Raw genomic sequence first — 57,671 nt, forward strand, 5'->3', positions numbered from 1 at the left:
TTTTTACTGGTTATTGACATGCCATAAATTAAAATTTTTTTTAGCTATAAATTAAAGCAATGGTTTAGAGGGCCACGCCCTTTGCCAAGTTTAAGATTTGCTCTTAGCGCTCCTGTTATATACTCTTTTGCTTTTTTTACGCTTTCAACGATATCAAGGCCCGATGCCAGGTTGCATGCGATAGCTGAAGAGAGAGTGCAGCCAGTTCCGTGAGTATTCGGATTATCAATTTTTGGAGATTCAAACCAGTAAGTATTGCCTTTAATGTAGAGCAAATCATCAGCACAGTCTTCAAGGTGCCCGCCCTTTACAAGCACATAGCCGCAAGTTACTTTTGCGATTTCTTCAGCAGCCTCTTGCATATCTTCTTTGCTTTTTATAGAAAGTCCCGTCAAGACTTCAGCTTCAGGAATATTAGGCGTTATTACCGTAGCAAGAGAAAAGAGATGCATTTTCAATGCATCGATGGCATTATCGCTTAAGAGCTTTCCGCCGCTGGTGGAAACCATGACAGGATCAACTACAATATTTACTGCTTGATAATGCTTTAGTTTTTGTGCTATAACTTCTATAATTTCTATATTTGACACCATGCCGATTTTAACTGCATCCGGTCTTATATCCTGAAAGATGCAGTCCAGTTGCTGGCCTACAAATTCTGGCGTTGCTTCGAAAATGCCGTACACCCCTGTTGTATTTTGAGCTGTCAGTGCAGTGATGGCGCTCATGGCGTACATTTTGTGGGCAGTTATGGTTTTAATGTCAGCCTGTATTCCGGCACCGCCGCTGCAGTCAGATCCTGCTATGGTGAGTACCTTTTTCACAGTATCATCTCCCAATCTTCAAAAGAATCAAGATAAATGTCAGCAATAGCTTTTATCTCTTCTAGTTTCTCGCGAGAGCTTTTATCGTATACTGCCACTACTGAAAGCCCGGCAGCTTTGGCACTTTTTATAGCATGAAGTGCATCTTCAAATACAACTGTTTCGCCTTTAGGAGTATTAAGCAATTCCAGTACTTTTAGAAAAAACTCCGGTGTATTTTTTCCCACTCCCGCATCGTAACATGTAAAGATAAAGTCAAAGTATTGTAGCACATCTAGCCTTTCCAGGGCAGCTTTTGCGAGTTCATGATCGGTAGCGGTGGCAATACACATCCTTACATTTTCTTTGTGAAGTCTTTCCAGAAAAGGCAATACACCAGCCTTAAGGGGTACTTTCAAAAAGTAATGATCCTCAATCATACCTAAAATTTCATCGATAATCTCATCTTCACTGCCAGAAATGTGGTATTCTTCTTTCAAATACTGGGCCGATTGGTTAAGACTCATTGGTTTGAGTATTTCATCAATGTTTTTCGGTGGATTTATGCCTTTTGCTTTCATATATTCTGACCCCAAATTTTCCCAAAAGGGCATTGAGTCAAGGAGCGTGCCGTCCAAATCGAATATTGCGCCTTTAAACTTCATAATTTACCACCCGAGATGATACCTCTCGCAGTTCACGTGCAGCAGCAGTAATATTCTCCTGAGCGAAAATTGCCGATACCACCGCAATGCCATCAATGCCGCTTCCTGCAAGTTTTATGGCATTATCTTTGTTAATGCCGCCAATGGCTACTACCGGAATTGATACTGCCTTGCAAATTTCCTTGAGGGTTTCCAAAGATACTGCTTCGGCATCCAGCTTTGTGGAAGTGGGAAATACAGAGCCAACGCCTATGTAATCTGCACCGCTTTCTTCTGCTAAAACCGCTTGTTCTACCGTCTGAGCCGAAACGCCCAGGATCTTGTCTGGGCCGATTATTTTTCTCACATCTTTTGGGGACATATCGCCCTGACCTACATGGACTCCATCTGCTCCTGCAGCCATTGCCACTTGAACGTTGTCATTGATTACATAGGGAATTTTATATTTATCCGTTACGCATTTTATTTCCTTTGCCAGCTGAAGAAAAGCATCGTATTCCAGGTTCTTTTCCCGCAATTGTAAGAAGGTTACCCCTGCTTTTATGGCTTCTTCAACCACATCGGCAAGAGTGCGACCTTTCAGCCATGTGCGGTCAGTAACCGCATACAGCAGCATTGAAGATTTATCTAATTTCAATTTTTGCGCCTCCCTTAATGGCCTCTGCATCTATTTTGCTGACGGCATCGATGAGGTATGTGCGGTAGGAAGCGTTGCCTCCATCTGTCTTTACCAATTTGTCATAAGCTATCTCACCGGCAAGACCAAAAGCACTTACCGCTGCTGCTGTGGCATCCAGGTGATTTTCCGGATTTGCAGCGCAGTAGGCTGCAATTACAGCAGTCAACATGCAGCCGGTGCCGGTGATCTTTGCCATCATCGGATGGCCGTTGCGGATAATGTATGCCTTACTTGCATCTGTTACGATATCGATAGCTCCGGAAATGGCAATTACAGCATTCGTTTTTGCACTTAACTCTTTTGCAAAAGAAATGGTTTCATCTAAGTTTTTCTCCGTTACAGCATCGCTTACGTCTGCATCTACTCCCTTAGTTGTTCCGCTGCCTTTTGAAACGGTTTTTATCTCGGAAATATTTCCCCTTATTACAGCGAACTTAACTTCTTCTAAAAGCTTAAAGGTAGTGTCTGTCCTGAGGCTTGATGCACCTGCTCCAACCGGGTCCAGGACTACAGGATGGGAAAGCTCATTTGCCTTTTTGCCGGTCTTTAACATAGTGGCAATTGTCCTTTGGTTAAGTGTCCCAATATTTATGACCAATGCGTTGCAGATAGCGGTAATTTCCACCGCATCTTTTTCATCGTCAGCCATAATGGGAGAACCGCCACAGGCCAGAAGTACATTTGCCACATCATTTACAGTGACATAATTTGTGATGCAGTGGACTAAAGGTGTTTTTTGCTGGACATTTTTTAAGATACTCTCAAACATAATAAAACCCCCTTCAAAATGTTATCGTTAGCAACAATGCAAACAAAGATTGCTGCTGTGTTCAGGGGACCTTGTTATTTAAAACAAAAGGGAAGTGCCTAGTAGGTACTCCCCTATATAAATGCAAAACGATTCCCTACGTTGGCATTATCCAAATCAGGTAATGAGGGTCGAAGCTGTACTCGCTTCCTCTCAGCCTGCAACACAAGCTCCCCTGAATATTGAATTTTTCTAAATTTTATCATATAAAAGACTGGGTGTCAATTTTCTGCTATGTTAACAGTGCTATGGATTGTTTAAAAAAATACTTTGTGATATAATTTTGTGATGTTAGTAGTTTAACATTTTATCGGCAATCCACGCATATTTGTCTTTGGTTTTCAGAGGCTGTAATTATACAGTCTTTCTTATTTTAAGGTGCAACTTTAAAAAACAGGAGAGAGATAAATTGAGAACCCTTTTGCCATACATGAGAAAATATATAGTTTATGCTGTTTTATGCCCATTATTTATGATCTTAGAAGCTTTGGCGGATATATTTATTCCTTATCTCATGTCTCGCATTGTAGATGTGGGGATAGCAAATCAGGATATTGAATATATCGTAAAAGTGGGGCTTATAATGGTAGGAGCTGCATTGCTTGCTATGTTCTTTGGAGTTGTAAGTGCCCATTTTGGTGCCAGGGCAGGTTTCGGATTTGCTGCAGAGATTAGACAGCAGGCCTTTGAAAAAGTCCAGAGTTTTTCTTTTGCAAATCTGGATCAGTTTACGGTGCCGTCACTTATAACCAGGCTCACAAATGATTGTAACACCATCGGACAGGTTACCATGATGAGTCTGCGCATGGCTGTGAGGGCTCCTTTTTTAATGCTATTTGCACTAATTATGGCCTTTAACATGAACGCAGAGCTAGCAAGGGTGTTTATGGTTGCAGTGCCCCTTACGGCAGCTATAATAGGCGCGGTTTTGCCTAAAGCAAGGCCCTTATTTCAAAAATTGCAAACCCGTGTTGACAGAGTAAACGCAGTCATTCAAGAGAACTTAATAGGTATCAGAGTCGTAAAGTCATTTAACAGGCAGCATCATGAGGAAAAGAGATTTAAAGAGAGAAATGACGCATTAAAAAATACCGCCCTCTACGCTATTTCCCTTGTTATATCCATTATGCCAATGCTTAATTTGATAGTCTACTCCACTATTATCGCAGTGCTGTGGTTTGGCGGCAAGCAGGTATCGGCAGGCACCATGGGCAGCGGTGAATTGATTTCCTTTATCACATATATTACACAGGTTTTGATTTCACTGATGATGATGTCCTTCTTTTTTATGCAGCTGCTTCGCGGTTCTGCATCAGCAGCAAGGATAATAGAGTTATTAAATACGGAGCCTGAAATAAAAGAACCCAAGCAGCCTGTAAAGGAATTAAAAGACGGTTCTGTAAGCTTTGAGCATGTCAGCTTTTCCTATCCCGGAAGTCGAGAAAAAACTCTTAAAGACATTACCGTTCACATAAAATCCGGTGAGATAGTGGGGATTATTGGTTCTACAGGTTCTTCCAAAACTACATTGGTGCAGCTTATTCCCAGGCTCTACGATGTAACAGAGGGCTCTGTTAAAGTAGGAGGAGTAGATGTAAGGGAATATGACATAAGAGCACTGCGGGATCAAGTAGCCTTCGTTTTGCAGAAAAACACGCTGTTTTCAGGTACCATTCGTGAAAACATGCTGTGGGGCAACGAAAATGCCACCGATGAGCAAATTATTAAAGCCTTAAAACAAGCACAGGCTTGGGAATTTGTATCAAAATATGAAGACGGATTGGATCATAGGGTAGAGCAGGGCGGTGACAACTTTTCAGGGGGACAAAAACAAAGGCTTACCATAGCGAGAGCTTTGTTGAAGTCGCCGAAGATTATAATCCTCGATGATTCAACAAGTGCGGTAGACATGGCTACCGATGCCAAAATCCAACGGGTTTTTAAATCGGAATTAAAAGACATAACGACTATCATAATCGCGCAAAGAATAGCTTCTATCCAGCACGCAGATAAAATCATTGTAATGCATGAGGGTAAAATAGAGTCTATTGGAGACCATGCCACATTAATTAAAGCATCTCCTATCTATAGAGAAATATACGAGTCACAGCAGAAAGGGGTGGGTATGGATTGTATAATAGAGGAAATAGAGTGAAGCCACAATTTGGACACAGACGGCTGCGCCCCAAGGATGCAAAAAACACTTTAATTAGACTGTTTAGCTATTTTAGGTTTAATAAAGTGCTTTTTTTCGGCGGCATATTCTTTATCATAGCTTCATCATTTTTGGAAGTTGCCGCGAATGGCATGTTAAGTCCCATCATTGATACAATTGTTAAAGGCGAAAGCACAGCCCAAGTAATCAGGTATATTCTCATAATGGGAGCAATCGTAATTTCAATTTCTATTTTCCAATATTTAGGGAATCTTTTTATGGCGAGATTGGCCCAGGGAACTGTTCACAGAATTCGCGAAGAAATGTTTTCGCACATGCAAAAGCTGCCTATTTCGTATTTTGACAAACAGACTCATGGAGATTTAATGTCTACTTTTACCAATGATGTGGATATGCTAAATCAATCCCTGGAACAAAGCGTATCTCAAATAATCGTTGCCGTTATAACAGTGGTTGGCTCTTTTACTATGATGTTTATCTTAAGTCCCGTGCTTACATTTGTAGTGGTGCTGATGCTGGGAGTAATGTTTACAGCCATAAAATACGTAGGTCAAAAGTCGGCGCAAAATTTCCGCTTTCAGCAAGCTGCCCTTGCTGATATGAATGGATATATAGAAGAGATGATGTCGGGGCAAAAAGTTGTAAAAGTATTTAACTATGAAGACAAGGCAATTGACAGGTTTTTAGAAAAGAATGAACAACTTCGCAGGGCAAGCACGCAAGCGTCTACTTACGGTGTAATGCTTATGCCGATTATGGGCAACTTATCCTATGTGCTATATGCACTTACGTCAATGCTTGGTGCATTTTTAGTTATGAAAAATGCAATGACCGTAGGAAACATTGCATCGTTCTTGCAATATACGAGAAGCATATCGCGGCCAATTACAATGGTTTCCAACCAACTAAATACTCTGTTTGCGGCTTTGGCAGGTGCAGAGCGAATTTTTGAGTTTCTAGATGAAGAAGTAGAGACAGATGAAGGTGATGTATGCCTTGTCAGAGAAGGGGAGGGAGCTCCTTACTGGAAAGTTCCTAAGGAAAATGGAGAATATGAGAAAGTACCCCTTCGAGGCTTTATTACTTTCAAAAATGTTAACTTTGGTTATGAATCTGGGCGCAGAGTATTAAACAACATAAATCTTTATGCAAAACCCGGCCAGAAAATTGCCTTCGTTGGTTCAACCGGTGCCGGGAAGACAACTATAACGAATCTTATAAACAGATTTTACGAGATAAATGAAGGCACTATACTCTTTGACGGAATAGATATCAAACGCATTAAAAAACAGGATTTAAGAAGCACCATGAGCATTGTGCTTCAGGATGTCCATTTATTTGAGGGGACAATTGCGGATAATATCAGATATGGCAGGCTTGATGCCACAGATGAGGAAGTGGTTGAAGCTGCAAAGCTGGCCAATGCCCATTACTTCATCAAAAACTTACCAAATGGTTATGACACCATGCTTACGATTGACGGCCAAAATCTTTCTCAGGGTGAGCGCCAGTTGCTTTCTATTGCAAGGGCAGCCATCGCTGACCCCACCATACTCATACTTGATGAAGCCACATCTTCTGTAGATACTAGAACAGAAAAGCTAATCGCAGAAGGTATGGACAAACTAATGGAGGGCAGGACCACATTTGTAATAGCCCATCGACTGTCAACGGTCCGCGATGCAGATGCGATAATGGTATTGGAACAGGGTGAAATTATTGAACGGGGAGACCATGAGGCTTTGATGAAACAAAAGGGACGTTATTATGCGCTAAATACAGGTGCGTTAGAATTACAATGAGGTGCAAAAGATAAAAAGGCCTTTAATGGCCTTTTTATTTTAAGCCAGCCCAAGGAGGGCTACCGTTAGCATTTTGCTCCAGGGGCGGTTGATTTCAGCCTTTGTCTGCAACTTTATAAAGTGACAAGGCTTATCATAAATGTATTAAATAAGATTATGTAGGAAAAAATGTGATATATAAAAGTGTCCGGAGTGGTATCTTTGTGTGAATTTTGCACCAAACACGGAGAAGGCAAGAAATGGTATGAAATCATGGAGCACTATTCAATGGAATTGTTAAAAGACCCAGGCCGTAAAGCATATATCGAACAATTCGTTTCAAATATTAGAAACAATTCGATGGATAATTTCGGCAAATTGCAATGGGTAAAAAACAAAGCGCCATTAGCACACCGCTTTATAAAAAAAATAGTTACAGCTCATTTAAAAAAATACCACTTTGGTCAGGTGATACCCATTGAAGATGCCGAAAGTATAGTAGAAAACGTCCAATCCATTACTAGAATTCCGTGCATATGCCGAAGCGTTACAGCAGGAAAAAATAATGCCAGGTACTGTCTACTCCTGGGCATTGATCCTACAGGTTTAAATATTGATTGGCCTGAATTAAAAACTAGCTTTGAGGTGCTTGTTCCTGCCGATGCTAAAAAGATTCTCAGAGTTTTTGACAGGCAGGGCTTGGTTCACTCCATCTGGACTTTTAAAACACCTTTTATCGGTGCTATATGCAATTGTGATAGAGACTGTTTAGCTTATAAATATCAAATAAGCGCCGATTTGACAGATATTATGTTTAAGTCTGAGTATGTGGCACAAATAGACAGAGATTTATGTATAGGATGCCGCAGTTGCATGAGCTTTTGCCAATTTGGAGCAGTAGAATATTCAATTGCAGACGGTAAGTGCCATATAAACCCTCACAAATGTTACGGCTGTGGAGTGTGCCGAAATGCCTGCAAAAAACAAGCTATAAAACTAACTGACAAACAAATTTCATCATGACGAGGAGGCTACCTAAGCGGAGCCGTTCATTTTGCCAGTTCCTTTAGAGAAAACAAGGAATACAACATCTGAATAATAATAAGCCTTCAGTGGAAGCTTTCACTGAAGGCTTTAGACGTTTGCCCCTTTTATTTATTTAAAAGAATCTCTATTTCATACTCACTCATTTTTTCCTGAATCCATGTCTGATATACTGCAGGCAGCTTTTCGTCAAAGAGGATTTCTTTTATTTCATCTTTACATTCTTCATATGTGGCTTCTTTTGCCGGCTTTTTATCTTCAACCTTAATTATATGGTATCCATAATCTGTTTTAACAGGGTCGCTGATTTGGCCTATTTCCATTGAAAAAGCAGCATCTTCAAACTCTTTCACCATTGCTCCTCTAGCAAAAAATCCAAGATCTCCACCTTGATCTTTATTGCTAGTATCTGTTGAGTATTCCTTTGCTAATTCTGCAAAATCCTCACCGGCATCTAGTTTTTCCTTGACTTCCCTGGCTTTATCCTCGCTGTCAACTAAAATGTGGCTGGCTTTTACCTGTTCTTTCTCATCAAAGCTTTCCTTGTTTTCTTCAAAGTAAGTTTTCATTTCATCTTCTGTTATTTTGACATCTGAGCCCAACAATTTTTCAATTTTTATATTTACCTTGATATTTTCCTTTATATCATCCAATGAAGCGCCATACATTCCAAGAAACTGTTCGAAGGTCTCACGGCCTCCATACTGCTCTGCTATTTTATCTATTTCCTTTTCTACTTCTTCATCTGTAACTTTTACATTTTGTTTTTTAGCTTCCAGGTCAATAATTTTATTGGCAACCAATGCATTAATAGCTGTCTGGCCATTTTCCTTAACTAGATAATCATACAGTTCATCTTTTGTAATTACTTCGTTGTTTACTCTAGCCACTACCTCTCCATTAGATTTACCGCATGATACCAGGATAAAGTTAAGCACAAGTGCAATAACTAAAATCATAACGAACAACTTGGTTTTGTTTATTTTTTCTTTAAAAATTTTCCTCACCCTCTAAATTAAATTTATACACGTATTAGTTTATCAGTTTTAAGGTGCTTATGTCCAGAGCTTTTTGTAGTTGTATTTTGCCACTTATTCCAAAAAGCTAAAAGGATATATCTATGCCATAAAACCTACTTTAAATTTTGTTTAAAAAAATACTCAAATAAGATATACTCTAGGTAGAAATCTTTAATTTAAGGAGTATTATTATGAATAAAGAAGATTGTATTGAAAAGATACGTTCATACTTTGCGAACAAAGATGACATATCTACTGTATACCTATTTGGATCAGTTGCAAAGGGAAAAACAACAAAAAACAGCGACGTAGATATTGCTGTATTATTTGTTAAAGGATTGTCTTTGCTTTATCGTTTTGAAAGAAAGCTTGAGATAGCCAATGATTTAGAAGATTTATTAAAGATGAAAGTAGATATTGTTGACTTGGAAAGTGCTGATTTGTTTTTCATTCATCAAGTAATGCTAAATAAGGAAATTGTTCTTGATAAGGATATTAATCGGCGCGTATCCTTTGAAGTCGAAAAGCGAAGAGCATATTTCGATATGAAGTTTTTTTATGACTTGTATCATATGCAGGCGTTGAAAAGACTGGAAGAAAAGAGGAGGAAATACAGAGATGGTTGATAGAGAAACAATAGTGAGGAGATTAACGTTGTTAGAAGAATACTATACTGATCTTGATGAAGCTAGACAGAAGCTGAGTTGGGAAAAATTTGAACGTGATAAAGTTGTTCGTCGATATATAGAGCGGACATTGCATATGGCAATTGAGGCTTGCCTGGATATTGCAAACCACATTATTGCTTATGAAGGCTATAGGGAACCGATCGATAATAAAGATGCCTTTCAAGTTCTTTATGAACAAGGGATATTAAAAGAAGGATTAACGGAGAATCTTAAAAAGATGGCCCAGTTTAGAAATGTAATTGTCCATGATTATATACGAGTACAGCCTGAAATTGTATTTACTATTCTTCAAAGAAACCAAGGGGATATATTAGAATTTGCTAATATAATCAAAGAAAAGTTTCTGGGCTGATTTAATACATAACACTACCTATTCATGTTGATAAAAGCTTAATAGAAATAATTGCACCTTTACAGTTCTTAAACCATTGTCATGAGAGTATAGATTTTAACTTTTCCCCGAAAGGTGGCTACATAAATGAAATTCAAAAAAGCTGTTCTATTTATTATTGTTGCTTTTATTTTTATGATGCAAATACAAGTGCTGGCAAGTGCCGCAGACGATGAAGTTGCCGTCCCTACCGTTGTCTTTGAAAATGGAACCGAACTAGCAATAGATTTAATTAATGACAAAAGAGAACAAGGGAAAACCATAATATATACTAGAGAATTTGGCGAGCATACTGAACCTTTTTCGGAAGGCGTCCATGAGATTGTGGTTGTAAACAACATAGTTACATATAAGAATACCAATGGAATAAAAGGAACATATATTCCCCTTGACGGCTATGTGATCTCATATACGGGCAATGATGTAAAGTTTATTGACGAAATCAATATTGGCGATGAAGCGGTACTTTTAAACCTTGAGGTACCAGCCCTACCCGATAAATATTTTAAGATAAAAGACCTAACCGTGCCTATAAATGCTGTAAACTCACCAAGAGATGCGAATTACGTTGTGCTTTATGATTCGTCCTATGGAGAGTCCACTAAGACCAATCCATGGGGCATGGAATTGACGGTAATAGATGGTGTAGTTACGCGTATAGTGGATATAAAAAATGAAAATGGGCAATTGCTAAATAACGATTCGCCCATACCGTCAAATGGAGTAGTTATATCCATACATTCCGGAAATCCGTTTTACAACGTCCTGCGCGAAACTGTAAAGTTAGGCGATATGGTCATAATTGCCCTTGACAATATAAACCCCTATAGTGCCGGCAAGATTACATATGATGCATATAATCCCCTGTCAATTGAGGACAATCCATTAGCCTGGGACGAAGAAAAGGGAGAGCCCTATGATAGCTTCCGGGGCCCCGACCAGATCATTATCTATGATTCAAGCTACGGCGCCCGCACCGGGACAAATCCCTACGGCTATGAAGTAGCAGTGGGCAGCCATGGCAAAATAATTCATACTGGCGGAAATGATTTAGAGATCCCCGATGGCGGCTTTGTCATATCTGGTCACGGCTCAAAAGCTGCTTGGCTTCAAAAATACGCCCGCTTGGGCTCAAAGGTGTTGCTAAATAGAGAAAAAAGCGAAATAAGGCTTATCTTTACGCCAAAATCCTATGAAGATATGGCGATTATTAGCATAGAATCCGCTCAGGAAAGTCTGTTTTCTGCGAGAAGAAAGTATTTGGACATCGATTATGACAGTGTAGAGCAGATTATAGATTTGGCTAAATCAAAAATGGAGCAAGTCAGTACCTTTTTAAATCACGGACAGTATCGAGAACTTATTAAAACCGTAGAGGATATACTAAATACTGCAGACCAAGCCTATTACATGACCTTTGAATCTCCGAAGGTGGAAAACAGAGGGGTATGGCTCAGACCTCGAGAAAAAAATATCGAAGAAGTAAAGAAACAGCTTGATATGCTTCAAGATTTAAATATAAACACTATATATCTTGAAACCTACTGGAACGGATACGGCATATACCCTACCAAAAATAAGATCATGGAGCACAACCCTATATATGATGGGTTTGATGTGTTAGGAGCTTATATAGGCGAAGCCCATGCCAGGGGTATGGAGGTTCATGCATGGGTAGAAAGCTTCCTGGTAGGTCAAAATGTGGCAGAAAGGAAGCCCGAATGGCTGGCAGTGAGCAGGCAGGGAGATAAATATTTTACAGATAGTAGCGGTGCAAAGTATTATTTCTTAAATCCTGCTTTACCTGAAGTGTATGATTTCTTATCGGAGCTTTACAAAGAGCTGGTAAAAACTTATGATATTGACGGCATACAGTTTGACTATATGAGATATCCCGAATCCGGAGACTACTCCAATGATTTCGGTTATGATGAATATACCCGGAAACTTTTTAAAGCTGACTTCGGCAAAGATCCAATTGAGCTTGATGTAGAAGATAGGTTGTGGAAAAAATGGTGTGACTTTAGGGTAAAAATAATCAACAGCTTTGCCTATAAAATTTTTTCGGAAGTTAAGACCTTAAAGCCGGAACTTCAAATATCTGCAGACGTATGGCCGGACTATGATGAAACCATTAAAGATACCTTCCAAAACCCTAAAAATTGGACAACCCGAGACTATCTGAACGTCATTATCCCCATGTCATATTACCTGAGCGAACAGCCGGTTGTTGAAGATATATTAAGGACTCAGGCCTTTTCCAAAGGTCATGCCCTGATAAATGTGGGCCTTTCTACACTTTCGAAAGTGGATACCAAAATACTCTTGAGGCAGATCGATGCTGCAAGAGCTGAAAGTGCAAGCGGGGTAGCCATCTTTGAATCCCAAACCCTGTTAAATGGGCGCTACGGCAGTGCGTTAAAACTGGGCGCTTTCAAAACACCGGCAGTTACAACTAAAGACCCAGAACAAGCGGTAAACATTATACTTTCCGATATTATAAGAAAAATAGATGATATATACGTAAAATACAGTGGAATGATGTATCACAAGTCACTAAAATATAAAAAACTTATAAAGGATATCAAGGTTGATTTAAGCAGCCAAAAAAAGGCCAATCTACTTAAAAAAGACCTGGAAAAGTTAAAAGAAACTGTTGAAGATGACCGAACTTTAAATAGACAGGTGGCTTCAAGAATTGCTGCAGACTTAGTTAAAGCAATTGATATAGTAGATGAATATATTTCGAACTTAAGGTTTATAGATAAACTCTAGACTAATAAAGAGGAATGAGCAATATTGAAAATAAAAGTAACTCCTGAAGACTTTATCGTAAGAGAACTTATAAATTTAAAGCTTAAGGCTGACGGTCCCTATCGCATATACCTTTTAGAAAAGCGGCACTGGAACACCATTGATGCGCTTCTTGCCATAGCCAGGCAAAACAGGATGCCTATGGCCAAAATAGGTTACGGAGGCCGAAAGGACCGTCATGCAGTGACGTATCAATATATTTCCGTGCCAAAGAAATACGACCTTTCCTTTAACATGTCAAATGTCAAACTTACTTTTATGGGCTTTGCTGATGATTTTGTATCTGCAGCAGTGTTAAAAGGAAATCAATTTGAAATTACAGCAAGAAAAATCCCTTTGCACCAAAAGGAATCCATCCTGCAGCGTATACATGAAATTAGCCGCTACGGTTACCCCAACTACTTTGACGACCAGCGTTTCGGCTGCATAATGAAATCCGACGAGATTTTAGCTGAAAGGATACTCAGGAAGCATTACAAAGGTGCTTTAAAGCTCTACTTTACCACAATAGGTCCGGGAGACAAAAAAGCGGAAAAACAGCGGAAAAGAAAAATAGAAGAGCTTTGGGGCGACTGGCATGCTATTGCTCCTTTGTGCAAAACAAAGGCCGAAAGGGATATCATAAAAATCCTTTTAGAAGGTGACAGCAAAAGCCAGCTGGTAAAGGCCATCAATGTCATTCCAAAAGAGGAACTGTCAATGCACTTTTCGGCATACCAGAGCTTTCTATGGAACCTGAGCCTTGAGCAGGTTTTGCTAAAACATATAAAAAAGCCCTTTAAAATAAAGGGGAAGATCATGGACTACGCATTTTATAAGACATTGGATGAAGGGGCTTTGAAAAAATTAAAAAATACACAAATTCCAACCGCGGCTTATAAAATCCCGGGCAATGCCGAGATATCTAAAATTGTAAGGGATATTTTGTCCGAACGAGGATTAAAACCCTCTGACTTTAATCTGACCAAAATCCGAAAATCTTTTTTCAAATCCTTTTTCCGCCCGGCAATAGTGTTTCCTGTGTGGGACCACACTGTTCCAGTCCTTTTTAAAGAAGATGATATCTATCCAGGATTTTTAAAACTGCAGCTAAAGTTCAACTTACCTTCAGGAAGTTTTGCCACAATGTTGATAAAAGGCCTACGTGATTGATGATACATGGACTACCTAATTGTATTAACTTTAGTCAAATGCTATAATTAGGTGTTGGTAGCATATAACATATTTAAAGGAGCATCAAATTGAGTAAAGATAACAGTCCAATCTTATTCAAATTATTATTTTTCTTTAGCGGATTATACATTGCTGCCCTTGGGAAGGTCTTCCTAATCGAATCCAAATTAGGGGTAGATCCTTGGACGGTGTTTTACCTTGGCGTAGCCAACTACATTCCCTTTACCGTTGGCCAGATTACCCAATTAATTGGGGCCATAATGATTTTAATAGGTTGGGCTCTCAAAATAAAGCCAAGTATCGGCACCTTTTTAAATATGTATTTCTTTGGTGTATTTCTTGATTTAAACTTAGCTATTAATGATGCTTTAAATATTGTTAAACCGTCCGAAAGCTTGTTAGTTTCCATCATATACTTAATTATTGGCATTGTTGTATGCGGCATAGGTTTTGGCATGTATATCAACGGCAAACTGGGAGCTGGCCCAAGAGACAGTTTTATGCTTGGCATGTCAAAAGTTACCGGGAAAAAGCCCGGCACAATTAGAACATATATGGAAAGCACCGCTGCCATTACCGGATGGCTTTTAGGGGGCCCCTTAGGTTTAGGGACTTTGGCATATGCTTTAAGTGTTGGGACCATTATGCAGTGGACCCTTGATAATATAAAAATTCCCGAGAGGGCAACGGCAAAAGAAACGGTAAAAGAGACAGTAAAAGACGTGGGGGCATCCTCTTAATATATTTTTAGTTTTTAAAAGTCATTCTAAAAATTAGAATAAGCTTCAAACAGGGCTCATAAAATTTAGTGCTTCCATATAGTTTTCAAAAATGTATAAATCTCTAAAGTAAAGGCATTCCGCCATTGGTCCTTGTCATGTGGTACGGAATTTGCATAGTTTTATTTTTAAAAAACATATTATGTTGGAGGTTTATACATGAAAAAATATCATATAGCACTAGTAGGAGCCACTGGTGCAGTGGGCACAGAGATGCTGAAAATCCTTGAAGAAAGGGCCTTCCCAATAGAAAGCATACGTCTATTTGCTCATGAAAGTGAAGCGGGCAAAAAGGTAAAGTTTATGGGCAGTGAAATCACCGTGGAAAAAGTGGAAGAGGACAAAATAAGCGGCATTGATATAGCTTTTTTTGCCGCTGGCCCCATAAGTAAGACTTTGGCACCGGTGTTTGCTAAAAAAGGTGCCGTAGTTATTGACAACGGCAGTTCCTTTAGACTTGATCCATCAGTACCTCTAGTAATTCCGGAAATAAATCCAGAAGACGTGGACTGGCACAACGGCATCATATCAAATCCCAATTGCGCCACCATAATCATGTGTGTCCCAATGAAACCCATATATGATTACGCAGGTGTCACAAGGATTATAGTTTCCACATATCAGGCAGCATCCGGAGCAGGGATTAAAGGGATAGCAGAGTTAGACGAACAGGTCCGCTGCTATGCCGAAAACAAGCCTATACCAGAGCCCAAAGCCTTTACGTACCCCATAGCCTTTAATGTTATTCCTCATATAGATGTCTTTATGGAGCAGGACTATACCAAAGAAGAATGGAAAATGTACCATGAAACGCGAAAAATTTTCCATGACCCTGAGCTTAAAATAACCACTACAGCTGTGCGCGTCCCGGTCATGAGAAGCCATTCCGAATCTATTCTGCTGGAAACCAAGAAAAAAATAACCCCTGAGGAAGTAAAAGATTTGTTGTCGAAAGCTCCCGGGGTTAAAGTATATGACGATCCCTCAAATAATATTTACCCGGTGCCCATTAATACCCAGGGCCAAGATCTCATATATGTTGGCAGAATTCGCCAGGATACATCCAGTGAAAATGGCATATTGCTGTGGGCCTGTGGGGATCAGATAAGAAAAGGTGCAGCAACAAATGCCGTTCAAATTGGAGAAGTCCTGATACAGCGCGGTTTACTTGATAAAAAATAAATTAAATAAACTTCTAATACGCTTTATATCAAGTTTCCTATAAATCTCCTAGCTTTGCTAGGAGGATTTTTTTTGTTTTATGCAGAAAATAAACAAGAAATTTGAATACAAGGGCTTTAAGTCTTTTTATGGAGTGATAAAAGTGAATAAATTAAAAGTGGGGATAATAGGCGCCGGTCGAGGAGGCAGTGCCCTTTTAGAGACATTGATTCAAATGGATAATATAAAAATTGAGGGAATAGCTGATATTAATTCATCGGCGCCGGGTATTGAAATGGCAAAAAATGAAGGCATTAAGTGTTTTAAAACTGCCCAGGAGCTTTTAACATCCTGCACCCTGGATGTGGTTTTTGAGGTTACGGGAAATAGGAATTTTGTGAAGGATCTTCGAAGAAAGCTTCCCGATGAAACTGTGCTGGTGGAGGCACCGGCTGTTAACATAATGTTAAGCATTATTAGAGATCGAAAAGAACTTTTAGAAATAAAAGAGATAAAAGAACAATTATCCATTATATTAAATACAGCCCAAGAAGGCATACAGATGGTGGATAAAAACGGAATAATCAAATACGTAAATCAAGGATATACGAGAATAACAGGCATTCCTGCATCAAAGCGTATAGGGACTAATGTTTTTGAAGTCTCCCCTGATGGAGCTTTAGTTGAGGTCTTAAGGACCGGCAAGCCCTGCATAGGTAAGAGAAATAAAGCTGTGGGTTCCAATGCAGAAGTCATTTCCAATGCTTCTCCCATAATTATAAACGGCGAGATGACCGGTGCTGTAGTAGTATTTCAAGATATAACCGAGGTATTGCGCCTGTCTGAAGAACTTCGGCGTTCAACTTCGGTCATCGATGGGTTAAAAGATGAGATAATGAAGCTTAATGACAGCCCGGGCAAATTTGATGAGATAATTTGCGAAAGCAGTAAAATGAAAAAAATCATTAACCTTGCCAGGAAGGCTTCAAGAGAAGATTCTACCATACTTATAACCGGTGAAAGTGGCACCGGCAAAGAAATATTTGCCAATGCAATTCATGCTGAAAGTCCCAGATCCGGCAAGCCTTTTATAAAAGTAAACTGTGCTGCCATTCCTGAAAATCTGCTGGAGAGCGAACTTTTTGGCTATGAGCCAGGAGCTTTTACAGGAGCCAGCAAATTAAAACTGGGCAAGTTCGAATTGGCTAACGGCGGCACTATTTTTCTAGATGAAATAGGTGATATGAGTCCAATCCTGCAGGCAAAACTCTTGAGAGTGATCCAGGAGCGGGAAATTGAACGCATTGGTGGCACCAGGCCTATAAAGATTGATGTAAGGATTATTTCTGCTACCAATCGGGACCTTTTAGAGCTGATTAGTTCGGGTGCCTTTAGAGAAGACTTATATTTCAGGCTAAATGTAATAAATATAAACATACCGCCCCTTAGGGAAAGGCGGGAGGATATTCCGGCATTGACCAAGGTGTATATCGATTATTTCAACAGGAAGCTTCACAAGAATATAAAAGGCGTTACGAAAAAAGCTGAATATATGCTGCTTTCATATGATTGGCCGGGGAATGTGCGTGAGCTCATGAATATTCTTGAGCGAACAATCCTAATGAGTCAAGGAGAATGGATTACCGATGATCTGCTGCGCCCATACTTTGACCAAATCAAAATCAAAGTAAACTCAAGGGACGCAATATTGCCGCTGGAAGAAATGGAAAAGGATTTAATAAGACGAGCCTTAAAAGAATATGGAACCAGCGTAGAAGGAAAACGAAAAGCAGCCAAGGCCTTAAAAATTTCTTTGGCTACCTTGTATAATAAAATAAAAAAATATGGCATTCAAGCATGACGTATTCTAAAAATTAGAAAGTAGTTATAATTTCTGTAAACCGCTTAGATTCCGTTATGTTTTCTTGGTGGTTTACATATTTTTATATTTTTTAGAAATCTATAGATGCCCCGCTCATCAAAACGCCTGTTATTAAAAGGTCCTATGTTGGCATATTTTTTGCAACTTTTTTATATATACTTAATGATTTTAAAAAGTTTTAAATATTTATAAATGTGGGAAAAAGGGAGGTGGTTATTTCAGAATAGTTGGGGCAATGTATATATTTCAAAAAATTAAAAAGGAGGCGAATACATGAGTTTAAGTGCTCTCGTATGGATTATTACTATTGTTTTTTGTGGCATTTTCCTTTGGATATCTTTAGCGGTTAAAGATACTGCCAGTCAAAGTTTTTCCCACTATGCCATTGCTGGTGGTACTCTGCCGCTTATCCTAATTCTATTTACTGACATTGCTACTATTATGGGTGCGGGCAATTTTATAGGACATGCTGCTCAAGGTTATAAAATAGGTATGGCAGACATTCCCTTTGTTTTTGGCGAACAGGGTTCAAAAGTTATTTTCGCTCTACTTTTTGCAGGTTTTGCAGGAAGATTTACTTATAACACTCTCTCTGAGATGATGGATGATCTATTAGTGCGGGACAAGGTGACAAGGGCTATCACCGGTGTATTGACAGCCTGTATTATGATAGCTTGGGTCGGAGGTCAGGCCAAAGGTCTGGGAGATATATTTGCTGTGTTCACCGGAGCAGATCCCATTCCCATCATAATGCTGTTCAATGTGGTATTTATTGTATATACTTATTTAGGAGGCATATACTCGGTAGTCTGGACTGATCTTTTACAAGGTATCATAGTAGTAGTTTTTGCATTTATTTTCTATGGTTATGCGTTGGCTCCTGTAAACTTTTCTTTTGCAGTCCTGCAGCAAAAGTTGGCAGAAGTTGGGGCACCTGAACTTGCAACCCTCAGCAATGTTCCCGTAGGGACCATAATGAAAAACTTTGTAACCGGATGTTTTGGCATACTGGCAGCTCAGATATATTGGCAGAGATGTTTTGCAGCTAAGGACTCTGCCACTGCTAGAAATGGTATGTTAGTCAGCGGTATCGCAGCAGTTGTCTTTGTAAGCCTTACTGCAATAGTAGGTATTGTAACACATGCCATAAATCCAAATTTAGCGGACCCCAACCAGGCCATGCCATGGCTTATGCTAAATTATGTGCCTACTTGGGTCTTAGCCGTAGTATATACACTTATATTGGCTGCTGCTATGTCAAGTGCTGATTCCAACTTAAATGCCGCTTCCATCATTTTGGTCAATGACCTTATAAGACCATTTGCACCGGGTAAAACTGACCAGGAACTTGTAAATTATGCTAAGTTGCTCACAATAATAGTTGGTGTTTTTGCATCACTGGCAGCTATTTACTCGTCCAGCATTATTGGCCTGTTCTCAAAAGCCTACACCATGGCCGGTGGAGGTATAGTGCCTGTGCTTTTGGTAGGGCTTCTTTGGAAAAAGACAGGAGAGCCTTTTACCATGGGCACACAAAACAGCCGCATTACCCCATGGGGCGCACGTTTAGGCATAATAGTCGGTTCAGTGATTTCACTGTCGTCTTTAGGTATATTATGGGGCGTAGCAATATCGGCGGTGGTGACTATCATCGTTTCGTTGCTGACCCCAGGTGCTTCTGCCAGTGAAACTCCAAATTTGAAAGCTTAAAACAGTAGACCCTAGGATTTATAGCCCGGTGTAAATCCGGGCTAACCTTTTTAAAAAAAGTGATACAAATTTATACTTGGTATAGGAGGTAGCCGAAATTGCGTATAAAGCATCACCCCATACTAAATGATGAAACAAGGGAATGCAATGCAACTATCATCGTAGACGGCAAAAAAGTGCCGGCCATCGAAGGGGAACCTATAGCTGCAGCACTGCTGGCAGCAGGAATTCGAAAGTTTAGGGAAACCCCAAAATATCACAAACCAAGGGGCATATTTTGCGCTATTGGCCGATGCACTGACTGTGTTATGATCGTTGACGGAATACCTAATGTAAGGACATGTGTTACCCCTGTAAGAAATGGAATGGTTATAAAAACACAGAAGGGTCTGGGAGAATGGGGTGAAAAATCATGAAGACAACAGAAATTGCCATAATAGGTGCAGGTCCTGCGGGCCTATCCTGTGCTGTGGAAGCGGCCAAGGCAGGAGCTAAAGTTACATTGCTTGATGAAAACTTAAAACCGGGGGGGCAATTATTTAAACAGATTCATAAGTTTTTCGGCTCTAGGGAACATCAGGCAGGCACTAGAGGTTTTAGAATAGGAGAGCAGCTTTTAAAGGAAACGGAAGAACTGGGAGTAGAAGTACTTTTAAATGCTGCCGTATACGGCATATATGAAAATAAGACTTTGGCGTATGTAAAAGACGGAAAAGACCATGCCCTGCGGGCTGAGAGAATAGTTATTGCAGCGGGGGCATCCGAAAATGCGTTGTCTTTCCCAGGCTGCACTTTACCCGGAGTCATGGGAGCCGGTGCTGCACAAACTATGATAAATGTCCACAGGGTTTTGCCGGGAAAAAAGATACTGATGGTAGGGTCCGGAAATGTGGGCCTAATAGTTTCATATCAGCTAATGCAGGCGGGAGCAGAGGTAAAAGCTTTGATAGAAGCGGCTCCTCAAATCGGCGGCTATGGTGTCCACGCTGCCAAAATCAGAAGAGCAGGAGTGCCCATATACGTTTCTACTACCATAAAAGAGGCATTGGGGACGGAAGCGGTAGAAGGCGTAGTTATACACAGCCTTGATGAAAAATGGCAGCCAATTCCCGGCACAGAAAGGACTTTAGATGTGGATACCATATGTTTGGCTGTAGGTCTTTCGCCTCTTACGGAGCTTGCCTGGATGGCAGGATGCGAATTTACGTTTATTCCGCCGCTTGGAGGCCATGTGCCGATTCACGATGAAAATATGGAAACTACACTTCCAGGAATCTATGTGGCCGGTGATATAACCGGTGTGGAAGAAGCATCTTCAGCTATGGAAGAGGGGAGGCTTGCGGGAGTTGCCAGTGCAGAAAGCCTGGGCTATTATGACGAAGATACAGCTAAACGATTAAAAGACGAAATCTGGCAGCGCCTCAACTCTCTTAGAACCGGACCTTTTGGCGAAGGTCGGTTTAAAGCCAAAATTAAGCAGTTACAAGCGAGGAGGCAGTTGGCATGACGCAAAAAATCGGAGTAAAATATCAGGGATTTCCGTCAGATGAGGAACTGGCGAAAATCCCCGGAGTTCCGGATGCAGAAAGGATCAAAAGGGGCCCCGTTGCTTTTATAGAATGCGCCCAGGAAATTCCCTGCAACCCCTGTGAAGAGGCATGCCCCTATGGAGCTATCCAAGTAGGAAAGCCTATTACGAATTTGCCAAAGCTTGACCCGAAAAAATGTGTAGGCTGCGGGAACTGTATAGCAGCTTGTCCCGGCCTTGCCATATTTGTAGTAAATGGTTCTAAAGACAAGGCAGAAATAAGTTTTCCCTATGAATATTATCCCTTGCCGGAAAAAGGTCAAATTGTAGATTGTGTAGACCGCAGCGGTAAAACCGTAACTTCAGGCAAGGTTTTAAGGGTGATAAAATCTCCAAAATACGATCAAACAGCAGTAATTACGGTAGAGGTAGACCAAGAGTATATAAACGTGGTACGCAGTATAAAGAGATTGGGAGGTCCTGAACATGAATGAAGAATTCATCTGCCGTTGTGAGGAAGTTACCAGGAAGGAGATAGAAGAAGCCATAGCTGACGGTGCTACCACCGTCGCAGGCGTAAAGAAAAGGACCCGTGCCGGCATGGGCCTTTGCCAGGGTAGAACCTGCCGCCGCTTGGTAACGCAGATGCTGTCAAAACATAAGGCTGCAGAACAGATCATGCCGGACACTTCAAGGCCCCCTGTGAGGGCAATTACCGTTGAAGAGATAATAAACAGTGAAGATAGATAATATTATTTAACTTGGAGGATCTGCCTATGATCGTAACCGGTGGTAAAAATGTATACGGTGAAAGCATCGGAATTTTGATGCTTGACACCAAATTTCCCAGGATACCTGGCGATATAGGCAATGCCCTTACTTTTCCTTTTCCGGTGCGATACAGAAAAGTTTCAGGAGCCACACCAGTTAGGGTAGTTAAAGAAGCGGATCCAGCCCTTATTATGCCCTTTATTGAGGCTGCTAAAGAACTGGAGCAGGAGGGCGTGTGCGCCATAACTACCAGCTGCGGGTTTCTGGCCATATTTCATAAACATTTAGCTCGAGCGGTAAATATACCGGTGTTTTCCTCAAGTTTGCTGCAATTACCCTTGGTGGCGGCTATGATCGGGCAGGATAAGAAAATCGGCATCATGACCGCCAGCAAGCCACATCTTACCCCACTTCATTTTCAAGGGGTAGGTGCAGAAGGAATAAACAAGGTTATATACGGCATGGAAGAGCAGAAGGAATTTACGAGAGTTTTCATAGAAGGCAAAGAGGAAATGGATGTAGCAAAGGTAGAGGAAGAGATGGTTGAAGTAGCACGGACCATGATAGAGGAAAACCCTGATGTGGGAGCCATAGTCTTTGAGTGCACCAATATGCCGCCTTTCAGGGCTGCAGTCCAAAAGGCGGTCCAACGGCCGGTGTTTGATATTGTCACATTGACCAATTATGTTTATGATTCCATAAAACATTGCGTAAAATGAAACTAAGAGGAGGAAGGCTTTTGCAAACATCAGATGTAGTCATCATAGGTGGTGGCGTCGTAGGCTGCTCAATAGCTTATCATTTAGGCAAAAGAGGGATTCCTACCCATGTAATTGAAAAAGACGACATTGCCATGGGAACATCCGGAGCCTGTGATAAGGCAGTGCTGCTGCAGTCAAAAAATCCCGGGATTCACCTGGAACTGGCATTAAAGAGTGTAAAGATGTTTCCAGAGCTGCAAAAGTCACTGGATACGGATATAGAATTTTTAAATCACGGTTGCATGATTGTAATTCAAAACGAAAATCAGTGGAAGGTAATGGAAGGATTTGTGGAAAGGCAAAAGAAACTAGGCCTTGACGTAAAGCTCCTTGACAAAAATGAGGCCCGTGACCGTCAGCCGGCCTTATCGGAAGATATCCTTGGCTCAACTTATAGCCCTATGGATTGCGAAGCAAATCCCATTTACTTGACCTTAGGCCTCTATAGAGGAGCAAAGAAACATGGAGTTAAGTTTTCGCTAGGAACTAAAGTAACGGGCATTAAATTAGAAAAAGGCCGAATAAAGTCAGTTGAGACGGATAGCGGTGAGATTTTATGTAAATATGTAGTCAATGCCACCGGCGTCTATGCACCGACTATAGGCCGGATGGTAGGACTTAACATTCCCATTGTGCCGAGGAGAGGACAGATCATAATTACAGAACCTGTTCCTAAGCTCATTCATGGTGGATTAAACTGTGCCCGCTATATCACGGCAAAATTCAGGCCGGAACTTTTAGGCACAGACGAAATGGCAAAGCTGGGCGTGGGCCTGGCCCTGGGTCAAACCGAAAACGGCAACCTTTTGATAGGCGGTACAAGGGAATTTGTCGGATTTAACAAAACAACCACTCATAAGGCCTTAAAGGCCATATTAAAACATGCAGCTTCAATCGTGCCTGCCATTAAAAATGTTCATGTTATCCGCAGCTTTGCAGGTTTGAGGCCCTATACTCCCGACGGTCTGCCGATCCTTGGAGAAGTGCCTGAAGTTCCCGGATTTATCATGGCTGCAGGACATGAAGGAGACGGTATAGCCCTTTCGGCCATTACCGGCAGAATCATTTCAGAGGTAATCGCAGATGGGAAACCTTCTGATGATTTAAACATAGATATGACAAAACTTTCTCTAGATAGATTTAAGAATGTAGATGTAAATGAATTCCGGGAAAGCCATAATTGCTACAGTTTCGCAAGCTAATGAAAAATCAGGCCCAAATTATTTTGCGGCCTGATTTTTTTGCATGTAAATTATTTCTAAGAGCAGTTTTAAAAGATAATCTCGAAGCTGTGCCTCATCATTTTCAATGGATTTTTGTTCATTATTTTTATTTGCACCATTTGATCCGTCAAAGTGGCGATTTAGAAAACAACTTTCTACCAGCTGAGCATTTTTTATATATTCCTTCATGGTGTCTTTGCTTACAAGTACTTCAAGTTCCTTATCACATTTAAAGATAATATGGCAGCTACCTTCCTTGCCATCTTCCACATCCCTTATTTCTCTATAGTTTACATAACCTAAAGTGCCGTCATTTTCACCGAGAGGGTTTTTGCGCGCTTTTACCGGTATCAGCAAGAGGTTTGATGCGAATGGAATAGGAACCCCCTGCTTTTTATTGACTGCCTTGCCGTAGTGCTCACGAGCTGCCGTAAGATCTATATTGTAAAACCTGGCTAGATTTTTTAATACCGTTTTGCACGTCCTTCTAACCAGAAACTGTTTGCCGCTGCTTGTTAAAACTTGAGTTACATTGCCGTCGTCATAGACGGGCAAAAAAGCGGCAAGCCCCTTTTCTACAATCTCCGCTACATTCATGGGACACACCTCCGACACAGATGTTAAACCAATGGCAAGAGGCGAAAGCAAGTCCATTATATACCAAACATATGTTTGCGTCAAGGCAAAAAATAATAAAAGTTTAAATATTGAGTTCAAACCTATCGCCGGGGCACCTGGTTGCTGCATGCTTCACGTTTTTGTGCCCTAGCACATGCTCTTTTGGAATCTGGTAAATTTCCATTAAGTAAAAGATGAGCTCTTTAAGTGATGTCATTTGGGCCGGAGTAGGTTTCATATGCCCCTTCTGGCCGCGAGGGTTGTCTTTAGAGTCAAAGTTGCCTGTTAGAGCTACTCCAATTGACCTAAAGTTCATTTGATCAGCCGTGCAGTGGGCACCTTGGATAAAATCCGGCCGTCCCTTTTCTACGGTGCCGTCTGCCCTGATTAGATAGTGATACCCGATACTGACTATGACACCACCTGTGACCTGTCTAAAACCCCTGCGAATATACTCATCTACCAAAGGTTTTGGAGATGAAATTTTTATTCCAAACCCCTGCTTTGCATGATAACCATCTATGGTGAGGGCAGATACATCAAAACCTGCCGTATGGTGAATAACAATAAACCTGGGATATAACCTTTCCATAAAATCACTCCTTTTTATTCTTAATTATGAGTATGTCTTAACCTATTCCCGTATGCCTTCGATGACCTTGGCCAGCTCATAGATGCTGGCAGTGAGGCTTTCCATTTTAGCCTCCAGCCTTACCAAAAGATAAATGGACACGGCAATGGGAAAGCCTACATTGGCTACCTGAGCCACCAAGTCTTCCATAAAAATCCTCCTTCCCCATATTGATGTTTATGATTACAAATTTAGCCGGGCGCCTATGGCACCCAGCTAATGCTTTATCCTAAAAGATCGATAACTTCTCTTTGAACAATGCGTGCACCTACAATTTCAACCAAATCACCGCCGGAAGTTTCAAACACGTTTTTGTCTATAATGTCATTCATCAAAGCTTCCACTTCCTGGGTAGTCAAATCCTCTTTAGGATTCTGTATGGAAAGTCTGGCGTTTTTTCCGGCTACGTTCTTAAAGATAAGCTCTAAATTTTTATCCATGCCCTTCACCTCCCTTCATATTTTAGGTGAGGGTGCCCTATATGGGCTCCCCGCTAGACTTCTGCCAGTTCAAATTCCATGGTCCGGCGAATAGCATATACCGGGTAACTTTGAATGTTCGCTATCTGATTTGCAACACTCATCAAATCCTCATCTGCAGCGTCGGTCTTTACGTTGCTGTAAGATCTGGTCCTAAAGACAGGTTTGTCGTTTTCATCTCTGCCGGTTTCGACAATTATGCGAAGACCGGAATTTAATGGAGTAGCAACCACTGCCATACCTTTTCACCTCCTTTCGAAGTTCACTTCCCGCTATTGCCATATCACCTCCTTTGAGGGGGGAAGTGTTTGTTTGTGACTTCATTATAGCTGGGCCAGCGAAAAAACAAAAAAGCCAGGCTGCCACCTCTTGGGTGACGCCTGGCCTTCACCAAATCAATTTTTAGCCCAATGAGCCTGGCAAATACAACCAGTGGCATTTACCGGTCTAAACTAAATACCCTTTTACGCCAAAACCATATATTAGTTTAGCTTTACGCGCAAGGTATTACCATATACTTAACTCTACAACCTGATGTAACTATTGAACAACCTACCATAATAGGATAAAATTATATCTGGAAGAATTGAGGATATCTACAGAATCAGAAAAGTTGCTTTTTAATAATGGGGGAGACACCTACATCACCCTCGCACTGCGAGGGTTTTTTTGATATACTAAAATGAAAGTCCCTACAATATAGAAGATTAGGATGTATTGCAATGCAAAGATTAAAAAACCAAAAGCTACAAATAATCCTTTCATGGACAGCAGTTGTGCTTTGGATGCTACTTATCTTTACCTTTTCTGCTCAACACGGCACAAAGTCAACCTGTCTTAGCGACATGGCCGCAGAGATTATAATGAAAAAGATAAATGTAATAATACCGCCGGATTCACAAACAGGCACTACAACAAACTTAGTAAAGACCTTTAAATACATACTGCGCAAAAGTGCCCATATAGGCGAATATTTCATATTGGGCGCATTAGTCATGAATGCAATGAAGACAAGCAAAGTGCCTAAATTTAAAGCATTTATCATGTCTATTTTACTTTGTATCCTTTATGCCATGTCTGATGAAATACACCAGCATTTTGTGCCCGGTAGAAGTGCGCAAGTATCCGATGTCCTAATTGACACTATTGGAGCAATTGGCGGTACCGGTCTTAGATTGCTAATTAGAAGAAGGAATTCCACATCTTGTGTAGAATAAATTAAAGTTGAGGGTAACTTACAAAAAACAACAATTTTAGGAGGAAAGTCATGGAAGAAGAAATCACCTTGCGAGAACTTATCGAAATAGTACTAAAAGGCAAATGGATTATAGCAGCTATCACCATTACAGCTGTGATAATTACCGGCATATTCAGCTTTTTCATAATATCCCCTACCTATGAAGCAAGAAGCACCCTAATGGTGTCGCCACTAGTGCAAGGTAATGCGCCCTCGAGGCAAGACAGTGCCTATGATACCTTGCTTTCATATTTATCCCAGTATCCTCAAATGACCCTCGAAACTTATCGGGTACAAGTGACGAACCCTCATATATTAAACCAGGTTATTGATGAGCTCAACTTAAATAGAGAAGAGTACAGCTTAAATACCCTGCGGAATATGATAAATGTCGAAGCTATTAAAGATACAAACCTAATCAGAATTTCAGTAAAAGACAAAGATCCTGAAATGGCGGCCAGAATTGCAAACACATTAGCGCCAAAATACGTTGACTTTCTTTCTGCTACACTGCAAGAGCAAATGGGAAAATCAGCAGCTTACATACAAAATCAAATGAAGGAAGAGGAAAAGAACCTTGAGACAGCAACAGAAGAACTGAAAAACTTCCTGGCACAGCCGCAAAATGTGGCGGAACTTCAAAAAGACATTGATGCAAAGCTTGAGCTAATTACCCAATTTAAAACAAAGCTAATAGAACTTGACGTTGAAGAAAAAGCACTTAAGGCTTCACTGGAAAGTGCCAGGGCAAGCCTTGCCAAAGAACCTAAATATCTGGAGCTGGACAAATCAATCCTAGATGATCCGGTTATGGCAGGCCTTGCTTCTGGTAAGACCGGTGATATGTCAAATGCAGCAGGTCTTACGGTCAAAAGCCAAGAGATAAACGAAAACTACACTTTGTTAAGTGCCAAAGTAGCCGACTTAGAAGTGGCTTTGGCAGGTATTGCGTCCCAAAAAACGGCTCTAGTTTCAAATATACAAAAGACCCAAGCGGAGTTAGAACAACTGCAAGCAACCCTTGCTAAAAAGCAGACGGAATACAACCGCCTGCAGCAGCAGTATACCATAGCCCAGGAAACCTATAACACATTCTTGCAAAAATATCAGGAAGCTAGAATCACCACATCCAGCAAAATCGGTGATGCAAATATCATGATAGTATCTCCTGCTATAGTGCCTGACAGCCCTGTGGCGCCTAAAAAGATGCTAAATATGGCCATAGCTATGGTGCTTGGGCTTATGTTGGGAGTGTTTGTAGTATTTTTCATGGATTACTGGAAAAACTCTGCAGAACCTAAATCCATTAAAAACCTTTCTCAAAGTCATTAATTGAGGTGCGACAACGTGGGAAGAAAACCGAGTAAAAAACAAGAGCAAAAAGTCGAAAAAAGTAAAAATATTTCCCGGGCAATACGCGAAAAAGACAGAGGCTTTCTATACTATATAGTATACATAGGTCTTATTATACTTCTCCTATATCCCCCCTATTTTAGGGGAATGTTTTTTGATAAAGAATTCTTGCCTACACATATATACAGCGGCATACTATTTCTCCTTTACATAATCTATAAAATAAAAGTGTTAAAAGAATACCGTGTCTTCAGTTCCCCCATGGACTATGCTGCTATTGCCCTGGTGGGAGCTTATTTCCTATCTATATTTGTTGCAGTAAACATCCGCTCTGCTATCGGAGAGTTTTTAAAGTACATCAACTACTTTATTGCTTTTTACCTGGTTTCGGACTTTCCCCGAACTAAAGATGATATAAAGGCGATTTTGTGGGCAATGGTCATATCCGCCTTTGGCGTAGCCTTTATTGGCATCGGAGCTGCTGCCGGCACCTTTACATATAACGGTGCTATTGTAGGAAATAGAATTAGCTCCACACTACAATACCCTAATACCCTGGCGGCATATCTTACCGCTGCATTTATGCTATCAACTTCTCTTTGGGTAACTGAAGAAAGCCGCGCACAAAAAGCTATACTTGCATTTATAAACTATACACTGTTCTTGTGTTTCCTTTTTACATTGTCTAGAGGTGCTTGGCTGCTCTTTCCGGCTTTTTATCTGATATTAGTTGTTGGTATGCCTAATCAGTACCGCTTGAAAGCTTTGGGCTATTCTTTTCAAAGCTTCATTGCAGCAGTGCTAGCCTCGCCAGGCTTTGGTATGGCCATTTCTGCTGATGAAAAAACAAAAGTGTGGCTTTGGTATATAGCTGGAGCTATATTGTCCATAGCCTTGTTTTATATAACAGAGAAGATAAGCGAACGTTTTGCTTTGCGTATAAAACCAAAAATAGTGCTATCTGTTTTCATCATTCTCATCATATTGGGAGGCATAGGGGCATATACTGCCCTTACCACTGAAGCACCTCTTACCATCTCCCATGAAGAAAATGAGGAAGAGAGCTGGAAGACATCGTGGTACCCCATACAAGATGTAAAACCTGATACAGAGTACACTCTAAAAGTCATAGTATCTTCAAAACCTGGTGAGAAAGAAGAACAGTGGGGTGCCGGTGTACTGATAAACAGCTACGATGAGGCAGGCAATAGTGTAAGAATTGTTAATGAATATATAGTGGAAGAAATCAATGAGGAAGTAAGGGAAATCACTTTTACCACAAGACCGGATACTGTAAGATTAAACATCGGCTTTACAAACCGCTTTCCTAATACAGAGGCAACTTTTTACGCTGCAGAACTTTACGAAACCGATGATATATCCTCTGCCCAGCGCATAACCCTTGCCTATAAATACATTCCTGAAGCAGTAAGTAGAAGGCTTAGGAGCATAAGTGTTGAAAGCTCAAGTGTAGCCAGTAGATTTATTTTTTATCGGGATGCATTAAAAATTATCAAAGACTATCCCATTCTTGGCACAGGTGGCGGAGGATGGGAGGCTATTTACCGCGCATATCAATCGTATGAATATTACACCACAGAAGTTCACAACTTCTTCCTTGAGCTTTGGGTAGAGACAGGGACAGTAGGCCTTCTTGCACTGGCAGCTTTTTACATAACAGCCCTTATGACAGTATACAAGGCCATGGTATCTGATATTGACATTACCGCAAAAGTCCTCACATGGGGTGCTCTGTCAGCTTTAGTTGCCCTTTTAGGCCACAGCGGCATGGACTTTAACCTTTCCTTAGGAGCTGTAGCCCTTTACCTGTGGCAGCTATTTGGTGTAGTTAAGTTTTCAGGAACTACAATAAAAGTAGAACAAAAACCAACCAAGACAGCCTGGCCCGCCATAGCTTTAGTCGGGGTATCCTGTGCCTTTGTGATTTTTTCCTTCCTGCTGTACCAGGGATACACCTACGGCCAGCAGGCTGTAAGGAGCATAGAGGAGCAGGATATTATAAAAGCCAGGGAATACTTTGAAAAAGCGGCAAAATATGATCCGTATACAGCATCTTTTAAGGCCGATCTGGCACAGCTTGATTATTTTATAGCATTACAGACAGAAAATGATGACCTTCTTCAAAAATCTGAAGATATGCGAGCGGAAGCCGTAAACCTGGAACCTTATAATGCCAGGCTCAAGACTCAACTTGCAGCTTACTATCTAGAACATGGTGAGCTAGACGAAGGAATTTCTTTGCTAGAAGAGATAACCGAAATAAATCCATTTAATATAGAAAACTGGCACAACCTGGCCGATGCCTATTACAAAACAGCAGTGGTTTACATAAGGCAGGAACAAAAAGATAAAGCTATAGAGCTATTAAATAAATCCCAAGAAATATTTGATAAGATCTCCCAATACAACAGCAAAGTTCCAAAGAGTGCAAGAAACAAACTTGAACTTCCAAATGAGTTGATGCTCTATGTCTACAAATCAAAGCTCTTAGCTGAGAATATAGACGATGACACATATTATAGGAAACTAGACAAACTCATCTTCGCCTCTGACTTTACTGTAGATACTGACAACGATAGTGTACCGGATTTGTGGTATATATACAACTCTCAAAAAGGTTTAATGGAAACTAGCATACGAAATAAAGCTGTAGAAATTACAAATAATGGTGAAGAACCGTCGTATTTGATTACCAAAAAAGATATAATATTAGAACCTACTACTGAGTATAGAGTAAACTTGCTTATCGGTTGTGAAAATACTACCAATGTTCCGGTGATAAACATCTTTAGCCGCAAGGGTCAAATCGTGCAGCATCAGATAAAGCAGATGGACCTAAACACCGAAATAACGAATATAACTTCAACATTTGTAACTACAAAAGACATAGAAGATGGAAAACAATGGATTAGAATAGATATACCTAAGGAGACCAAAGACACTATTTTTATAGAAAGTATGGAGATTTGGCTTGAGCAAATTAAACCTCTTGGAGGTTCAGATTAATGTACAAAAAGTATATAAAGAGAATTCTGGATTTTCTATTTGCGATTGTTTTGTTAATAATATTATCACCTATTATGCTAATAGCGGCATTGGCAATAAAAATAGAAGACCCAAAAGGCCCGGTATTGTTTAAACAAAAGAGACCAGGTAAAGATGCAAAAATCTTTGAAGTTTTTAAGTTCAGAACCATGATTGTTGACACAGAGCGTGATGGTAGAAAGCTTTCGGATATTGAAAGAATTACTAAAGTTGGTCGTTTTTAAGAAAAACCAGTATAGATGAGCTTCCACAACTTTTTAATATTATTCGTGGTGAAATGAGTTTCATAGGGCCCAGGCCACTATTAGTAGAGTATCTAAAATTCTATTCGCCTGAACAAATGAGAAGACACGAGGTTAGACCGGGAATATCTGGATGGGCCCAAGTCAACGGTAGAAATGCTATAAGCTGGGAAGAAAAATTCCAATATGATATTTGGTATGTAGATAACCAGTCTTTTTTCCTGGATTTAAAGATTTTCTTACTTACGATTTATAGCGTCTTAAATAAAAAAGGCATAAATAATTCTACAAATGATACTATGCCTTTTTTTACTGGCAGTTCAGGAAAAACTATTCAGTTTTAAGGTGAAACAATGTCTAGATTAATGATTCTAGGTGCTGGTGGGCACGGAAAAGTAGTTGCTGAAATTGCTAAGCTCATGGAGAAGTGGGATGAAATAGTATTTCTTGACGATAATGAAAAACTAAGGGAAGTTAATGGAATTAAGGTTATTGGTCAATTTAATGATTATCGTATTTATAAAGATAGATATAATTATGCCTTTGTTGCTATTGGTGATAATGAACTTAGACTAAAACTAATAGAAAATCTAAAGAAAGAAGGACTCCTTATTCCAGCTTTAATACACCCATTTACTTCAATTAGTGATAACTGCCAAATACATGAAGGCACAGCGGTTATGGCAGGAGCTGTTATAAATACAAACGTGATTATAGGTAGGGGTTGTATCATTAATACCTCTAGTAGCATAGATCACGATGGTGTATTAGAAGACGGAGTCCATATCTCACCTGGTGTTCATTTGGGAGGAACTGTGAAAATCGGAAAACACACTTGGGTTTGCTTAGGTTCTAATATCATCAATAACGTAATAATCGGCAGCAATGTAATTGTTGCTGCTGGAGCAGTAGTTACTGAGAATGTACCTGATAATGTTATGGTGGCAGGTATACCGGCGAAAATAAAAAAGCGTCTTGGAGTGATTGATAGTGACTAACAAAGCAATACCCCTTTCAGTCCCTAACCTTTCCTTAGACATTCTTGAGCATATCAGGGAAACCATAGAGACAGGCTGGGTGTCAACTGGTGGAAGATTTATAACAGAATTTGAAAACAAAGTAGCCAAATATGTAGGTGCAGAAAGAGCTGTATCCTGCCAAAGTGGCACAGCAGGCCTTCATCTTGCATTAAGGGTGCTTGATATTAAGCCGGGAGATGAGGTTATAGTTCCCACGGTTACATTTATAGCAGCAGTAAACCCAGTTAAATACGTGGGAGCAGAACCTGTATTTATGGACTGTGATGATACCTTAAATATGGATATGGATAAACTCGAAGAATTTCTTGAATATGAATGTGATTTTATAGACGGAAAAGTAATCAACAAAAAGACTAAAAGACAAATATCAGCAATAGTTGTAGTCCATGTATTTGGCAACCCGGCTGATATGGAAAAACTGATGGATATAAAAGAAAAGTACAACTTGAAAGTGATAGAAGACTCAACTGAAGCCTTAGGATCTTACTACTTAGAAGGAAAGTATAAAGGCAAATACTGTGGGACCATAGGGGATATTGGAGTGTATTCTTTTAATGCCAATAAGATAATTACAACTGGTGGCGGAGGAATGTTAGTATCTAACAACCAAGAACTACTTGATAAGGCAGCTTTTTTAGGAGTGCAAGCAAAAACAGATCCACTATATTTTATACATGATGAAATAGGATATAACTACCGCATGACCAATATACAAGCTGCTTTTGGAGTAGACCAAATTGACAGACTTGAGAGTTTTATAGAAACAAAGATTAAAAATTACAACCTATACAAAGAAGCCTTAAAGGATATAGACGGTCTGACGCTATTGCCTTTTAGGTCTGATACCAGAGCAAATCACTGGTTTTATTCAGTAATTGTAGATAAGGACAAATATGGAATGGATAGAGATGAACTTCTAAGAAAGTTAAATGATGAAAACATCCAAACAAGACCATTGTGGGGATTAATACATAAGCAAAAACCATATTTAGACAATCAAAGATATAGAATTAAAAAGGCAAGTTTCTATGAGAAGAACTTGATAAATATACCTTGCAGTAGTAATTTAAGTGAGGAAGAAGTAAAAATTGTTGTGGAAAAGCTGAAATTATTAAAAACAAAAGAGTGATTTCATTGAAGAAAAAAGTATTGATATTAGCCAACAATGCAGTTGGTTTATATAATTTTAGGTTTGAATTAATTTGTGAACTCATAAAGCAAGGTTTAGAAGTGTATTTTGCAGTTCCTGAACCTAAAGAACACAAAATGGTAAAATTAATTGTAGATGCCGGAGCTAAATATATCCATACTCATATTAATAGAAGGGGTTTAAATCCTTTCGAAGATATAAAACTTATAATTCGATATGTAAAAATTGTTAAAACTGTAAGTCCGGATATAATTTTGACATACACGATCAAACCTAATATTTACGGAAGCTATGTGGCGAGCAAACTTGGCAAGCCGACCATTATGAATGTAACTGGCATTGGTTCTTCGCTTACAAGTGGTAGTTTAAAAATTTTAGTTGAAAGAATGTATAAATATGCCTGTAGTAAAGCAACACTCATCTTTTTCCAAAACAAACATAACCTAGACTTTTTTATTAAAAATAACATAGTTAGCAGTGAAAAAACAGTTTTAATACCTGGTTCAGGGGTTAACATTGAGAAGTATAAACCTGTAGAATGGGATAAAAAGGATAATAATATTAGATTTTTATTCGTTGGTCGGATAATGAAAGAAAAAGGAATAGAGGAATATTTAAAAGTAGCAGAAAAGATAACAAGCAGATATGATCATATAGAATTTCAGATATTAGGACCATTTGAAGAGGAGAAGTATAAAAACCTAATACTATACAACAAAAACAAAAAAATTAATTATCTCGGCAAATCTGATGATGTCAGAAACGAAATAAAAGAAGTTGACTGTATAGTTCATCCTTCATACCATGAAGGCATGTCAAATGTATTATTAGAAGGTGCTGCAATGGGTAAACCTCTTATAGCATCAAACATACCGGGTTGTAAAGAAATTGTAGAAGATGGTTATAATGGATATTTATTTAAAGTGAAATCGGTCGAGTCTTTAGAAGAAAAGTTGGTTCAATTTATAAACTTGGATGACAGCACTAGAAAGCTTATGGGAGAAAATTCTAGAAATAAAGTGGTAAAAGAATTTGACAGAAAAATGGTTGTTGATGAATATATGAGAGCAATAAACGCTGTCATAAAAGAAGGTTGTTAAGATGAACTTATATGAATTAATAAAAAACAGAAAAGAAAAAATCTCTGTAACAGGCCTAGGTTATGTAGGATTACCCCTTGCTATTTCTTTTGCTAAGGTTGCTGAGGTAGTTGGTTATGACACATCAAAAGAAAAAGTTAAGCAGTATCTAAAGGGAATAGATGTTACAAAAGAAGTTGGAGATATAGCTGTAAAGGAAACCACAGCATTTCTGACCTGGGAAGAAAAATATCTGCAAGATTGTAAGTTTCATATTGTAGCTGTACCAACACCAATAAATCCTGATAAAACACCTAATCTTAGACCACTTGTTGAAGCTAGTAAAACTGTAGGCAGAAATCTTACTAAAGGCTCTATTGTTGTATATGAATCTACTGTTTACCCTGGAGTTACAGAAGAAATCTGCATGCCGATATTGGAAGAAGAATCAGGTTTAAAATGCGGTGTGGACTTTAAGGTAGGTTATTCTCCTGAACGAATCAATCCGGGAGATAAGGAACATAGATTAGAAACCATAGTAAAAGTTGTATCAGGCATGGATGAGGAGGCTTTGGAGATTATAGCTAAAGTGTATGAACTAGTAGTAAAAGCAGGAGTATACAAAGCCGAGAGTATAAAAGTTGCAGAAGCTGCAAAAGTTATTGAGAATTCCCAAAGAGATATAAATATTGCTTTTATGAATGAACTTTCTATAATTTTTAATAAGTTGGGTATAGATACAAAAGCAGTGTTAGAAGCCGCAGGAACTAAGTGGAACTTTCTAAAATTTACTCCGGGTCTTGTAGGTGGTCACTGTATTGGAGTAGATCCATATTATCTTACTTATAAAGCCGAACAAATGGGGTATCACTCACAAATCATCCTTGCAGGAAGAAAGATAAATGACGATATGGGGAAATATGTTGCCGAAAACGTTGTAAAAAACATGATAAAGGCAGACAAGCAAATCAAAGGTTCAACAGTAGCAATCTTTGGCGTTACATTTAAAGAAAATTGTCCCGATGTCAGAAATACTAAAGTTGTTGATGTAATTAAAGAACTTGAGGAATATGGTGTAATTGTAAAAGTTGTAGACCCAGTTGCGGATAAAGAAGACTTATGGAAAACCTATGGGATAAAACTATATGACATAGAAGAAATAAATGATGTTGATGCAGTAGTCTTTGCTGTAGCACATGAGAAATTTCAATCAATGAAATTAGAGGATATCAAGAAAATGTATAACAATATATGGAACAATCATCCAGAAGCAATAAAAGAAATTGCTGTGACAGCTGATGAACGAAAAAACGAAAACAAATATGTGTTGATTGATGTAAAGGGAATCTTTGATAGAAAAGAAGCGGAAAAGATGAACTTCCAATATTGGAGGCTTTAAGGTGATGAGTGACTATAAAAAACTAGATACGAGCAAAGTATATCTTGTAACTGGAGCAGCAGGATTTATTGGCTTTCACTTATCAAAAAGATTACTTAATGAAGGTTGCAAAGTTGTAGGCCTGGACAACCTAAATGAATACTATGATGTAAACTTAAAAAAAGCGAGGTTAAATATTTTAAAACAGGAAGAGAATTTCCAATTTGTATATGCAAATTTGGAAGATAAAGAGGCAATAGATAGCACTTTTAAAGATTACCGCATCGATATAGTAGTTAACCTAGCAGCGCAAGCAGGTGTAAGATATAGTCTCAAAGATCCTTATACTTATATAAATTCAAATATCTATGGATTTATGAACATATTAGAAGCCTGTCGACATAATAATGTAGAACATTTAGTATATGCATCATCAAGCAGTGTCTATGGTTCGAACGAAAAAATGCCCTTTTCAACAAGTGATAATGTAGACCATCCAGTAAGTTTATATGCAGCTACTAAGAAATCCAATGAACTAATGGCTCATGTATATAGCCACCTTTATAATATACCGACAACGGGCTTAAGGTTCTTTACAGTTTATGGTCCTTGGGGTAGGCCTGATATGGCACTGTTTATATTTACTAAAGCTATACTAAATAATGAACCTATAAAAGTTTTTAACTACGGTAAAATGGAAAGAGATTTTACGTATATTGATGATATAATTGAAGGAGTAATACGGGTAATAAGCAACCCACCTAAACCAAATAAAAATTATGATAAACTCAATCCGAATCCTAGTACAAGCTATGCTCCATATAAAATATACAACATTGGGAACAACAAACCAGTGCAGTTAATGGAGTTTATAGAGACATTAGAAAAACATCTAGGTAAGAAAGCCCAGAAAGAGTATCTACCACTACAAGCTGGTGATGTTCCTAAAACTTATGCAGATGTTGATGACTTGATAAGAGATGTGGGATTTAAGCCAGATACAAATATTGATGAAGGGATAGGAAAGTTTGTAGAGTGGTATAAAGAGTATTATGGGGTGTAATTCAGATACATGAATAAAATGAAAATTTTACACGTTATAAACAATCTAGGTAGTGGTGGAGCAGAAAAGCTAATTCAAGAATTAGTTCCATTATTGAACCAACAAGAAGGAGTTCTTGTTGATGTTCTTTTATTAAACGATAATAATAATGTGTTTGATAAAGAATTAAAAAATCATGGTATAAAAATTGATGTTGTACCCTTTAGGAATAGAAATCATCCATTAAATATCAGTTATATTAGAAAGTATATAATTAAAGGAAATTATGATATTGTTCATGCACACCTATTTCCAACAATATATTGGGTGGCTATTGCATCTAAACTCATATTAAAACACAAACCAAAATTTGTAATGACAGAGCATAGCACATATAACAAAAGGAGAAAAAAAAGTTACTTTAGATATATAGAGAAATTCATATATTCTAGCTATGATAAGATAATATCTATTAGCCAACAAACACATAATAATCTCATATCATGGATTCAACCAAAAAATAAATTAGATAGGTTTATTATTATTCAAAATGGGATTGTAGTAGAAAAATTCAAAAATGCTTTGCCATACAAAAAGTCAGATATTTGTAAAGAATTTACAGAAGACGTAAGATTAATCTGTATGGCTGGTAGATTTTCAAAATCTAAAGATCAGCAAACTTTAATAAGGGCAATGCAATATCTACCAGAAAATGTACATTTATTGTTAGTGGGAGAAGGGCCTCTCAAAAAAGAGAATATAAAATTAACAAAACAAGTAAAAGTGGAAAATAGAGTTCATTTTCTGGGATTTAGAAATGATATGGAAAGGATACTTAAAACCGTTGATATTGTAGTATTATCTTCCAATTGGGAAGGTTTCGGATTAGCTGCAGTAGAGGGAATGGCAGCGGGAAAACCTGTGATTGCTAGTGATGTGGCTGGATTACGAGAGAATGTAAAAGGGGCAGGAATTTTATTTCAAAAAGGCAATGACAAAGAACTTTCCGAGATAATAAAAAAACTGTTTGTTAACAAGAATAAATATGAAACAGTTTCGCAGCTATGCTTAGAAAGGGCTAATGATTTTACAATTGAAAAGATGGTGAATGAATTAATGACATTATATAATAATATATTAAGATAATATGAAATAAGTTGTTTCATTTAAAAAAATCATGACAAACAAAGGTAAAGCAAAAGTTGTTAATTTCTAATTTAGAAAGAAAAAAGTAACTGTTATATGCCAGAACAAATACAAAAAAATTCTCTATAAATGATTGATATAAAAACTAATGTATTCTATAAAGTTTTAATCCAATTACTATTCAAGGTTTTATTTTGTATAAGACTCTTCTTTATTAAAGCTTCTTACAAAACGTAGTAAGACTAAGTTTATGATGAACTTGTTTTGAAAGTAACTACCGAATTATAAGAAAATGTAAAACTTCTAGGGAGCAGCATAATGAGTATGTCATTCAAAAATAATACTTACAGGGAAAAATATACAATTTTAAAAATCCTATTGATAATAATCTTATTATCAGCCGATGTTGCCAAGACAACCGGTATAGCAAATACAAGTTTCTATTTTGTTATTATTTTATCGTCAGTCTTGATATTGTTATATAATTTATCAACAAACAGATTGAAATTAAAATTTATTAAATCCGAATTCCCCATTTATAGTTCCATATTCGTTATATCCACTTTTATATTATTATACAGTCCAGGGATTAAGAGCCTAATCCATGTCTTAAAATTATTTATAATATTTTATGTTATATATCCCACAATTAGAAGTTATTTTACTGCGAATCAAATAATAGTTGCTTTAAAAATAAACCTAATAATAAACTTTACGATGATTATATTAGGTTTACTTGGAATAGAGTTTGTTTCTAGATTAACTGGGAATTTGCGTGGTTCTACTTTATTAAATTATGCAGGTTCTCTGTACAAAGTGGCATTAATAATAATACCATATTTGTTTTGGGATTTAATTAATATTAAAAAGAATAAGTTTATGAATTTAATCTTAATTATTATTTGCTTATATATCATATCTTATGATGGTTCAAGAACGGGGATATTTAGTTTAATTATATTGTTACTTTTATTTATTGTTTTCTTGTCTATAACGTTTATGAAAAAAGCTAGAATTACATATAGTTCACTTTTTTACAATACTGTTATACTACTTACGCTCGCAGTAGTTGCGGTTAGCAATTACGAAAAAATTGTACATAGCAATGCGTTTATTAGGGCATTTGATACAATTAAACTATTGGTTAATGCTAGTAATATACATGAATTTTTAATCAAAGGAGATTCTTTAAGAGGATATATGATAATAGATGCTATTAAAACAATAAAAAGCAATTATTTGTTTTTTGGCAATGGATTTCAAAGTACAAAAACTAGCGAAACTGTAATCCATAATGCTTATCTTCAGATTTTTGCAGATCTAGGTATTATACCAGCGTTTAACCTAATAATATTAATATTCTATCCTATTGTGTTAGGTGTCAAAAAAATGAAAAATAACATTAGTGTGTTTCCATCGGTAGTAGTTTTAATTCTTTTTTCGTTTTCTTTGTTGCTACATCCCTTTACTGTGCAGGTATCAGATTGGGCATTATACATTATTCCTCTTTCTCTAATGATGATTCTTCTTTCAGAAAACGCATTAACAACTAATAACTAAACCTAGTTCATATTACCCCAATAGTTGGGAGTGATGATTTGTTGAACGTCAAAATAACGGTTTTTACACCAACATACAACAGAGCATACACATTAAGAAGACTGTATAATAGTTTATTAGATCAGAGTTACAAAAATTTCGAGTGGATTATTGTTGACGATGGATCAACTGATAATACACAGGAAGTAATACAAAAGTTTATTGATGAGGGATTTATCAGTATTATTTATTATAAACAAAAAAACGGGGGTAAACACAGAGCCATTAATAAAGGATTAGATCTTGCAAAAGGTGAATTATTTTTCATAGTGGACAGTGATGATTACTTAACTAAAAATTCACTTGAGGTAATAGTAAAAGGTTGGAGTGAAATAAAAAACAAAGATAAATTCTGTGGCATATCTGGATTAAAAGGTTTTACTCCTAGCAAGGTAGTAGGAAATTCGTTGAAAAACTATATAACAGATTGTAGCATACTGGATTATAGATATAAATTTGGTATCAAAGGTGATAAAGCAGAGGTTTTTGTGACAAATATATTAAGAGACAATAAGTTCCCTGAAATAGAAGGAGAGAATTTTATTTCAGAAGCTATTGTTTGGAATCGATTAGGAAGTAAGTATTTAATGCGATGGATAAATGAAATCATATATATTTGTGATTATTTAGATGATGGGTTAACAAGTAAATCAGTATCATTAAGGATAAAGAACATAAAAGGTACACTGTTGTTATATAAATCAAACTTAGAATATGACATACCTTTTAAATATAAGTTAAAAAACTATACAAATTATTATAGATTTTTATTTCATAGTAAACTCCCCAAAATGAACTACATATTAACATTCACTCCCTTAAATGTGTTGGGTATATTAGGAGGATTAATTATGTATGTATTAGATAATTTTAGATTTAGAAAAGAGATTTCAAGTTTGAAATCTTAAAAAAGGTGATATTTACTATATGAATAATTAAAATTTAGTATCATTTGATATGGTATTATTTTACACTGACAGTATTTTGATAATCTGAAGACAGTTTTGAATAAATAACGGAGCAAAGTCAAATGAAAAAAATGGCAATATTTTTAATGATAATAACAATATTTTCAAAAATAGTTGGGTTTGGTAGGGAAATAACCCTATCATATTTTTATGGTGCATCTAATATAAGTGATGCCTTCTTAATATCGCTTACTATTCCAAGTGTAATATTTTCTTTTATTGGAACAGGTATATCTACAGGCTACATTCCCTTATACAGTGAGATTGAGCAAGAGCATGGGGAAAAAGAAGGAAATAGATATACAAACAATCTTGTAAATATATTACTGATGATGTGTACAGGCATCATTGTCTTTTGTCTCTTATTTACAGACCACGTAGTAAGGATATTTGCATCAGGTTTTAAAGGAGATACATTAGTATTAGCAGTAAAATTTACGAGGATAAGTTTATTTGGTATATATTTTACAGGGCTATTGTCCATTTTTAAAGGATTCCTTCAATTAAAAGAAAACTATGTTGTTCCAGCCCTGATTGGATTTCCCATGAATTTTTTTATCATACTATCCATATTGTTAAGTTTTAAGACAAATATATCGGTGCTTGCTATAGGAAGCGTGATAGCAACTGCATCTCAGCTAGCATTATTAGTGCCTTTTGTGCGTAAAGAAGGATATAGATATAAATTTGTTTTAGATACAAAAGATGAATATATTAGAAAAATGCTCAGCATAGCACTGCCTGTTATTATAGGTGTGTCAGTAAATCAGATTAATGTGCTTGTTGATAAGACTTTAGCCTCCGGCATAGCGATAGGTGGAATATCAGCATTAAATTATGCCGAAAAGCTCAATGGTTTTGTTCAAGGATTATTTGTTATGACTATAGCAGCAGTTATGTATCCTATGATAGCTAAAATGGCAGCGCAAAGCAATTTTGACGGTCTCAAAAAATCAGTATCTGAAGCTATAAATTTAATCAATTTATTTGTAATACCCGCTACAGTTGGGGCTATGATATTTGCTGAGCCGGTAGTGAAACTGTTATTTGGAAGAGGAGCTTTTGATACTGTTGCCATATCTATGACTTCTAATGCTTTATTTTTCTATTCTATAGGAATGGTAGGTGTTGGCTTAAGAGAGATATTATCTAGAGCTTTCTATTCATTACAAGACACCAAGACGCCAATGATTAATGCTGCTATAGCTCTAACAATTAACATTATCTTAAATATAATACTATCAAAATTTTTAGGAATAGCTGGTCTAGCATTAGCCACAAGTATATCAGCTATATTTTGCACGGGATTGCTTTTTATTAGCCTTAGAAAAAAAATTGGCTCCTTTGGCATGAAAAACACTACTATATCCTTTATAAAAATTCTAGCATCATCCCTTGCAATGGGTGTAGTGGCTTATCTTGCATATAATATGTTGCTTTTATATTTCAGTGGTAACTTATCTTTGATGATTTCAATATGTATAGGTGCTTTAGTGTATTTTGTTATTATATATTTTATGAGGATAGACGAGGTAGATTCCTTGGTAAATTCAGCCAAGAAAAAACTTAAATCATATGCAGTAAATGGTATAATAAAAAAGTATAATATCGTCAAGAGGAGTTTTAAAAAGTGAAGGCTGCACTGCGCAAGATATTCATGGCAATTATAGATATTTGCATAATAAATATCTCATTATATTTATCCTTTGTTTTGCGGTTTGAAAATGATATTCCGGAGCAATTTTTTACATTATTTAAAGAAACTCATGTTGTAGTAACTGTCATAGCTCTCTGTAGTTTCTTGGTTTTCAATCTATATAATCGCATTTGGAAATATGCCAGTGTAAATGAGCTTATTGCTATAGTACTTGCTACGTCTTTTAGTTCACTGACTACGTTAGGATATACCTTTATGATAAGGAGAACTTTTCCGCGTAGCATATACATACTTTTTTGGCTTTTGCTTACTACATTTACCGGAGGCAGTAGGTTTATCTTAAAGACCTTTAACGGTGTTACACCTATTCTGCGAAGAGTTGAAGGTATCCGAAATGTTATGGTCATTGGTGCCGGTGAAGCAGGCTCAATGGTTATTCAGGAGTTTAAAAGGCATCCTGATCTTAAGATGAGACCTGTTGTTTTAATTGATGATGATATAAATAAACACGGCATGCGCATTCATGGGGTTAGAGTTTTTGGAGGCCGCAATATTATTCCTGAAATAGTCCAGAAAAAGAATATTAAGGAAATAGTAATAGCCATGCCATCTATTGATAGGCTCCAGATTAGGGAGATAGTAAATATTTGCAGTGAGACCAAGTGCAAGTTAAGGATTTTGCCGGGAGTTTATGAACTGCTTGATGGGAAAGTAAGTGTAAAACGGCTTAGGGATGTAAAAATAGAGGACCTTTTGGGTAGGGAACCGGTCAAGATTAACCTTGAAGAGATTTCCGAATACTTAAAAGACAAAGTGGTCTTAGTTACGGGCGGCGGTGGTTCTATAGGTTCGGAGCTTTGTCGCCAGATAGCGAGGTTTGAGCCTAAAGAGCTTTTGATTTTTGATATCAGCGAAAACAATATCTATAATCTGGAGTTTGATTTAAAGAATTTATTTCCTGATTTAAAATACACAGCTTTAATAGGAAGTATAAGAGACAGGGCAAGACTTGAATACATATTTGATAAATACAGGCCCAATGTGGTCTTTCATGCTGCAGCTCATAAACACGTTCCTCTGATGGAGCTAAACGCCACAGAAGCCATAAAAAATAATGTCTTCGGAACGTTAAATGTGGCGGAGCTGGCAGATAAGTATAATGCTGAAAGGTTTACACTAATATCTACAGACAAGGCAGTAAATCCCACCAACATAATGGGAGCGTCAAAGCGGATTGCGGAGATAATCATTCAGATAATGTCTATGAAGAGCAGCACGGTTTATTCCGCTGTAAGATTTGGCAACGTCTTGGGAAGTGAGGGGAGTGTAGTTCCCTTATTTAAAAAACAAATTGAAAGCGGAGGGCCTGTAACAGTTACCCATCCTGAAGTTATACGATACTTCATGACAATTCCTGAAGCGGTGCAGCTGGTAATACAGGCAGGAGCTATGGCCAAGGGCGGGGAAATATTTATACTTGACATGGGAGAGCCGGTAAAAATAGCAGACCTTGCACGAGATATGATAAGACTTTCAGGCCTTGAGCCTGATGTGGATATAGATATAAAGTACATAGGCCTTAGGCCAGGTGAAAAACTTTATGAGGAACTGCTGCTAAATGAAGAAGGCTTAACAGCTACTAAATATAAAAAGATATACATAGCAAAACCAACTTTTCACAATGGAGGGACCTTTGAAAAGGAACTGTCGAATTTAAAAGAGCTGCTCTTTAACTCTAATGCGGAAGTTAAGGATGTAATAAAGCGGATAGTGCCCAACTATAGATCAAATGATGAAGTGGGAATAAAGGCAAAGTGAATTTAATATCAATCAAAAAAGCCAGGAGAAAAATCCTGGCTTTTGTTATTCCAATAGAAAATTTTCTATGATAAAATCAGATTTCAATTTTTCCATGTTTACTTTCCCATTCTTTTACATGTTGCTCGATTAGAAACTCAATCTGCATAGATATTGAACGCTTATTTTCAGCTGCTATGTATTTAATTTTTTCAAAGTTTTCTTCATTTAAACGAAGTGTGAACTGCCTTTTATTTGTAGCCATAAATTGCTTTTCCTCCTAAACCGTTTTCCATAAAAAATCAAAAAAGGTATTGACATCAAGGTGAATTCACTATATACTAATAAGCGAGTGAATTCACTTTGAATTTAAAATGAATTCATTCATATAGAAAAACTTAACCGCAGTAATAACCTATTTACATAAAATGGAATCATAATATAAAAAGGTGATTACATGAAAGCTCAAATTGTCCTATTGAGCTTTCATGCATGCAAAAACAAAAAAATAAAGAAAATTTTATGGGCAATTAAATTATATCAACAACTTGTATTAAAAACAAGGTTATATTACTGCGGGCGTTTTAGTAGATGGGGGGTGGTAGTGGGGCCAGAATTGTTTTTTGGGACAAGCAATTTTAGAAAAAAGAATATGGGGAGGAGATATTATGAAAAAACGGAGTTTGTTGTTATTGCTTTCAGTGGTATTTTTGTGCTTGGTTATTCTGACTGCCTGCTCAAATTCTGATCAGTCTGCAGCATTATCTGAGCAGCAAACTGATGGTTCTTCTCAACAAGAGGAAAAATCAATCAATATTCGTTGGGGCAATGTTTTTGCACCAGAAATGCCTTTTAACCAAGGGACCCGAAGATTTAAAGAGCTGGTGGAAACCGAGTCTAATGGAAGAATTACTGTAGACCTGTTTCCTGGTGCTCAATTAGGCAACAACAATGAACTTATGGGAATGCTCACCGAAGGCACAAATCAAATGGGCAATGAAGGCGGCGGATTTCTTGCACAGTGGGCACCAAAGTTTCTTGTCAGTGAAGCAGTATATGCCTTTAGAGACATTGACCACATGCTAAAAGTTATGAATAGCGAGATAGGCCAGGAAATGTTTGACCAATTACTTGAATCACGAGGCGTTCGCGTAATAGATGTCTGGTACTATGGGACAAGACATATCAGTGCAAAAAAGCTAATTAACACACCTGAGGACTTGCAGGGGGTAAAAATGAGAGTTCCAGATGGGCCTTTGTATATAGAAAATGGCAAAGCTCTTGGGGCCAATCCTACGCCTATGACCCTTTCAGAAGTTTATATGGCACTGCATACAGGTGTCATTGATGCTCAGGAAAATCCTCTTCCAACTATATATCAAAACAAATTCCATGAAGTGCAGGATTATATCATCTTAACGGGTCATAACTACAATTTTAACGTGATAATGGTTAACGAAGAATTTTGGAATTCCCTTTCAAAAAGTGACCAAGACCTCATCGTAAGATGCGTAAAGGAAGCGGGAGAATATCAAAAGCAAATTGCCTTACAAGAGGAAGAAGCCCTTATCTCCATATTTCAAGAAGAAGGTATAACCATTCACACCCCGGATATTGAGGCTTTTAAAACCAGAGCAAGGGAGCATCTTGTGAAGCGATTTGCTTCAGAGTGGGGAGAAGGATTCTACGAGAGCATTCAAAACTTCTAATAATTTTATAGAGGGTAGATGAGATGAAAAAAGTCAATAGCATATCAGAAGTTATCATCAAGGCTTCAAATATTGTTTGCAGTTTCTTGTGTATTGCATTGATAGTCTTAATGGTTGGTTCTACATTTTTGCAAATAGTTTTCCGGAAATTGTTCAATTCCCCCTTATCTTGGACTGAGGAGTTTTCCAGATTGGCATTTGTGTGGATTAACTGCTTGGGAAGTGCAATTGCAATTCACACAAAAAGTCACATACATTTAGAATATTTGGTTGAAAACCTATTTTCAAAAAGCTTTCAGGAGATCTTACGGATTGTACACAATGCTGTTATAGTGATGTTCTTTGTATGGGTAGCTGCTCCCACATTGCAACTGGTCAAGACAATGAATACTATTCCGTCTCCGTCTCTTTCCTTGCCTTCAGGTCTTCCGCATTTAGGATTTTTAATTGGCGGTGTTGCCATTATATTTGCTGCAATAGGAGATAGCATGGAAGCCTTTACTGAATTATCAACGCGGGGGAGGGAATGAATTGTCATTTGAGTTAGCTGTTTTTCTACTGGTGTTTACCATATTATTTGCCCTCAAGGCGCCAATCTGGGCCTCCTTGTTAATTTCCTCATCCACATATATTTTGCTGACTGGAGAACAATTAAGTTTAATTGCAAGAAAAACTGTAGCTGGGATGGACAGTTTTGTGCTAATGGCTATACCTATGTTCATATTAGCTGCTGAGCTGATGAACTGCTGTGATATAACCACACATTTATTTAACTTTGCCAAATCAATTGTTGGTTGGATACCAGGTGGAATGGCAAATGCCAATGTTCTTGCCAGTATGTTGTTTGCAGGCATGTCCGGTTCCTCTGCTGCAGATGTGGCAGGTCTCGGGACAATGGAAATTAAGGCAATGACTGATGATGGATATGACAAAGCTTTTAGCGCCGCAGTAACGGCAGCTTCATCCACAGTAGGGCCAATTATTCCTCCCAGTATTCCAATGGTTGTATACAGCTCAATTACTGGTGCATCAATCGGAAAACTGTTTTTGGGAGGAGTCATCCCGGGAATTTTGATGGGCATAGCCATGATGGTCATATGTTATTTGCAAGCTATAAAACGCAATTATCCCCGCTTGAGTTCCATATCTCTACGTAACATAGTAGAAGCATTTATAAAGGCTCTGCCGGGCCTCATTGCTCCAGTGATTTTATTTGTGGGTATCTACACAGGCTATTTTACACCTACAGAGGCGGCTGCAGTGGCTGCAATTTACGCCCTTGCAATTGGAGTTTTCCTGTATAAAAACATATCCCTTCAGCAATTAAGGGATATCTTAATAAAAACAGCTGTAAATACTGCAATAGTTCTATTTATAATTGGAGCGGCTAACTTATTCGGATACGTTTTAACATCGGAGCAGATTCCGATAAAATTGACTGGCAGTTTACTTACAATTAGTGAGAACCCTTATGTGATGCTGCTGATATTTAATATTATATTTCTCATTTTAGGCTGTTTCATGGAAATAAATGCGATAATGTTAATATTTCTTCCCGTTATTTTGCCTGTTTTAAAGAGTCTAAATATAGACCTTGTCCATTTCGGTGTTATTACGGTGTTTAATCTAATGATTGGGACCATTACTCCTCCATTTGGCATGATGCTTTATATGTCTGCAGCTATTGCCGATGAACCTTTGCATAAGGTAATCAGTGAATTAGTGCCATTTTTTATAGTGCTTATATCAGTATTGCTGTTAATTACTTACGTGCCAGGTTTAGTACTATTCTTGCCTAATCTGATTGTATAAAAATTTGTGAAGGAGTTGATATATATGAAGAAAAGGTTATTAGTGTCGCCGGGAAAAAACGGCATGAGAGAGCTTCACGTAGAGGAAATGGATATTCCATGTTCAGATGAAGAATTAGATCTGTCTCTTGATAATATGGATATCTTTTACTTTGTAGTGTCGGGATACGGCACCTTAAAAGTTGAGGGGTATATCCATTCTCTTTCGCCCCAAACAGGGGTATTTATTCCGGCGAACAGTGACCATTATTTGTCAAATACCGGGAATGTGGACATGAAGATAATCCGTTACTATACAAAAGGAGGTAGGTAAAATGGGTGCAAACATAAAACTTTTAAAACTTCATGAGACACGTCGCGAAGATGAAACTACACGCATGTCGCGGAATTTTGTAAAGAGGAAGGAATTTAATTGTGCAACTTTTAATAGCGGCGATTATGGAACATATTTAAGTGGCGGATTTGTTCCGGAACATACTCATAGTGACATAGAAGAAGTGTTTTATTTCACCCGCGGATCTGGAATAGTAATCCTTGACGGGAAAGAAATTCCGGTATCAGCAGGGGATGTTATATGTGTGCCACCAGGTGTTCGACATGGAATTAAGAACAATGGCCTTGATGTCCTAGAGCATATTGTTTGCTCGGCGAAGATATGAGGGGGTGCTGCTATGCATGCAAAAATCCACATTCTTGCAGTGGCTGAGCAGGCAATTCCGGTAAAAGCGATTTACAACAATGTGGGTGACTATGGAGAAGTCCTTAAAGACGTAGAAAACACGTGTGAAGTAGAGTGGTCAGACGGAACTGTAAGCACGGGAATCAAGCACTGCTGCTGTGTCTACTATATCGAAGATGAGGATAAGAAGATTTTAGTTGACACTGGAGTTGGCGATTTTGAAAGGATTAGAAAAATAAGAGACGAACGTGGAGATAGATATTATTTAAAAGAACTGGAATCCCTAGATGAAAAATTGGCAGCCTTGAATGTGACTCCTGGAGATATTGATATAGTGATAAATACCCATTTGCACTGGGATCATATTGGCGGGAATACTATTTTCCCAAATGCTAAGTTTATTATGCCAGCTGCCGACATACCTTTAGCCCTGACAGCCCCCAAGTGGGCACCGCATTTTTTCCCGGGAATGAGAGACTGCATTACTAAAGTTGCAGACAGAACTATAGCCGTGGATGGTGATAAAAAAATCAGCAACTGTGTGTCAGTAAAGTGGCTGGGAGGCCATACACCTGGAAGCCAAGCTGTTTTAGTTAAAACAAAAATCGGGACAGTAGCCCTTGCCGGCGACGTAGTTTGCAAATATGAAAATTGGAACAACAATTGGATAGGACCAGGGGGAAACATATGGAACCTAGGCCAATTAGTTAAAGCATACGAAACTTTACGCATGTGTTCGGATGTTGTCGTTCCCGGCCATGACTGGCGAGTGTTTAAAGTATTCCCCAACGGCATAATCGGATAACGCAATTTTGGGACGTGTGAATAAAAGGGACTGCTACAAAATTCATTTCAATGAATATTTTGTAGTAGTCCCAAATTATTCCAATTATAGCGGTGTATCCTACCAACATAATGGGAGCATCGAAGCGAATTGCAGAAATTATCATACAGATTGAGCCTGATGTGGATATAGAAATAAAGTACATAGGCCTTTGACCGGGTGAAAAACTTTATGAGGACTATTACTTAATGAAGAAGGAATAACGGCCACTAAGTATAAAAAGATATACATAGCAAAGCCCACATTTACCAATGGCGAGACCTTTGAAAAGGAACTGTCAAATTTAAGGGAGCTACTTTTTAATTCCAATTCAGAAGTTAAAGATATCATAAAGCGGATAGTGCCCAACTATAGATCAAATGATGAAGTGGGAATAGAGGCGAAGTGAAGCAGGAAAACTAATGGGGTGGAGAAATCCACCCTTTATTATATTAAGAAAAGAATATATAATAAATATTAATAACTTTCAAAGGAGGCCATAGAATGTACAAACCTACCGGTTCCTGGGTAGCAATACCTACTCCTTTTAATGAATCAGGCTCCATCGATTGGAAGGGTTTTGAAGTATTAATAGACCACCATAAAAAACACGGCACATCTCTGCTGCTGGTAATGGGTTCTGCAGGGGAAGTGACGATGCTGTCTGCAGACGAGAGAAAGGAAATCGTGAGAAGAGTTACTAAGTATGCAAAGGGCAAAATACCGGTATTTTTCGGTGCCACATTTCCCACTACGGAGGAAACAATAAAGTTCAGTCAGTTCGCTGAGGCAGAAGGGGCTGATGGGTTAGTCTATACTGCTCCGCCATACCTGCTTCCTCCTCAAACTGCTCTGGCAGAGCATTTGCTGGCTTGTGCCAAGTCCGTATCTATTCCTGTAGCCATTTACAATAACCCCAGCCGGGTGGGGGTATATATAGAACCAGACACCATTGGAAGATTAGCCGATGAATGTCCCAATTTTGTGGCGGACAAAGAGGCCATGCCCAGCGTTCAACACTTGGTAGAGGTTAAACGTCGGGTTGGGGATAGAGTCCATATATTATGCTGCGATTTTCCAAAATACTCCATCATTCTTCCCACACTGGCTATCGGAGGGCATGGGGCTGCCAATATCGGTGGCAATATAATTCCTGAAGAAATGGCTCTGATATCAAGGCCCTGGGACAGTATAGATAAAGTGGAGGAAAGCCGTAGGCTCTACTTTAAATATTACCCGCTGTTAGAAGCTTTGTACTGGTTCTCTAATCCCATTGTCATAAAGGCAGCTTTAAATATCCTGGGACTTCCCGCAGGAAAGCCACGCAGACCGTATCCCGAACTGGTAGGAGAAAAACTCGAACAGTTGAAGACGATGATGAGAGAAATGGGCATTATAGAAAAGTACGGCTGCAAATAAAAAGGTACTTAAGGAGGGAAACAGTGGAAAGGCATTTGGTAGTTATCGGGGGCAACGCAGGGGGCATGAGCGCTGCAGTTCGGGCCAGAAGGGGAGACCCGTCTCTTCCCATAACTGTCTTTGAACGCACAGGGCATATCAGTTATGGCTCTTGCGGCCTGCCATATTATATAGGCGATGATATAAAGGAAATTGACCGGCTTATTATTTATACACCTGAATATATGAAAAATGAGCGAAACATTAATGTCTATACCTTTTGCGAGGTAACCAAGATAGATGTTTCAAATAAGTGCGTTGTCGTGAAAGACATTAAAACAGGGAAAGTTTTTAAGCAACATTACAGCCATCTTGTTATTGGAACGGGTGCTTCTCCGATTATACCTCCTATACCGGGAATTGAAAATGACAACATATTTACTTTAAGGAATATTGAAGACGGCAAAAGAATAAAATACCACGTAATATCAAACAAGCCCAAAAAAGCAGCTGTTTTAGGTGCCGGGTTCATAGGCCTTGAAACTGCGGAAGCTTTGCGAAAATGGGGAGTGGACGTTTATATTTTTGAAAGCTTTTCGGAAATACTGCCTCAACTGGATCGGGAACTGGTATCGGTAGTAGAAGCTGAGCTTGAGAAGAACAGTGTAAAGCTATTTAAAAGCGCTGAAGTTAAGATGTTCGAACCTACAGGAGATGGAGGAATTAGGGTAAACACAGGAGCTGGTAGCTCTTTTGATGTAGATATGGCAGTTGTTTGCACAGGAGTCAGGCCAAATACAGACCTGGCAAAAGACGCAGGTATCGAAACCGGTATTAAAGGCAGTATAAAAGTGGATAAATATATGCGTACAAGTGCACCGGGTGTTTGGGCTGCCGGAGACTGCTGTGAAACTTATGACATAATTACAAAAATGCCTTTATATATTCCGCTGGGCACTACGGCAAATAAGCAGGGGAAAATAGCCGGGGAAAACCTAATTGGCGGCAAAGCTGTATTCCCGGGAGTTTTAGGAACACAAGTTGCAAAAGTATTTGATACATTTGTTGCCTTTACGGGTTTAAATGAAAGCCGGGCTGCTGAAGCCGGTATAGAGACCCTTTCTGTTAAAATAAAAGCATTGGACAAAGCCTCTTACTATCCAGGAGCAAAACCGATATATATAAAGATCGTCATGGATAAGAACACAGGAAGGGTACTCGGAGCTCAGTTGGCAGGCAGTGAAGGAGTAGCAAAGAGAGTTGACGTTTTTGCAACGGCTATTACTGCAGGTATGACGGTTTATGATTTATACCAATTAGATTTGGCATATGCGCCACCTGTAGCTCCGTCGTCAGACCCAGTTTTAATAGCTGCATCTGCCGGCATTAAGGCTATGAAAGAGAAAAATCTTATTAGTTAGTTTTGATAAAATAGTTCAATGTAGAAGACCGTAAGTTGAAATGCAAGCTTTCTCAACTTACGGTCGTTTCTTGTTTTGCGAGATAGGCTAGTTTTTTCCTACGCAGTTGTCCTTGTTGCTCGGAGCAACTAAGTTGTTTTTAATTGCGAAAAGTAGTGCCTGAGTCCTGTCAGTTACTCCTAATTTTTGATAAATATTAGTCAAGTGATTTTTAACAGTCTTTTCACTTATAAAAAGTTTCTCGCCTATTTCCTTATTTGAAAGGCCTAAAGCAACCTCTTGCAATACTTCCAATTCTCGCGGTGTTAGATCGAAAGTGTCATCATTTTTCTCCTGCCGCTTTGTAAGTTGGGAAATCACTTCAAAAACTTTTGGAGTCATGGAAGAGGGGATAAAACACTCTCCCTGGGTTACTTTTTCGATTGTTTCAATGAGTTCATCTGGGCGGACATCCTTTAATACATAACCAGATATGCCACACCGTATTAATTCAAACAGATATTCTTCCTGGTTATGTATTGTCAGCGCTATTATGCGAACATTAGGTTTTTCTTCTTTTATTATCTTAGTAGCCATTATCCCGTTGATTTTGGGCATATTGATATCCATTAAGATGATATCTACATCCGTATTCCGAGCGAGTTCTATAGCCTGGGCACCGTCCTCGGCTTCCCCTACAACTTGTATTTTAGGTTCCAGTGATAATATTTTTATAATACCCTCCCGGAGCAATGGGTGGTCATCTGCGATGATAACTTTAATTTTATCCTTATTAAATTCTGTCATTACTATTCCCTCCGGAACTTGGCTGCAAATTTCATTGTTTTTTATTGGGAACGCTTATTATTACTTCAGTGCCTTTCCCTATGACAGATCTCACTTCAAACTTGCCCTTTAAAAGCTGTATACGCTCCCTCATGCCGACTATACCAAAAGCTACTCCGTTTTTTTCACTCAATACTTTTTCTACATCAAATCCCTTGCCGTTATCCCTTATAACTACATTAATCCTGTCAGACAAGTACTCGATTTTTATAACTACTTCTGTGGCATTTGCATACTTTCTCACATTTGTCATGGATTCCTGTATTACTCTAAAAATTGCTATGACCAAAGAACTGGGTATATCGTATTCCTCTCCCAATACCGTTATCTCCACATATATGTTATTATCTCTTGTGTATTGCTCCACATATCTTTTTAGGGCAGGCACCAAGCCAAGGTCATCTAAAGACATGGGCCTTAAATCAAAAATAATCTTGCGCACATCTTGAAGGCTTCGACGCACCAAATCCATAAGGCTTTGCAGTTCATCTTTTAATAGAGCGGGGTTTTTTTCCATCAGCTTTAAGCAAAACTCTGCTCGCATGACTATATTAGCTAAGCTTTGAGCGGGCCCGTCATGAATTTCCCGAGCCACTCTTTTGCGTTCTTCTTCCTGGGCCATGATTATTGAAAGGCCTAGAGCCTGTAACTGCTGCATTTCACCGATTTGGGCGCTGGCGGTCTCAAGATCATTGCAGAGGATTTTTAAGGCCATGCCTATATTGGTAATTAATTGCTCAGATCGCTTTATAGTGATTTCTAAATTTTTAAGAGTCCTTTCCAGGTAATCTCTATGTAGCCGCATAATTTTCTCTTTTTCTCTTTTTTCAAGAAGCTCTATTTGTTTTTTATGAGCATAATCATAAGCCTCTTTTATTTCATCTTCACCGTATTTATTAAAATTTCTGCTGACTTCAATTAAGTGAATCCTCGCTTGATAATATTCTTCTTCTAATTTGTCTACTTCTTGGATAGTGTCTTTAATTTTTTCTATTATTTCAGCTAATTCTTGTTTTGTATGTTCGTACTCGTGCCGGGCAGCTTCTCCCAACTGATAAAGCTCTTCACGGCTTTTTTCAACGATTTTTTTCGTTTTCTGAATAACCCTGTCGAGCTTTGAAATATCTACCAAACCAAATCCATCCTTCAAAGTATAAATTATGTATAATTATTAGTTCTTTATAAAAGGCTTATAATCCTGTTGAGACCGATATTCCAAATTATTCCTGTGCCAATTTGGTCTTAAATTGACTAACCAGTGAATCAAGCTGTAGGCTTATTCGATTTAGCATTTTGGCATTGTGTTTTATTTCCTTTATAAATTCCTTTTGAACTGTGGGATCCATCTGATCAATTTCTTCTGTACGATGGACTATAAGTTTGGAAGAAGCACTCATTTCTGTTACGGCATCTTTTATAGAAGCAAAAAGCACGCCTAATTGATCGCTCATAATATTAAAGGATTGAGCTAAACGTCCCATCTCGTCGTTTCTTTCAAGGTCAAGCCTTTGGGAAAAGTCGCCTATGGAAACTTTTTCAGTAGCACTCATTATATCCTTCACAGGCTTTGCAACAAACTTTTCCACTATCAAGCGGGCTGCAACGAGCCCTATTACAACAGTTGCTACAAATAAGTATATTAGACTGCGCATGCTTTTTTGAAGATGCTCCACTGTAGGCTTAAAATCTACTAGTATCTGCATATAACCTACGGTAGTCCCTAGCTCATCTAAAACAGGAGAACTAAAAACAAAAGCTGTAATTTCACCTTTTTCGTTTCTTATAGAGCTAAGTTTTTTTTCTTCGGCTTTTACGTAAGTATTTCTTGGAAGAATTCTTTCAGCTAAATCTCTTGGGCCACTATATTCCACAGGTTTTCCTTCCAAATCTCGGACAATGGCTTCTATAATAAACCCGTCCGTTCTCATGTTTCCCAGGAATTCGTCTAACACATCTAGTCTATGGAACTTTAATGAATCTCGTGCTACTGGATTTATGGAATTTATGGAAGTCCAGCCTCTTTCGATGACATTTTGTGTCATTATATTTCTATCCTTAATGAAAAATAAAAAGGCGACCGAGCCCATTAGAAAAATTATTAACAATGTGAAAGCAAGACTTAACCTGAAGGTTAGAGAAAAGCCTTTATCGATTTTTAAAACTCTTGCCATATTTATCATCCTCTCAATTAAATACAATGTAATCTCCGATTTCTGTGCCTGTAGCTAAACTCACACCTGCATTAAGCTCTAAAACTTTTTTTGCACCTTTAACTATGGGACCGATGCGATAGGGGGGAAGGGAATGTAGGATTCGGCAAACCCTGTTTTGATGGTCCAAAAATATTACGTCAATAGAATAGCGCATAAAAAAAGTATGAATGGAAGAACAGGGTATTATAAGTAATCCTGTATCATTTTCTAAATCTGCGGTCCCAATCAATCCCTTCAATCTGTAAAAAAAGTTGTCAGCAATGTATAGTTTTTTCGCAAGAACAGTGCCCTTATCTAAGTTGATTACCAAAAAAGTCACCCCTCACTTTGCAAAAACCCGCATGATTTGAATGATAGCCGGTCCAAGTAAAACTATGAAAATGGCGGGAAAGACAAAAAACACCATTGGAACTAACATTTTAACTGGAGCTTTCATGGCCTGTTCTTCAACCCGTTGGCGGCGTTTTTGCCTCACGTCCCTTGCCTGAAGTCGCATAACATTTCCAATGCTAATACCTAATTGTTCAGCCATAATTATGGAACCGACAAAGTTAGAAAAATCATCTACGGCTAAACGGTCAGCCATATCTCTCAATGCATTCTTCCGTGGTTTCCCCATACTTATTTCCTGTAAAACTATGTAAAGCTCATCTGCTAATACGCCTTTAGATTTTTCCACAACTTTTTTTAATGCCCCATCAAAACCTAATCCAGCTTCTATACACACGGTCAGCAGATCCAAAATTTCAGGCAGCTCCTTACAGACTTGCTCCTTTCTTTGCCGGATCATGGAATTTATAAACAAATCAGGGAGGAGCCAGCCAAATGCAATTCCGGCTATTATCATTACGAAAGTTTGGGGACCGGAGCTGCCGGAACCTTGCATTAACAGCCTGACACAAAAGGCCACAAGACAGGATAACAAGTATTTTATCACCATGACTTCCCTTGGAAGTAGATTATAGGGATTTCCAGCTTCGTTTAACCTCTTGGCCAATACTTCTTCATTAAAGGCGGGAATGTATTTTATAAGTACCCCGAAAATTGATGACAGCAAAGGTCTAATAAATCGGGTATAAAGGGAAAAAGAAAGCTCCCGCTGGCGTATAGGAACGGGTTCTTCGGGGCCGACCACATTTGTGACCCGTTCTTTGATTTTCATTTTTTCACGTTCTATTGATTGAAAAATATATAGGACTAAAGCAAAAACCGCACCAAATACGGTTGTTAAATTAAATAGCATTACCATGACAATGCCCCCTAAAACTGTATATCCACAATTCTCTTTATAATCATAAGGCCTATTATTTGACCTAGAACAGCAAAAGTGAGCATTATAAGACCCGTCTTAGTTGTAAAAAGCTCCATAATATATCCCGGATTTGCAGTAAACATAAAAGCCAGTAGCAAAACCGGCAAAAGCCCTATTATTAAACCTGATATACGACCTTGGGCGGTAAGAGTTCTAATTTCCCCTTTTATACGAATACGTTCCCTAACTGCTGCGGCAATATTGTCTAAGACCTCTGCCAAATTTCCGCCTACCTGCCTTTGTATGAGTACTGCAGTAATAATAAGGTCCAGGTCGTCGCTGTTTACTCTTTTTGCTAAATTTAAAAGGGCTGTTTCTGTTGTTGCACCCAGGTTGATTTCCGCAATGGTCCTGTTGAATTCTTTTTTTATTGGATCTGATAGTTCTTTACTTACCATATCCATACTTTGAATGAAGCTAAAGCCTGATCGAAGTGAATTTGACATGATGGTAAGGGCATCGCCGATTTGAGAATTGAAACTATCAAGCCTTCTTTGGCGCGTAGAGCTTACTATAACAAAAGGTATGATTGCGCCAGTAATGCCCGCAATAATTGACAACAACAACTTTAATGTCAGGGTAAAAAACACCAGTGTAGTTCCTATGGATATTGCCATTACCATTGCTACAAATTCACTGCCTCGAAGTAATATATCTGCTTCTTCAAGTTTTTTGTCGATATTTTTTCCAAGTTTCTTGGTAATGGAAAAATCGCCAGCTCTTGTCAGTATGCGCCTGAGGAAATCCTTTCCAGATGCCGGCGTTTTTTTGGATTTCGTAGCGTTTTCCTCTCCGGCAAATCTTTTTATTCTGGTTACGATCAACCTTTCATCGGAATTTCGGATAATATCAATTCCTAAAATCAATAAAGCTACTGAAGAAAAAACAAGTATGCATATTGAATAAAGATCCATGTTTTCGACCCCTAAAATAGATTATTTGCAAATACCTCCACCGGCAGTTTATAGCCGCTTACTTCTAACCGATCGATAAATTTAGGCCTCATTCCTGTTGATCTAAATTCTCCAATAACCCTGCCGTCCTCATCTACACCGGTTTGCTTAAAATAAAACAAATCTTGTAGCACAATCACATCACCTTCCATATTTTGCACTTCAGTAATATGTGTAATGCGGCGGGA

56 protein-coding genes, 1 pseudogene and 1 riboswitch (1 of these 58 running past the window's edge) are annotated in these 57,671 nt (G+C 38.4%); of the genes and pseudogenes, 39 read left to right on the plus strand and 18 right to left on the minus strand.

Features of this window, described 5'->3' with window-relative positions:
* Positions 1 to 44 precede the first annotated feature (44 nt).
* From thiD to thiM, 4 genes are read right to left on the minus strand one after another with little or no spacing between them, the layout of a single operon-like run.
* A complete protein-coding gene (gene thiD / locus JT739_RS02575; RefSeq protein ID WP_237659527.1) occupies positions 45 to 824 on the minus strand; it encodes a bifunctional hydroxymethylpyrimidine kinase/phosphomethylpyrimidine kinase in 780 nt (259 codons plus the stop codon).
* Positions 821 to 1,468: an HAD family phosphatase gene (locus tag JT739_RS02580; RefSeq protein ID WP_237659528.1), complete on the minus strand. Its 648-nt coding sequence runs from the start codon at positions 1,466 to 1,468 to the stop codon at positions 821 to 823. Before JT739_RS02580 ends, thiD begins: the two co-directional genes overlap by 4 nt.
* A complete protein-coding gene (gene thiE, locus JT739_RS02585) occupies positions 1,458 to 2,105 on the minus strand; it encodes a thiamine phosphate synthase (RefSeq protein WP_237659529.1) in 648 nt (215 codons plus the stop codon). Before thiE ends, JT739_RS02580 begins: the two co-directional genes overlap by 11 nt.
* Positions 2,092 to 2,916, minus strand: coding sequence for a hydroxyethylthiazole kinase (thiM, locus tag JT739_RS02590; RefSeq protein WP_237659530.1), 825 nt, complete (start codon positions 2,914 to 2,916; stop codon positions 2,092 to 2,094). Before thiM ends, thiE begins: the two co-directional genes overlap by 14 nt.
* Before the next feature lie 118 nt (positions 2,917 to 3,034).
* Positions 3,035 to 3,142: riboswitch (TPP riboswitch) on the minus strand.
* A 222-nt stretch (positions 3,143 to 3,364) separates the two neighbouring features.
* On the opposite strand from thiM, the gene JT739_RS02595 reads away from it, so the two are divergent.
* From JT739_RS02595 to JT739_RS02605, 3 genes are all read left to right on the plus strand, one after another.
* Positions 3,365 to 5,110, plus strand: a complete 1,746-nt coding sequence (locus JT739_RS02595; RefSeq protein ID WP_237659531.1) for an ABC transporter ATP-binding protein — start codon at positions 3,365 to 3,367, stop codon at positions 5,108 to 5,110.
* Positions 5,107 to 6,933 (plus strand): ABC transporter ATP-binding protein, encoded by a 1,827-nt coding sequence (locus JT739_RS02600; protein WP_237659532.1) that lies wholly within the window; start codon positions 5,107 to 5,109, stop codon positions 6,931 to 6,933. Before JT739_RS02595 ends, JT739_RS02600 begins: the two co-directional genes overlap by 4 nt.
* Before the next feature lie 201 nt (positions 6,934 to 7,134).
* On the plus strand, positions 7,135 to 7,935 hold the full coding sequence (locus JT739_RS02605) for a 4Fe-4S dicluster domain-containing protein (protein ID WP_237659533.1): 801 nt from the start codon (positions 7,135 to 7,137) through the stop codon (positions 7,933 to 7,935).
* Between the two features lie 128 nt (positions 7,936 to 8,063).
* Here JT739_RS02605 and JT739_RS02610 read toward each other — a convergent pair whose 3' ends face one another.
* Positions 8,064 to 8,963, minus strand: a complete 900-nt coding sequence (locus JT739_RS02610) for a peptidylprolyl isomerase (RefSeq protein WP_237659534.1) — start codon at positions 8,961 to 8,963, stop codon at positions 8,064 to 8,066.
* Between the two features lie 203 nt (positions 8,964 to 9,166).
* On the opposite strand from JT739_RS02610, the gene JT739_RS02615 reads away from it, so the two are divergent.
* The 14 genes from JT739_RS02615 (at position 9,167) to JT739_RS02680 (ending at position 23,836) form a co-directional block, all read left to right on the plus strand.
* Positions 9,167 to 9,601 (plus strand): nucleotidyltransferase domain-containing protein, encoded by a 435-nt coding sequence (locus JT739_RS02615; protein WP_237659535.1) that lies wholly within the window; start codon positions 9,167 to 9,169, stop codon positions 9,599 to 9,601.
* Positions 9,594 to 10,016 (plus strand): DUF86 domain-containing protein, encoded by a 423-nt coding sequence (locus JT739_RS02620; RefSeq protein WP_237659536.1) that lies wholly within the window; start codon positions 9,594 to 9,596, stop codon positions 10,014 to 10,016. The genes JT739_RS02615 and JT739_RS02620 overlap by 8 nt, the downstream gene beginning before the upstream one ends.
* A gap of 126 nt (positions 10,017 to 10,142) precedes the next feature.
* Positions 10,143 to 12,830 (plus strand): glycoside hydrolase family 10 protein, encoded by a 2,688-nt coding sequence (locus tag JT739_RS02625; protein ID WP_237659537.1) that lies wholly within the window; start codon positions 10,143 to 10,145, stop codon positions 12,828 to 12,830.
* Between the two features lie 24 nt (positions 12,831 to 12,854).
* Positions 12,855 to 14,021, plus strand: coding sequence for a tRNA pseudouridine(13) synthase TruD (gene truD, locus JT739_RS02630; protein ID WP_237659538.1), 1,167 nt, complete (start codon positions 12,855 to 12,857; stop codon positions 14,019 to 14,021).
* Between the two features lie 89 nt (positions 14,022 to 14,110).
* Positions 14,111 to 14,782 (plus strand): YitT family protein, encoded by a 672-nt coding sequence (locus tag JT739_RS02635; RefSeq protein ID WP_237659539.1) that lies wholly within the window; start codon positions 14,111 to 14,113, stop codon positions 14,780 to 14,782.
* A gap of 198 nt (positions 14,783 to 14,980) precedes the next feature.
* Positions 14,981 to 16,003: an aspartate-semialdehyde dehydrogenase gene (locus tag JT739_RS02640; protein WP_237659540.1), complete on the plus strand. Its 1,023-nt coding sequence runs from the start codon at positions 14,981 to 14,983 to the stop codon at positions 16,001 to 16,003.
* Positions 16,004 to 16,145: 142 nt separating this feature from the next.
* Complete coding sequence (locus tag JT739_RS02645) at positions 16,146 to 17,843, plus strand: sigma 54-interacting transcriptional regulator (protein WP_237659541.1); 1,698 nt, start codon at positions 16,146 to 16,148, stop codon at positions 17,841 to 17,843.
* Between the two features lie 294 nt (positions 17,844 to 18,137).
* Positions 18,138 to 19,574 (plus strand): sodium:solute symporter, encoded by a 1,437-nt coding sequence (locus tag JT739_RS02650; RefSeq protein WP_237659542.1) that lies wholly within the window; start codon positions 18,138 to 18,140, stop codon positions 19,572 to 19,574.
* 98 nt (positions 19,575 to 19,672) lie between these two features.
* Positions 19,673 to 19,990: a (2Fe-2S)-binding protein gene (locus tag JT739_RS02655; protein ID WP_237659543.1), complete on the plus strand. Its 318-nt coding sequence runs from the start codon at positions 19,673 to 19,675 to the stop codon at positions 19,988 to 19,990.
* The gene (locus JT739_RS02660; RefSeq protein WP_237659544.1) at positions 19,987 to 21,081 is read left to right on the plus strand and encodes an NAD(P)/FAD-dependent oxidoreductase; all 1,095 of its coding nucleotides are present in this window, start codon (positions 19,987 to 19,989) and stop codon (positions 21,079 to 21,081) included. The genes JT739_RS02655 and JT739_RS02660 overlap by 4 nt, the downstream gene beginning before the upstream one ends.
* Entirely contained in the window at positions 21,078 to 21,596 is a 519-nt protein-coding gene (locus JT739_RS02665) for a 4Fe-4S binding protein (RefSeq protein WP_237659545.1), read from the plus strand. Before JT739_RS02660 ends, JT739_RS02665 begins: the two co-directional genes overlap by 4 nt.
* Positions 21,589 to 21,852, plus strand: coding sequence for a (2Fe-2S)-binding protein (locus tag JT739_RS02670; protein ID WP_304650960.1), 264 nt, complete (start codon positions 21,589 to 21,591; stop codon positions 21,850 to 21,852). Before JT739_RS02665 ends, JT739_RS02670 begins: the two co-directional genes overlap by 8 nt.
* A gap of 26 nt (positions 21,853 to 21,878) precedes the next feature.
* Positions 21,879 to 22,592 carry an aspartate/glutamate racemase family protein gene (locus JT739_RS02675; RefSeq protein WP_237659546.1) on the plus strand — a complete coding sequence of 238 codons (714 nt, stop codon included), beginning with the start codon at positions 21,879 to 21,881 and terminating at the stop codon, positions 22,590 to 22,592.
* Between the two features lie 20 nt (positions 22,593 to 22,612).
* A complete protein-coding gene (locus JT739_RS02680; protein ID WP_237659547.1) occupies positions 22,613 to 23,836 on the plus strand; it encodes an FAD-binding oxidoreductase in 1,224 nt (407 codons plus the stop codon).
* Between the two features lie 18 nt (positions 23,837 to 23,854).
* Here the strand turns inward: JT739_RS02680 and JT739_RS02685 are convergent, their stop codons facing one another.
* The 5 genes from JT739_RS02685 to JT739_RS02705 form a co-directional block, all read right to left on the minus strand.
* Entirely contained in the window at positions 23,855 to 24,454 is a 600-nt protein-coding gene (locus JT739_RS02685) for a competence protein ComK (RefSeq protein WP_237659548.1), read from the minus strand.
* Positions 24,455 to 24,557: 103 nt separating this feature from the next.
* A complete protein-coding gene (locus tag JT739_RS02690) occupies positions 24,558 to 25,067 on the minus strand; it encodes a peptidoglycan recognition family protein (RefSeq protein ID WP_237659549.1) in 510 nt (169 codons plus the stop codon).
* A gap of 42 nt (positions 25,068 to 25,109) precedes the next feature.
* A complete protein-coding gene (locus JT739_RS02695; RefSeq protein WP_237659550.1) occupies positions 25,110 to 25,256 on the minus strand; it encodes a YvrJ family protein in 147 nt (48 codons plus the stop codon).
* Positions 25,257 to 25,330: 74 nt separating this feature from the next.
* Positions 25,331 to 25,546: a DUF2922 domain-containing protein gene (locus JT739_RS02700; protein ID WP_237659551.1), complete on the minus strand. Its 216-nt coding sequence runs from the start codon at positions 25,544 to 25,546 to the stop codon at positions 25,331 to 25,333.
* 53 nt (positions 25,547 to 25,599) lie between these two features.
* The gene (locus tag JT739_RS02705) at positions 25,600 to 25,824 is read right to left on the minus strand and encodes a DUF1659 domain-containing protein (protein ID WP_237659552.1); all 225 of its coding nucleotides are present in this window, start codon (positions 25,822 to 25,824) and stop codon (positions 25,600 to 25,602) included.
* Positions 25,825 to 26,307: 483 nt separating this feature from the next.
* Between JT739_RS02705 and JT739_RS02710 the strand changes: the two genes are divergently transcribed.
* The 14 genes and pseudogenes from JT739_RS02710 to JT739_RS02775 all read left to right on the plus strand — a co-directional run bounded on the left by JT739_RS02710 (position 26,308) and on the right by JT739_RS02775 (position 44,360).
* A complete protein-coding gene (locus tag JT739_RS02710; protein WP_237659553.1) occupies positions 26,308 to 26,802 on the plus strand; it encodes a VanZ family protein in 495 nt (164 codons plus the stop codon).
* 50 nt (positions 26,803 to 26,852) lie between these two features.
* Positions 26,853 to 28,154: a GumC family protein gene (locus JT739_RS02715; protein WP_237659554.1), complete on the plus strand. Its 1,302-nt coding sequence runs from the start codon at positions 26,853 to 26,855 to the stop codon at positions 28,152 to 28,154.
* A 15-nt stretch (positions 28,155 to 28,169) separates the two neighbouring features.
* A complete protein-coding gene (locus tag JT739_RS02720; protein WP_237659555.1) occupies positions 28,170 to 31,202 on the plus strand; it encodes an O-antigen ligase family protein in 3,033 nt (1,010 codons plus the stop codon).
* A pseudogene (locus tag JT739_RS02725) lies at positions 31,202 to 31,827 on the plus strand (sugar transferase). The gene JT739_RS02720 and the pseudogene JT739_RS02725 overlap by 1 nt, the downstream one beginning before the upstream one ends.
* 9 nt (positions 31,828 to 31,836) lie before the next feature.
* On the plus strand, positions 31,837 to 32,481 hold the full coding sequence (locus tag JT739_RS02730) for an acetyltransferase (RefSeq protein WP_237659556.1): 645 nt from the start codon (positions 31,837 to 31,839) through the stop codon (positions 32,479 to 32,481).
* A complete protein-coding gene (locus tag JT739_RS02735) occupies positions 32,471 to 33,652 on the plus strand; it encodes a LegC family aminotransferase (RefSeq protein ID WP_370642559.1) in 1,182 nt (393 codons plus the stop codon). Before JT739_RS02730 ends, JT739_RS02735 begins: the two co-directional genes overlap by 11 nt.
* A gap of 5 nt (positions 33,653 to 33,657) precedes the next feature.
* Complete coding sequence (locus tag JT739_RS02740; protein ID WP_237659558.1) at positions 33,658 to 34,773, plus strand: glycosyltransferase family 4 protein; 1,116 nt, start codon at positions 33,658 to 33,660, stop codon at positions 34,771 to 34,773.
* A gap of 1 nt (position 34,774) precedes the next feature.
* The gene (locus JT739_RS02745; RefSeq protein ID WP_237659559.1) at positions 34,775 to 36,151 is read left to right on the plus strand and encodes a nucleotide sugar dehydrogenase; all 1,377 of its coding nucleotides are present in this window, start codon (positions 34,775 to 34,777) and stop codon (positions 36,149 to 36,151) included.
* 4 nt (positions 36,152 to 36,155) lie between these two features.
* The gene (locus JT739_RS02750) at positions 36,156 to 37,193 is read left to right on the plus strand and encodes an NAD-dependent epimerase (protein WP_237659560.1); all 1,038 of its coding nucleotides are present in this window, start codon (positions 36,156 to 36,158) and stop codon (positions 37,191 to 37,193) included.
* A gap of 9 nt (positions 37,194 to 37,202) precedes the next feature.
* The gene (locus tag JT739_RS02755) at positions 37,203 to 38,318 is read left to right on the plus strand and encodes a glycosyltransferase (RefSeq protein ID WP_237659561.1); all 1,116 of its coding nucleotides are present in this window, start codon (positions 37,203 to 37,205) and stop codon (positions 38,316 to 38,318) included.
* A gap of 318 nt (positions 38,319 to 38,636) precedes the next feature.
* The gene (locus JT739_RS02760; protein ID WP_237659562.1) at positions 38,637 to 39,878 is read left to right on the plus strand and encodes an O-antigen ligase family protein; all 1,242 of its coding nucleotides are present in this window, start codon (positions 38,637 to 38,639) and stop codon (positions 39,876 to 39,878) included.
* A 41-nt stretch (positions 39,879 to 39,919) separates the two neighbouring features.
* Positions 39,920 to 40,825 (plus strand): glycosyltransferase family A protein, encoded by a 906-nt coding sequence (locus tag JT739_RS02765; RefSeq protein WP_237659563.1) that lies wholly within the window; start codon positions 39,920 to 39,922, stop codon positions 40,823 to 40,825.
* A 122-nt stretch (positions 40,826 to 40,947) separates the two neighbouring features.
* On the plus strand, positions 40,948 to 42,519 hold the full coding sequence (murJ, locus tag JT739_RS02770) for a murein biosynthesis integral membrane protein MurJ (RefSeq protein WP_237659564.1): 1,572 nt from the start codon (positions 40,948 to 40,950) through the stop codon (positions 42,517 to 42,519).
* A complete protein-coding gene (locus tag JT739_RS02775) occupies positions 42,516 to 44,360 on the plus strand; it encodes a nucleoside-diphosphate sugar epimerase/dehydratase (protein ID WP_237659565.1) in 1,845 nt (614 codons plus the stop codon). Before murJ ends, JT739_RS02775 begins: the two co-directional genes overlap by 4 nt.
* A 76-nt stretch (positions 44,361 to 44,436) precedes the next feature.
* Here JT739_RS02775 and JT739_RS02780 read toward each other — a convergent pair whose 3' ends face one another.
* On the minus strand, positions 44,437 to 44,604 hold the full coding sequence (locus JT739_RS02780; protein WP_237659566.1) for an Arc family DNA-binding protein: 168 nt from the start codon (positions 44,602 to 44,604) through the stop codon (positions 44,437 to 44,439).
* A 403-nt stretch (positions 44,605 to 45,007) separates the two neighbouring features.
* Here JT739_RS02780 and JT739_RS02785 point away from each other — a divergent pair, with 403 nt between their 5' ends.
* The 8 genes from JT739_RS02785 to JT739_RS02820 all read left to right on the plus strand — a co-directional run bounded on the left by JT739_RS02785 (position 45,008) and on the right by JT739_RS02820 (position 52,180).
* Positions 45,008 to 46,048 carry a sialic acid TRAP transporter substrate-binding protein SiaP gene (locus JT739_RS02785; protein WP_237659567.1) on the plus strand — a complete coding sequence of 347 codons (1,041 nt, stop codon included), beginning with the start codon at positions 45,008 to 45,010 and terminating at the stop codon, positions 46,046 to 46,048.
* Positions 46,049 to 46,071: 23 nt separating this feature from the next.
* The gene (locus JT739_RS02790) at positions 46,072 to 46,578 is read left to right on the plus strand and encodes a TRAP transporter small permease (RefSeq protein WP_237659568.1); all 507 of its coding nucleotides are present in this window, start codon (positions 46,072 to 46,074) and stop codon (positions 46,576 to 46,578) included.
* Between the two features lies 1 nt (position 46,579).
* The gene (locus tag JT739_RS02795) at positions 46,580 to 47,860 is read left to right on the plus strand and encodes a TRAP transporter large permease (protein WP_237659569.1); all 1,281 of its coding nucleotides are present in this window, start codon (positions 46,580 to 46,582) and stop codon (positions 47,858 to 47,860) included.
* Positions 47,861 to 47,884: 24 nt separating this feature from the next.
* Entirely contained in the window at positions 47,885 to 48,172 is a 288-nt protein-coding gene (locus JT739_RS02800; protein WP_237659570.1) for a cupin domain-containing protein, read from the plus strand.
* Position 48,173: 1 nt separating this feature from the next.
* A complete protein-coding gene (locus JT739_RS02805) occupies positions 48,174 to 48,518 on the plus strand; it encodes a cupin domain-containing protein (protein WP_237659571.1) in 345 nt (114 codons plus the stop codon).
* Between the two features lie 12 nt (positions 48,519 to 48,530).
* A complete protein-coding gene (locus JT739_RS02810; RefSeq protein WP_237659572.1) occupies positions 48,531 to 49,343 on the plus strand; it encodes an N-acyl homoserine lactonase family protein in 813 nt (270 codons plus the stop codon).
* Positions 49,344 to 49,865: 522 nt separating this feature from the next.
* Positions 49,866 to 50,780: a dihydrodipicolinate synthase family protein gene (locus tag JT739_RS02815; RefSeq protein ID WP_237659573.1), complete on the plus strand. Its 915-nt coding sequence runs from the start codon at positions 49,866 to 49,868 to the stop codon at positions 50,778 to 50,780.
* 23 nt (positions 50,781 to 50,803) lie between these two features.
* Positions 50,804 to 52,180 (plus strand): FAD-dependent oxidoreductase, encoded by a 1,377-nt coding sequence (locus JT739_RS02820; RefSeq protein ID WP_237659574.1) that lies wholly within the window; start codon positions 50,804 to 50,806, stop codon positions 52,178 to 52,180.
* An 87-nt stretch (positions 52,181 to 52,267) separates the two neighbouring features.
* On the opposite strand, the gene JT739_RS02825 is transcribed toward JT739_RS02820, so the two are convergent.
* The 7 genes from JT739_RS02825 to JT739_RS02855 form a co-directional block, all read right to left on the minus strand.
* Positions 52,268 to 52,966 (minus strand): response regulator transcription factor, encoded by a 699-nt coding sequence (locus tag JT739_RS02825; RefSeq protein ID WP_237659575.1) that lies wholly within the window; start codon positions 52,964 to 52,966, stop codon positions 52,268 to 52,270.
* 31 nt (positions 52,967 to 52,997) lie between these two features.
* A complete protein-coding gene (locus JT739_RS02830) occupies positions 52,998 to 54,137 on the minus strand; it encodes a sensor histidine kinase (protein ID WP_237659576.1) in 1,140 nt (379 codons plus the stop codon).
* 88 nt (positions 54,138 to 54,225) lie between these two features.
* A complete protein-coding gene (locus JT739_RS02835) occupies positions 54,226 to 55,176 on the minus strand; it encodes a HAMP domain-containing protein (RefSeq protein WP_237659577.1) in 951 nt (316 codons plus the stop codon).
* Positions 55,177 to 55,189: 13 nt separating this feature from the next.
* Entirely contained in the window at positions 55,190 to 55,528 is a 339-nt protein-coding gene (locus tag JT739_RS02840) for a DUF192 domain-containing protein (protein ID WP_237659578.1), read from the minus strand.
* A gap of 12 nt (positions 55,529 to 55,540) precedes the next feature.
* On the minus strand, positions 55,541 to 56,467 hold the full coding sequence (locus tag JT739_RS02845) for a type II secretion system F family protein (RefSeq protein ID WP_237659579.1): 927 nt from the start codon (positions 56,465 to 56,467) through the stop codon (positions 55,541 to 55,543).
* An 11-nt stretch (positions 56,468 to 56,478) separates the two neighbouring features.
* Positions 56,479 to 57,444 (minus strand): type II secretion system F family protein, encoded by a 966-nt coding sequence (locus JT739_RS02850; RefSeq protein ID WP_237659580.1) that lies wholly within the window; start codon positions 57,442 to 57,444, stop codon positions 56,479 to 56,481.
* 11 nt (positions 57,445 to 57,455) lie between these two features.
* A protein-coding gene (locus tag JT739_RS02855; RefSeq protein ID WP_237659581.1) for a CpaF family protein crosses the window boundary here: on the minus strand, positions 57,456 to 57,671 show its 3' portion. It continues 1,143 nt past the right edge of the window; the window shows 216 of its 1,359 coding nt (coding positions 1,144–1,359); its start codon lies off the right edge, out of view — the gene reads right to left on this strand; its stop codon occupies positions 57,456 to 57,458.

Source organism: Tepidanaerobacter sp. GT38 (assembly GCF_021991635.1).
Lineage (GTDB): Bacteria > Bacillota > Thermosediminibacteria > Thermosediminibacterales > Tepidanaerobacteraceae > DTU063.

Excerpts from the sequence above, each read along its gene's own strand:
- JT739_RS02660 (WP_237659544.1), top strand. The coding sequence starts at position 19,987 with ATGAAGACAACAGAAATTGCCATAATAGGTGCAGGTCCTGCGGGCCTA.
- JT739_RS02665 (WP_237659545.1), top strand. The coding sequence starts at position 21,078 with ATGACGCAAAAAATCGGAGTAAAATATCAGGGATTTCCGTCAGATGAG.
- JT739_RS02780 (WP_237659566.1), bottom strand. The coding sequence starts at position 44,604 with ATGGCTACAAATAAAAGGCAGTTCACACTTCGTTTAAATGAAGAAAAC.
- thiM (WP_237659530.1), bottom strand. The coding sequence starts at position 2,916 with ATGTTTGAGAGTATCTTAAAAAATGTCCAGCAAAAAACACCTTTAGTC.
- JT739_RS02670 (WP_304650960.1), top strand. The coding sequence starts at position 21,589 with ATGAATGAAGAATTCATCTGCCGTTGTGAGGAAGTTACCAGGAAGGAG.
- JT739_RS02695 (WP_237659550.1), bottom strand. The coding sequence starts at position 25,256 with ATGGAAGACTTGGTGGCTCAGGTAGCCAATGTAGGCTTTCCCATTGCC.
- JT739_RS02750 (WP_237659560.1), top strand. The coding sequence starts at position 36,156 with ATGAGTGACTATAAAAAACTAGATACGAGCAAAGTATATCTTGTAACT.
- JT739_RS02790 (WP_237659568.1), top strand. The coding sequence starts at position 46,072 with ATGAAAAAAGTCAATAGCATATCAGAAGTTATCATCAAGGCTTCAAAT.
- JT739_RS02810 (WP_237659572.1), top strand. The coding sequence starts at position 48,531 with ATGCATGCAAAAATCCACATTCTTGCAGTGGCTGAGCAGGCAATTCCG.
- JT739_RS02710 (WP_237659553.1), top strand. The coding sequence starts at position 26,308 with ATGCAAAGATTAAAAAACCAAAAGCTACAAATAATCCTTTCATGGACA.
- JT739_RS02650 (WP_237659542.1), top strand. The coding sequence starts at position 18,138 with ATGAGTTTAAGTGCTCTCGTATGGATTATTACTATTGTTTTTTGTGGC.
- JT739_RS02615 (WP_237659535.1), top strand. The coding sequence starts at position 9,167 with ATGAATAAAGAAGATTGTATTGAAAAGATACGTTCATACTTTGCGAAC.
- murJ (WP_237659564.1), top strand. The coding sequence starts at position 40,948 with ATGAAAAAAATGGCAATATTTTTAATGATAATAACAATATTTTCAAAA.
- JT739_RS02835 (WP_237659577.1), bottom strand. The coding sequence starts at position 55,176 with ATGGCAAGAGTTTTAAAAATCGATAAAGGCTTTTCTCTAACCTTCAGG.
- JT739_RS02730 (WP_237659556.1), top strand. The coding sequence starts at position 31,837 with ATGTCTAGATTAATGATTCTAGGTGCTGGTGGGCACGGAAAAGTAGTT.
- JT739_RS02785 (WP_237659567.1), top strand. The coding sequence starts at position 45,008 with ATGAAAAAACGGAGTTTGTTGTTATTGCTTTCAGTGGTATTTTTGTGC.
- JT739_RS02715 (WP_237659554.1), top strand. The coding sequence starts at position 26,853 with ATGGAAGAAGAAATCACCTTGCGAGAACTTATCGAAATAGTACTAAAA.
- JT739_RS02845 (WP_237659579.1), bottom strand. The coding sequence starts at position 56,467 with ATGGTAATGCTATTTAATTTAACAACCGTATTTGGTGCGGTTTTTGCT.
- JT739_RS02850 (WP_237659580.1), bottom strand. The coding sequence starts at position 57,444 with ATGGATCTTTATTCAATATGCATACTTGTTTTTTCTTCAGTAGCTTTA.
- JT739_RS02760 (WP_237659562.1), top strand. The coding sequence starts at position 38,637 with ATGAGTATGTCATTCAAAAATAATACTTACAGGGAAAAATATACAATT.
- JT739_RS02800 (WP_237659570.1), top strand. The coding sequence starts at position 47,885 with ATGAAGAAAAGGTTATTAGTGTCGCCGGGAAAAAACGGCATGAGAGAG.
- JT739_RS02640 (WP_237659540.1), top strand. The coding sequence starts at position 14,981 with ATGAAAAAATATCATATAGCACTAGTAGGAGCCACTGGTGCAGTGGGC.
- JT739_RS02745 (WP_237659559.1), top strand. The coding sequence starts at position 34,775 with ATGAACTTATATGAATTAATAAAAAACAGAAAAGAAAAAATCTCTGTA.
- JT739_RS02620 (WP_237659536.1), top strand. The coding sequence starts at position 9,594 with ATGGTTGATAGAGAAACAATAGTGAGGAGATTAACGTTGTTAGAAGAA.
- JT739_RS02705 (WP_237659552.1), bottom strand. The coding sequence starts at position 25,824 with ATGGCAGTGGTTGCTACTCCATTAAATTCCGGTCTTCGCATAATTGTC.
- JT739_RS02580 (WP_237659528.1), bottom strand. The coding sequence starts at position 1,468 with ATGAAGTTTAAAGGCGCAATATTCGATTTGGACGGCACGCTCCTTGAC.
- JT739_RS02805 (WP_237659571.1), top strand. The coding sequence starts at position 48,174 with ATGGGTGCAAACATAAAACTTTTAAAACTTCATGAGACACGTCGCGAA.
- JT739_RS02755 (WP_237659561.1), top strand. The coding sequence starts at position 37,203 with ATGAATAAAATGAAAATTTTACACGTTATAAACAATCTAGGTAGTGGT.
- JT739_RS02700 (WP_237659551.1), bottom strand. The coding sequence starts at position 25,546 with ATGGATAAAAATTTAGAGCTTATCTTTAAGAACGTAGCCGGAAAAAAC.
- JT739_RS02685 (WP_237659548.1), bottom strand. The coding sequence starts at position 24,454 with ATGAATGTAGCGGAGATTGTAGAAAAGGGGCTTGCCGCTTTTTTGCCC.
- JT739_RS02825 (WP_237659575.1), bottom strand. The coding sequence starts at position 52,966 with ATGACAGAATTTAATAAGGATAAAATTAAAGTTATCATCGCAGATGAC.
- JT739_RS02625 (WP_237659537.1), top strand. The coding sequence starts at position 10,143 with ATGAAATTCAAAAAAGCTGTTCTATTTATTATTGTTGCTTTTATTTTT.
- JT739_RS02690 (WP_237659549.1), bottom strand. The coding sequence starts at position 25,067 with ATGGAAAGGTTATATCCCAGGTTTATTGTTATTCACCATACGGCAGGT.
- JT739_RS02675 (WP_237659546.1), top strand. The coding sequence starts at position 21,879 with ATGATCGTAACCGGTGGTAAAAATGTATACGGTGAAAGCATCGGAATT.
- JT739_RS02815 (WP_237659573.1), top strand. The coding sequence starts at position 49,866 with ATGTACAAACCTACCGGTTCCTGGGTAGCAATACCTACTCCTTTTAAT.